Raw genomic sequence first — 56,928 nt, 5'->3', positions numbered from 1 at the left:
TGACTTCCGCTACCTACACTCGACCAGGGCAGAACTCTTGCGGCGCCTCGGGCGCATCGACGAGGCGCGTGACGAATATCGACGTGCCAGACAACTCACCGACGACGGCGCCGAACGGCGCTTCCTCGAACGCCGGCTAGCGGAACTGGCAGGCATGGCAGGCTCGGGTTAGCTGGGTCATCCTGACGGTCTATGAGATGAAGCGGCTAGGCCGAGACGCCGCCGAATTGACCGCGCTGGCCGACCACCTGACCGCCCACGGCCTGATCCTGGAGATGCTCGCCGGGCCGCAGACGCAGCGAGCGACTTCAGGCCGCCGTTGCTGGTCTCCCCGAACACCACATGCCTGGCCGCGCGATCCCTGCCTCCTGCCGTGGGGGAGGGATCATCATCCCGTCATAATCGGCCTATGGGAAAGAGCTACGAGCGGATAGACGGCAGGCTGCGTGCCTTCATCGAGGCGCAGCACATCTTCTTCACCGCGACGGCGCCGCTGGACGGCGAGGGCACCGTCAACCTTTCGCCCAAGGGCCTGAACGGCTCGTTCGCCGTGCTTGACGAACTCACCGTGGCCTACCTCGATTTCGCGGGCAGCAACGCCGAGACGATCGCCCATCTGCGCGAGAACGGCCGCATCACCCTGATGTGGTGCGCCTTCGATGGTCCTCCCAACATCGTGCGCGTGCACGGCCGAGGAGAGCCGGTCTTCCGCGACGATGCGCGTTGGGCCGAGCTGATGGGCTACTTCCCCGACATCGACCCGACCCTGCACGGCCTGCGCGCGATCATCGTCGTGACCGCCGAGAAGATCCGCGATACCTGCGGGTACGCCGTCCCGTTCATGGCCTATGAAGAGGACCGCCCGCTGCATGCGTCGCGCTTCGCGCGTGAGACCGATGAGTCGCTCGACGTGTACTTCCAGAAGAAGGAGCACATCGCGACCAGCATCGACGGTCTTCCGGGGCTGCCCCTGCCGCTGCCACCGCTTCCGCGCACCGCATAACACCCTGCCGGTGGAGCGATCACCACGGCCCGGACAGGCGGTGCGCTTTCCGAAGCGCCTGCGCCGCCTGCCCGCTGCGTGAGCGCTGCACCACCAGCGCGGGCGGGCGCAGTGTGAGCATCCACCCGATGAACAGCTTCTGATCGAGCTGCGCGAACGCCGGCAGACCCCCGAAGGCCGCGCCCAGCTCCGCGAGCGGACCGGCGTCGAACACATCCTGGCCCACATCGGACGCTGGCAAGACCGTCGCGCCCGTTACGAAGGCACCCGCAAGAACCTGTTCGACCTCTCTAGTCAAGCCGCAACTGGCCAGGATCGGCGCGTCAGGCGCTTTGGGCGACGTCTGGAGAAGCCCGACGTGCTGATCGCCGACCTGCGCCAGGTCTTCCGCTCGGCCGGTGGGAGACGGCGCGCGGCTGATCCCGCGGCTCACGCGGTCCCGAGCAGCGCGGTGATTCGCCGCAGGGCCGTCTTGCCGACCGGGACCTGCAGGACCAGCAGGAGGTCAGGCCGCTCTGCCGGGTGCAGCTGGAAGAGCTCCAGGTTGAGCCGTCCCGCCTCGGGGTGGTCGATCCCGATGATGGCGGGCCGGAAGGAGCGGACGGGATATTCGGTCCACCACTCACGGAACTCCGCGCTCGTCTCGGACAGGGCCCGCGTGATGCTCGTGAAGCGCGGGTCGCCGGGGTGCCGGCCGGCGGCCGCACGGAACTGGCTGAGCACGGAGCGCGCGGCCGGCTCCCACCGGACCAGACGAGTACGGAGTTCCGCGTCGGTGAACATCATCCACAGCAGGTTGCGCCGTTCCCGCGGGTACCTGCCCGGGTCGTGGCGGATCAGCGCATAGGGCTTGTTCCAGGCCAGGTAGTCGAAGTTGACGTCGTAGACGGAGGCGACGTTCGGCGCCGCCGCGTCGACCAGCCGCCGTAGCCGAGCCTGCGCGTCGCCGTCGGAGGGCTTGCGCTCCGGAGCGGGCAGGCCCGCCAGGTCGCGCAGGTAGCGGTGCTGGTCGTCGTCGAGCGACAAGGCGCGGGCCAGCGCGTCGATCACCTGGGCCGACGTCGAGATGTTCCTCCCCTGCTCCAGCCAGGTGTACCAGGTGACGCTGATGCCGGACAGCTCGGCGATCTCTTCCCGCCGCAGCCCGGGGGTCCTGCGGCGTGCGGGGGCGGCGCCCTCCGGCAGCCCCACGTCCGAGGGCCGTAACCCGGCCCGCTGCGCGCGCAGGAACGCGGCCAACTCGGCCTGCCTGCCCCGCTGCCTGCCACCGTTCTCCACAGTGCATCGGCTCCCGCCTGAGGGTGACCCCTTGCCTGCAAGCTAGCAGTATCCCTACCAGGATCAGCCGGGTTTTCCGCCCTAACATGATCAATGTCATGGGTCGTCGGAAGGCGAAAGGGCATCGCATGGGTGATCAAGCGGGTCCTGTGCTGGTGATCGGGGCGACCGGCCAGCAAGGCGGCGCGGCGGCGCGCGCGTTGCTCGAGCGCGGCTGGGAGGTCCGCGCCCTGGTACGCGACCCGAGTTCTCCGGCCGCCGGGAGACTGGAGTCGGCGGGCGCCACCCTCGTGACCGGCGACCTGGACGACGCGGATTCGCTGCGGGCGGCGATGCACGGCGTCTATGGCGTCTTTCTCGTGCTCACCATGCTGACCGGGCCCAAGGTGACCGCGGAGGGAGTGGCGGCCGAGCAGCGGCGTGGCACGGCCGTGGCCGGCCTGGCCGCGCAATTCGGTGTCGCGCACCTGGTCTACAGCTCCATCAGCGGCGCCGGTCTGGTCTCCGGCATCCCGTACTACGACAGCAAGGCGGCCATCGAAGAGCGCATCCGTTCGCTCGGGCTGCCGGCCACCGTGCTGCGGCCTGTCATGTTCATGGAGAACTTCACCACCCTCACCCGCCCGGTGGTGCACGACGGCGAGCTGGTGGTCAGCCTCGCCGTGCGTCCTGAGGCGCGGGTACGGCTGATCGCGCCTCGTGACATCGGGGTCTTCGCCGCGATCGCCTTCGAGCGGCCGGGCGAGTTCTCAGGTCGCCGGCTGGAGATCGCCGGGGACTGCCGGACCGGCACGGAGATCGCCGAGGCCTTCGGCCGTGCCTGCGGCATGCCGGCTCGTTTCAGCCGGACGCCGATCGAGCGGTTGCGTGCGTTCGACGAGCAGGTGGCCAAGATGTTCGAGTGGATCGACAAGCGCGCGGACGACGAGCCCGACCTCGCCGCGCTGCGGGAGCTCCATCCGGGTTTGATGACGCTGGAAACCTGGCTGGCCGCGGCCGCCTGGAAGCCCTGACCTGAACCAGCTCGTGAGGAGACGAAGATGACCGATGGACTGCTGTTGCCGCCCGGCGCCGGGCGCGACATCCCGGGCGTCGACATGACGCTCAAGGTGGGCGCGGAACGGTCGAGGCAATGGTCGGTGTTCGAGGCCCGGGTGGCGCCGGGCTTCGATGTCGGGGCGCACCTGCACCACCATGCCGAGGAGATGTTCTACATCCTGGAGGGGGAGCTGGACCTCCTCGCCTTTCACCCGCGCGACGAGGCAGAAGGCGACTGGCGCGTCTGGGAGTCCGATTCGGGCGCGTCGGTGTTCAGGGGCGGTCCGGGGAGCTTCATGCACGTGCCCGCGGGCTGCCCGCACGCCTTCTTCAACGCCGGACCCATGCCCGCGCGGATGCTCTTCATGGTGTCCCCGAGCGGCCACGAGGACTACCTGCGGGAAATGGCCGAACTGGTGACGGCCGGCGGCGGGCCGCCCGACCAGGCGGCGATCGCGGCGCTGCGGGCCCGCCACGACATCCACCAGCTCACCGCGTTCGGCCGCCGTCCCTTGCCCGGCTGAGCCGCGTCCTCGTGTGGTGCCCACCGAGCTCGGGCCCGCACCGGCCTGGTACGTACCCGGGGAGGGCGCGACCTGGGACGTGGCCGTTCACGGGCAGAACGGGCGACGCACGGCGGAGCTGAAGATCCTGCCCGTCGTGCACCAACTCGGGCTGCCCTTCCTGGACATCAGCTACCGCAACGACGAAGGGGCGCCGCGCTCACCCGACGGGCTCGCCCATGTGGAGCATCGGCGGTCAGATCGTCGGGCAGTTCCTGGACAGGTCACCGCTCGCGAACCTGGTCGACCGGGTCGTCATGGACGCGCCCCTCCTGCTGATCACAACCGTTCCCGACACCGAGCATCCGATCCAGGAGGCGCGCGACCTCGTCATCGCTGGCAAGCGTCTGGGCTGGAAGAGCCAGTTTGAGCCGTTCGCGCAGGGCGAGCACACGGAGGCGTGGAACGTGGATCGCACGCGCTATGACCGGCTCGTGCGCGACTTCCTGTCCCCGGCCCACGCCGCTCTCTGCGGCGTCGCTGGCCGCACGCGGGCGTCAACGAGTGTGCGGCTTGACGGCAAGCGGTCTGGTCTCCATGATGAACACATCTTCATGAACCGTTGTTCACGATCCGGAGGCGCGAATGACGATCGTCAACACCCACCAGGCGGAAGCCTGGAACGGGTACGAGGGCACCCACTGGGCCGACCACCACACCCGCTACGACGCCGTGAACAGCGGATTCAATGACTATCTGCTGCGTCACGTCCAGAAGGGCGATGGGGTGGTCGACGTCGGCTGCGGCAACGGCCAGGTCACCCGGCTCGCCGCACGTCGCGCCGGTCACGTCACCGGGATCGACCTGTCGGCGCCCATGTTGCGCAGGGCCCGCGCCGCCGCGGAGGCCGAGGGCATCGGCAACGTCGACTTCCAGCAGGGCGACGCCCAGGTCCACCCCTTCCCCGCAGGCTCTTACGACCTGGCCATGAGCCGCTTCGGGATCATGTTCTTCGCCGACCCCGTCGCCGCGTTCGCCAACATCGCCCGCGGACTGCGCAGCGGAGGCCGCTTGGCCATGCTGAGCATGGGTTCCATGGCCGACCTCGGCCCCGTGCTGGCCGCGCTCGCCGCCCACCTGCCGCCGCCCGATCCCGGCCCCAACGGCGAGGGGCCGCTGTCGCTGTCCGATCCCGGGCACATCGGCGAGGTGTTCACCGCGGCCGGCTTCGCCGAGATCGAGGCCGCGCCCGTCGAGGCGATGCAGGTGTGGGGCAGCGACGCCGACGACGCCGCCGACTTCCTGATGGCCTGGGGCCCCATCCAATTCCTGCTGCAGGGCGCCGACCCCGACGCCGCGCCACGGGCCCGCACCGCGCTCGTCTCCGCGTTGCGCCCCTTCGAGCAGCCCGGCGCCGTACGTCTGCGTGGCACCGCTTACCTCATCACCGCGACCAGGCCATGAGCCCGCCCAGAGCCGCCGCCCTGAGCGAGGGCGAGAGCCTTCCCGATCACCTCGTGGCCGCCGCCGCGCGCCTGCTGGCCCAGCACGGCGCCGCCCAGCTGACTGTCCGAGCGATCGCCCGCGAGGCCCAGGTGGCCGACGGCGTCCTCTACAACCACTTCGCGGACAAGGAAGAGCTCCTCGCCTTGGCCCTGCACGCGCACGTCCGTTCGGCCGAGCGTGACCTGCCCGCACTCCCCGACCAGCCGGGGGTGGGCGATCTGGAGGACAACCTTCGCGCATACGTCACCTACGGCGTGGCGCTGCACCGGGCGATCCTGCCCGCCTTCGCCGGCCTGCTGAGGCGGCCGGAGGTTCTCACGCGCTTCGCCGCCCTGGGCAATCCGGTGGCCGAAGGGCGGGGCCTGCACGCGAAACTGAGCGACTACCTGCGCGGCGAGCAGGCCATCGGCCGCCTGTCCCCCACCAGCCACCCAGACGCCGCGGCCACGATGATCGTCGGGGCCTGCCACGAACTCGTCCTGCCGCCTCTGTTCCGCGGCGCCCCGCCGACCGGCATCGAGGTCCCGCCCGGCTTCATCGACCACCTCGTCTCCACCTGCCTGCACGGCCTGGCCGTGCGGCCGACATGACGGCGCACGTAAGCCTTGGCTATGGCCACGCGCACGACCGGTGCGTCAATGTCGACCAGGCAACTCACGGGGAGCAGGAGCGGTCAGCACGAGGACCCAAGCGTAGATGCGGTCCGCAACAATCGCTGATCCCGTGCTCGCCGCGAATGGCGTTCCATAAACAGAACGAGTGACCGCCAACTGGGCGGCCGACCGCTCAGCCCTGCAGCCTGACCGCCAACTGGGCGGCCGACCGCTCAGCCCTGCAGCCTGACCGCCACCAACCAGGGATCTTCTCCGATCACAGCCCTAGGCTGGGCGGACGAACCGCTCCAGAGGTATCACGGCGATCGGTACGAGCTCCACCAGGAACTCTCAACCCGAGTGTTGCGGCGGAGTGGGCTGCGCCCGGTGTGTGAGCAGTGCGCGCACGCGGGCGGCCCGGATGAGTACGTCCGGAGTCGAGCGCAACCCCCACGACAAGCTGGTTCCTGGTTTCAGTCAGCGGAGCGTCACGGTCCGGGGCATGGTTCGCGGGCGTGCGCAGTCCTAAGGTGCTACCAGGTCCGTCGCCGTCGGCGGAACTACGTTCAGCGAGGAGTCCGCGCATGAGCGAGTCCCAGCATCCCGTTGCGTCTGCGCCTGCGCCTGCGGGCGGCCCGGTCGGGCCCCTGGGCGTGGTGAGCGCCGCTTACGTGCGCGCCGGCCTGCGCATGGGCGCCCACGCGATCTTGTGGAGCGTGCTGGCGACCCTCGCCGTGGTGGGCTGCCTGTACGCGGTCGCCGACGGCGAAGTCTGGGTGGCCGTCCTGTGGGCCGTGCCGGCCGCGCCCGTGGCGTTCGTCTCGGTCAAGCTGTTCCGCCAGGTAGTCCCACACTTGCTTCCGCACCGGTCGAGGCTGGTACGCGAGCTGGCGGCGGGCGGCGGGCCTGAGATGCGCTTCACGCGGCAGCAGCACTTCGAGGGTGGGTTCACCAACGACTATACGGTGACCTTCGCGGATGGCGGAGCCGACACGATCCGAGCCGGTCTCGGCCAGGCCGACGCGCTCGAACAAGCGCTTCGGACCCTCGGCGCCCGCCCCTAGATGGGTGCCGCGTTGGGGCGGTGGGCATGTCGCGTTGCGCTGTCTTCACGCCGTCCAGCCGGGTGCACTGGCATTTGATCAGGGCGTGGCCGCCGTGGTGGCGGCGTACGTGCAGGGGCAGGGTGGCGTAGTGACCACCGTCGGTGCGCAGCGCGCGATCATCGCCAGGGCCGCTTCAAAGACGCGCCCACCCAGCCATGGGTGCAGGCGTTGGTCTCCTTGCAACCGGTGTCCGGCCTGTCGAGACGCCCAGCGGCGTATTGATCTTGTTTGATTCACCCCGAAGGTAGACCCCGGTGAAGGAGGTCGCGGATGGATCACGAGCTGGCCAGGCTGGCCGAAGGCAAGTATGTCCTTGTCACGACGTCCTTCTCGGTGGTGAGCACGATGTCGTCGCCGTCGAGGAGTAACCGGGCCGGGGTCACGTGGGGGCTGCCGTTGGCGCGGACGGCAGAGGCTGGCGTCCTCGGCGTGACCGCGTCCGCGCCGCCGGGCGGGGGCGCACGTCAGACGGTGACGTCGGCCCCGGGATCCGGCACCGCCATGGCCCAGGTCCCCATGGCCTCCAGGACGTCGCGCAGCCCCTCGCCGAGAGGGGTGAGCTCGTACTCAACGCGCGGCGGGATCTCCGCGTAGGTGGTGCGCGTCACGATGCCGTGCCGCTCGAACTGGCGCAGCCTGCTGGTCAGGGTGTGGGGGCTGATGCCGGGCAGTGCGTCGCGCAGTTCGGTGAAGCGGTGGGGGCCATGCAGCAGTTCGCGCACGATCAAGGTGGCCCACGGGCCGTTGAGCAGGGTGAGGAATCGGGCGACACCGCACTCGGGAAGACAGGGATCGGTCACATTTCTGACCGTATCCCATTAGTGCAGTTGATGTAACTGGTGCACTATATGCACTAATGACGTCATGACCTACGTGATTCACGGCGCCACCGGCGCCCAGGGTGCCCCCGTCGTCGCCGCTCTCGCCGCCGCGGGCAAGTCCGTGACCGCTCTGACCCGCAACCCGGACGCCGTCGTGGACGGCGCGCGCGTCGTGGCCGCCGGATACTCCTCCACGGAGGAACTGACCGAGGCGTACCGGAGTGCCGACGGGGTGTTCGTCCACCTGCCGGTGGTCTCCGAAGAAGACCGCCAGACCTACGCGCGCAACATCGTCGCCGCCGTCCGCGAAGCCCGCCCGGCCCGCGTGGTGTTCTCCACCAGCGGTTACCCGATCGACCCCACCGGCAACGACGCGGTCTCGGCGCTGGTCAGGGAACTGGCTGACAGCGGGGCGTCCCATGCGGTGATCGCGCCCGAGCTGTACCTGGAGAACCTGCTCATGCCGTACGTCATCGACACGGTCCGTGAGCAGGGCGCGCTGCCCTACCCGATCCGGCCGGACTTCCCCGTCTCCTGGGCGTCGCACCTGGACATCGCCGACGTCGCGGTCGCCTTGTTCGAGCGCCCGGACGTCACCGGCGTAGTCTCCGTCGGACAGGACCCGGCGATCACCGGACCGGACCTGGCCGAGGCGTTCGGCGCCCACTTCGGCAAGAACGTGGTCTTCGAGCAGATCACCCCCGATCAGATGCGCACCTCCATCGCGCACCTGATCGGTGAGGGCCCCGCCACCGACGTCGCCGGAATGTACGCAGCCATGAGCGCACTCCCGGACCGGTCGATCACGCCCGAGAACTCCGCCCAGAAGCTGCTCGGCGTCACCCCCCGCACCACCGGGCAGTGGCTGACCGACATCGGCCTCTGACCGCAACCACTATCGGCTACGGCCGAGTTAGGCAGGCAGGACTTGGCAGGCCGCCGTACTCCGTGGGTGGCCTGCCAAGTCCTCGAGAACCGCCGACCGCCCACACCTATCAAGCACTGCAGCTGAGAGGTCCGTCCGCTTGCCGAGAAGGACTCCGGTCATGGCCAGATCGACCTCGACGTGCTCGATCCACCGTCTAATGTGTGGCTGAGTACGTTCGATTCGATCCTTTGCGCCTTGGGGGTTTGATGCGTGCGGGCGTCGTGGTCACCGCACACCCCGGTGTGGCCTGGCCGTCCATGTCGGCTCCGCGGACCCCTTGACCGTCGGGCGGCAGCCTAGTCCTTCGAGTCCGGCTTCCAGTCCTTGACGAGCAGCCCGAGCAGCACCTCGTCCAGGAACTCGCCCATCACCCAGGCCGAGGAGCGCAGCACGCCCTCGCGGACGAAGCCGTTGCGCTCGGCGGAGCGCAGCATCGCGGCGTTGTCCGAGAGCGTCTCGATCTGCAGCCGCTGCAGGCCGCGCACGATGAAACCGTAGTGGCACAGCACCGCGACCACGTCGGTGCCGTAACCCTTGCCGCGGGCCGACGGCAGCAGCCCCAGCCCGATGTGCGCGGACCGGTTGTGGTTGTCGATGCCCCACAGCACCGCGGTGCCGACCAGCGTGCCGCCGACCAGCTCCACCACGGAGAACGGGACGTGCCCCTGCTCCTTGTCGTCCACCACGAGCGGCGAGTCCTTCGAGCCGGGCGTGATCGGCCGCCACGGCCGGCCTTGGGCCCGCGAGTGGGTGACCACGTCGTCGTAGAGCTCGGCCTGCAGGATCGGGATGTCATCCTCGTGCCGGGCCCTGAGCGCGACTTTGCTGCCCTTTAGCATGCAAGCTTCCTATCCGACCGGGCTGGCTGGCGGCAAATCAACGCTCATTGCGTTAGGACGCTCACGAACGCGTGCCCAGCTGGGCCATCGCCGCCTGCTTCGCCTATCCGGGCAGCCGCCGGCGATCCGGCGGCTGGAGACCGAGCCGAGCGTCCTCGGCGTCTCTTCTCACGTGCTGGTCATCGCCGACAACGACGCTGAGGTCGTTCCCGCCGCTGGGTCAACGGCTATCGCCGAGCTCCACGTTGACTTGGCATCCAGGCTGTGCGGCGACCGCATGCAATATCGTAGAAAGCGTCACGCATCAGGAGTGTGACTGTTGGTGCCGGCCCAGGCTCATCCCGGTAACCGCGGTGATGTCGGGGGACCAGGAGATCTCGTCGAGCCGGTCGATTGCGTCTGGCGGAAGGTCGAGGGTGAAGCCCGCCAGGTTGCCGTGGAGTTGGTCCAGATTGCGTGGGCCGATGATGACGGAGGTCACCCCCGGGCGCTGCCGTACCCAGGCGAGGGCGACGGCGGTGGAGGTGGTGCCCAACTCGGCCGCCACCTTGCCGACCTCATCAGCGATGTGCAGCGTGCGGTCCTTGAGCAGCCCCTCGGCCCAGGCCCGGGCCATCGGCACGGGTGAAGCCAGTAGCCGACCCATCCTGCTGTCGGCAGCGGGGACGGCGTGGCGGGCGTACCGTCCGGCCAGCACCCCGCCGGCCAGTGGCGACCAGATCATGGTGCCCAAGCCGTGGCGCTCGCATGCGGGCAGAATCTCCGCCTCGATTGCCCGGGCCGCCATCGAGTACTGCGGCTGGAGAACGATGAAGGGGGTGAGGCCCAGACGTTCGGCGGCCCAGCGGGATTCCACGATCTGGCTGGCGGTGAAGTTGGAGCAGCCGAGGTAGCGCACCTTGCCCGCGCGCACGAAGCCGTCCAGGGTGGCGAGGGTCTCCTCAATGGGGGTGTGTGGATCCCACTGATGGCACAGGTAGAGATCAATGTAGTCGGTGCCGAGCCGGCGCAGGCTCGCCTCCAACGCTCGGGTCAGGTGGACCCGGGACAGTCCTCGATCGTTGGGCCCTGGGCCGGTGGGGAGGTAGGCCTTGGTAGCCAGCACGACCAAGGGCCGCTTGCCGCTGATGGCCCGGCCCAGGATCTCTTCGGACTGGCCGCCCGTGTATGCGTCGGCTGTGTCTACGAAGTTGTGCCCGAGTTCGAGGAAGGTGTCGACGATGCGTCGGGCGTCCGGCTCGTCGCAACTTCCCACACCGCCGGTGGTGCCGAAGTTCATCGTCCCCAGGCAGGCCGGGGAGACCTTCAGGCCGGAGTGGCCGAGTGTCTGGTACTCCATCGGGGATACCCTTCCGCAGCGTTATGATCGGAACGCATGTTCCGGTTAACATACGGAACAAGCGTTCCGCATGTCAATGCCCGCGGAAAGGACGACGATGAGCGACCAGGCCAAACCCTTGCGCGCCGACGCCAGGCGCAATCAGGCCCGCGTACTGGAGGCAGCCGAGGAGATCCTGGCTCGCGAGGGCCTGTCGGCCTCGATGCGCACCATCGCCAAGCACGCCGGAGTGGGCCTGGGCACGATCTACCGGCATTTCCCCACCCAAGAAGCGCTCTACCAGGCCATCATCGTCGAGCGCATGCGCCGTCTCATCGCCGAAGCCGACACTCTGCGCACCACCGACGATCCGGGGGCGGCCTTCTTCGGCTTCTTCACCCGCATCGTGGACAACGCCAAGCAGAAGAAGACCCTGGCCGACGGGTTGGCCGACGCCGGCATCGACCACAAGGCCGGCCTGTCCGACATCCGCCGCCAGATGCGTGAAGCCATCGAGGCCCTGCTCACCCACGCCCAGCAGGCCGGAGCCGTACGCCAGGACCTTCACATGCCCGAAGTCCTAGCGCTGCTCAGCGCCACCTGCATGGCCGCTGAACGCAATCAGTGGCCCGCCGACCTGCAATCCACCGCCCTTGCCCTCCTCTTTGACGGCTTCCGCCCGCGCTAGCTCCTGGCCGCGCCAGGTGCGCTGGACCGCGCGCGGTGGCCGATGGGATCTTTCCCATGTACGTGGATCATGCAATTCACTACCATCGTGGCGAAGGTCACCGGCGGCCCGTGAGGCAGGCGATCATGCGACTCCTGGTTCTGTTCCCAGGCCCCATCCGCGGTGGCTGCGAGGAGCACGCCCTGATGATCACCCGTGCTGCTGTACGCGCCGGGCACACGATCATTCCGTGTTGTGTGGTGAACGAGGCGACCGCCTCCGTCGGCGACGATCTGGCCGAGCTCGGGCTCGCCGTCACGCCGTGGGAACTCGGGAGCGTCGAGGACGACTGGATTTCCTGGGGCACGGCCGAGGAACAGCGGTTGAGCGCCGCACGCGTCCTGTCGGAGACCGCGCCGGACGCGGTGCTGCTGTTCCTGCCGGAGCCCGATTCCAGCGTGGGCATTCTGGTGGCCTGTGCGGAGACGGACATCCCGACGGTCGCGGTGTTCACCGTGGTGCCTCCGGGATATCCGGTGTCGCCGGAAGACCGTGCGCGCGCGAACCTGGCACGCCGGAGCGGGCAACTATGGGTCGCCATCTCCGAGGACAACCGCCGTCAGCTGATCAGTGCCTTCGACATCGAGGCATCCGCCCGGATTCCCGTCGTACGCAACGGCCGGAACCTCCCCGCGGCCTGGCTCGACCCCGAACCGGCCAGGGTCGAGGCCGTCCGTACGGGCCTGAGAGCCGAGCTCGGCATCCCCCCGGCATCCCGAGTGGTGCTGACCGTCGCCACGTTGTCCGGGCCCAAGGGGCACGGGGATCTCCTGGACGCGATCCCCCTCCTGGCGCCGGCACACGCCGATGTGCACTTCGTGTGGGCTGGCGATGGCTGGGAGCGCGACCGGCTCGAGGCCACCATCGCCGTGGCCGGGCTGAGCCATCGGGTCCACCTGCTCGGCTACCGTACCGATGTGCCGGCACTCCTGCACGCCGCTGACCTCTTCCTCTTTCCTTCACACAGCGAGGGCTACTCACTCGCCGTGATCGAGGCGATGAGCGCCGGTCTGCCGATCGTCGCCGCGGACGCGAGCAGCACTCCGGAACAACTGGGCGACGGCCTCTACGGGGTGCTCTTCCGAGCAGGAGACCCGATGGCGCTGGCCGAACAGCTCGACCACGCGCTCAGCGATCCCGTACGGATGCGCGCGCTCGCCAAGGCCGCGCTGCCGGTGGGCCGCGCGAGAACGGAGGAGGCAATGTGCGCCGCGACACTGCAGTTGGTCGAGGGCATGGTCGGTGCGCCGTGACCTTGAATCCATGCGGTTCGACCCGGAGCATGGTCTGATGCGGAACGAGCGAGCCACGTCGGTTCAGCCCTTCTGGAGCCTCGGACGGGAGATCGCTTCGGACCCCGCGGCGGTCTCCATGACCCCGGGCCGCATCGACGTCATCGCCATCCGCACCGACGGGTCGGTTCGGCACTTCGCCATCGATGGGAGCGGATATCAGGAATACACCATCCCCGGTGCCCCGGACGATCTGGTCGGCAATCCAGCGCTCTGCAGTTGGGGACAGCTCAGGCTGGACGCGTTCGTCCGCGACACGCGAGACACCCTGTGGCACAACGCCTGGACCGGGGCCTGGGGCGGATGGGCACCTGTCGCCTCGATCGGCGTCAGCGCGGATGCCGCCGTCGTGAGCTGGGGCATCGGCCGGTTCGATCTCTACACCAGGACGACCGCGGGCCTGCTGGATCACCACTGGTATCACCATCCCCTCGGGTTGAACGGTCCCGAGGATCTTGGTGGCCCGATCGCCGGGCGTCCAGCCGCGGTGACGACCAGCCTGTACGGCACGCAGGTCGTGATACGCGGTGCGGACGACGGGCTGCTGCGCCGCCAGTACCACGTCCCCGAGCAGCGCTCGCATGAGTGGACGTCCACCACCTGGCAACCCGCCCGCGGCCGCTTCCTGGTGGGTCCGCCATACGACGCGCGCACCGGGGACTCGCTGGCCTGTACCGGCGACCCGGTCCTCGTGTGGTGTCGTGGCGAGGGGCGTGTGGAGAACAGGCTGCTGGGCTTCGCGCGGCAAGGCGATCGACTGGTGCAAGTGGAGCCCCTGGCCTGGTCGCAGGATCCACGCGACAGGCTGCTTCATGGCCCGGTCGTGTCGTCCGACGTCGGGGCGGCGTCCCTGCGGTCCCGCCATGTCGACCTGTTCGCAGCGATCGGCACCGAGGCGGAGAGTATCGGCTGGATGGAGGTGGAGTTGACGGAAGAGGGCGGCTCGGACGCCCGCTGGCGCGTGCTCGACGACGGCAGCACGGTGGCGGCGGGACGGCCGGCGGTGGTCTCGGCCCGCCCCGAGCAACTCGATGTCTTCTTCCGCAGCGCCGACGGCCACCTCCGCCACGGCCGCAGGGACGCCGACGACCAGTGGAACGCGTGATGACCGGCCGGTCGCAGTGGTTCGAGGCGTCGGTCACGATCCTGGACGCCGATGACGAGCCTGTTGGAGCGGGTTTCCTGGTGGCCGAACGGCAGGTGCTGACCTGTGCACACGTGGTCAACGCGGCTCTGGGGATGGAATCCGCCGCCCCGGGCCGGCCCGCGGCGCCCGTGCGGGTCCTCTTCCCGCTCAGCGGGAACACCCGCCGTCTGGAAGCCGTCGTCGTCGGATGGGCGCCCATCGGCAGCGAGGGAGCGGACGACATCGCGCTGCTCGAACTGGCCGACGAACCTCCGGCACATCCCGTCCGCCTGGTGGACTCGCGCGAGGTGTGGGGGCACGGATTCCGGACGTACGGCTTCCCGGACGGCCACCCCGGAGGTCTGTGGGCGACCGGCGTCATTCGTGGCCCGCAGCTCAACGGGTGGGTCCAGCTCGAGGACGTGAAGACTCCTGGAGCCGCTGTCGAGGGCGGTTTCAGCGGCGGCGCGGTCTACGACGAACAACTCGATGCGGTCGTCGGAATGATCGTCGCACGGGACGTTCACGAAAGCCGCAAGATCGGTTTCATGCTGCCGGCGGCACTGCTCGTGACGGCCGTGCCCGGACTCACGGCTCACGTCGAAGCGCAGGACGATCCGGCGGGGGCGCTGTCCGGTGTGCCGACGCTCCCGCCACATTTCGTCGCCCGTACCCGTGAGCTCGGACCGGTCGTGGCCTCGCTCGGCCCGGACGCGCCGACCGGCAGGGGCCCGGTGGCGATCGTGGGCATGGGCGGTGCGGGCAAGTCCGTCCTGGCAGCGGCACTTTCCCGCGACCCCATCGTCCGCCGCGCGTTCCCCGACGGTGTCGTCTGGATCGAGTTAGGCCCTGCCCCGTCGATACCGACACGCCAGGCGCAGGTGGCCGGCGCCTTCGGCATGGTGGATGCCGCGTTCGTCGATGCCCAGCAGGGGAAGGCGGCGCTGACGAAGCTCCTGGCCGACCGCCGCTGCCTCCTGGTGTTGGACAACGTATGGGAGGTGGCGCACCTGGGCGCGTTCGACGTCCTCGGTGACGACGGCCGCCTGCTGATCACCACCAGAGACGTCGGATTGGCCCGCGCCGTCGGCGCGACGCGCCATGACCTCGGCGTCCTGGACCGCGGGCAGGCCATCGCCCTGCTCGCCGAGTGGTCGGGCCAGCCCGTGGAGCAGCTCACCGAGCAGGCCGCCGAACTCGCCTCCGAGTGCGGCGGTCTGCCACTCGCGCTGGCCATGGCCGGGGCGATGGTGGGCGGACGTCCAGATCGCTGGTCGAGTGTTCTGCGCAGGCTGCGCGCATCGGACCTCGGGAAGATCCGCCAGCAGTTCGCCCATTACCCTCACCCCACGCTCCTGCGCGCGCTCAGCGTCAGTGTCGACGCGCTCGAACCCGACCAGCGGGAGCGATATTTCGAACTCGCCGTCTTCCAGGGTCGGCATGCCGCGCCTGCCGCCATCGAGAAACTATGGGAATCCGCCGGGCTCGATGACTTGGACACCCAGGAGCTGTTGGACACGTTCGTCGACCGCTCACTCGGTCAGTGGGACGCGGACGGCCGGCTGGTCCTGCACGACCTGCAGATGGACTACGTCAGCCACAACGCTCCCGGGCTGGAGGACCTGCACCGCCGCCTTGCCGAGGCGTACGGTGCCGGTATCGGGCGGGACTGGCCCAGCGGGCCGGACGACGGCTACTACTTCGAGAACCTTGTCCACCATCTCGCCGCTGCGGGGCATCTGAACGAGGTGCGCTCCTTGCTGCTCGACATGCGATGGCTGGCTGAGAAGCTCGCCGCGACCGACGTGACGGCGCTGCTGGCCGATTTCGAACTGGCCGATCAGTCAGACGTCGATGTGCGCACCGTCCGCGACGCGCTGCGGATGGCTGCCCACATCCTGGCTAGGAACCCGGAACAGCTCAGAGCCCAGCTCATCGGCCGGTTGGACGACCAGGTGTCCCACCCGGTTCGGCTGCTGGTCGCCGCGGCGCGAGAGTGGCCGGGCGAAAGCTGGCTGTGCCCCGTTGGCGCCAGCCTCGCGAAACCGGGCGGCCCGCTGCTGCGCAGCCTGGTGGGGCACACGGGCTTTGCGCCTGCCCTGGCCACCTCCCACGATGCCCGGCGTGCCGTCTCCGGTGCGGCCGACGGCACGGTCCGGGTGTGGGGCATCAGGGACGGAACCGAGCTCCACACCCTGCGCGGCCATGAAAGCGGTGTCTGGTCGGTCGCGATCACTTCCGACGACCGGTTCGTCGTCTCCGGCTCGAACGACGCCACCGTCCGGGTGTGGGACATGATGGAGGGACGTGAACGTCACGTCCTGCGCGGTCATAAGGGCACCGTGTGGTCCGTCGCAGTCATCCCCGGCGGCGAACCGCGCATCGCTTCGGCGTCCGCTGACGGGACGATCCGGGTGTGGGACCTGGCGACCGGAGCCGAGCGGTTCGTTCTGCGCGGGCACGAGGCCGCCGTCGTCAAGATCATACCGAGCGCCGACGGCGATGTGCTCGTCTCGAAATCCGGAGACGGGACACTGCGCGTCTGGGATCTGAGCGACGCCAGTCAGACCCTCTGCCTCGACAGCGGCGAACGCCAGGTGCAGTCGTTCGCCATGGCTCTCACCGCCAGGCACGCTCTCTTCGCCGGGGACAGCGGCCGTATCCACGTCTGGAACCTGGCGGACGGCTCCCTCGCCCACGTCCTCGACTCCTCGGCCACAGGCCGCGTGTGGGAGATCGCCGTCACCTCTGACGGAAACCGCGCAGTCACCTCCTCCACAGCCGGTCCGCTCACACTGTGGGATCTCGGCACCGGTGAAGCGCTCCAGGTCATGCACGGGCACGTCGGCTGGGTCGAGCAGTTGGTGGTGACACCCGATCAGAGACACATCTTGTCCGGCGGGGACGACGCGATCCTGCGATTGTGGGACGTCGACACTGGGACTCCGACCGCCACGCTGCGCGGCCACGGAGGCTGGATCGTCAGCGCCGCGGTCACCTCCGACGGAATCCACGCGATCTCCGGCGCCAGCGACACCATGCTGAGGGTGTGGGATCTCAAGGCGCTCACGGCGGGAAGTTCGGTCAGCGGCCACAGCGGCTGGGTAGGCAGGGTCTCGATGATCGGCTCCGGGACGGCCGTCTCTGCGTCGGATGACGGGACCCTCCGCCTCTGGGACACCGCGACTGGAGCCGAGCGCAGCGTGCTGGACTGGCATACCGGCCCGGTCACCGGAGTGGCCGTGACCGGGGACGGGGGCGCCATCGTCTCCGGATCACGCGACGGCTCGGTCGTGGTCGGCCGAGTCGGCGCGGCGGAGCGGGAACGAACGCTGTCCGCTGACGCCCCTGTCACCTCGATCGTCCTCGCCGCCGGTGGCCGCCGGATTGTTGCCGGTACGACGCACGCCACCCTGAACCTGTGGGACCTGGACACCGGGGCGAACCGTCGTGTGCTGCCGTTCGGCGAGCCGGTCGAGCAACTCAGCGCCTCGCCCGGCGGCCGGCTGGTGGCCGCCGGTGGAGCGTTCGGAACAGTGACCGTCTGGGATGGCGATACTGGCGAACGCCTGCGCGACCTCCGCGGCAGGGGCGGCCCCATTCTTGCCCTGGCCTTCACCGCCGACGGCGAGCGAGTGGTCAGCGGCTGCATCGACGGAATGCTCGCGATGTGGGAGGTGCGGTCCGGTCGTCTCGTCTGGGAGCACCATGCCCACACATCGCTGCTGAACGCGGTTCACGTACTCGGCGACCGGCTGGTGTCCGGCGGCGGGGACGGTTCGATCCTGCTCTGGCGATCCATGGACGGCGAGCACCTGGCGACCCTGATGACCGGCGCCGGCCCGGTGCGCGCGCTCACCGCAACGACCGACGGCCGTCATGTCGTGGGGACGTCAGCGGAGAGCCTGGTGGTCTTCGACCTCGGCACCGGAGCGCGGATCGCCGGTTTCGACGGTGACAGCGCCATCACCTGTGTCGCCGCCGATGGGCCGCTCGTATGCGGCGAAGCAACCGGCGCCGTCCATGTCCTGAACTTGAGGCTCCCCTGACGGATTTCCCGGCGTTATTCCACATCCCGCGTGTCATAGGTCAGTTTGACCTTCAAGGTCGCGTCGCCCGAGGCCGACGCCACGATCACGTTGCCTTTGGCCGAGAAGCCCAACCCGAACTCCACCTCGACAACGGTGGGGCGGGCGGCCTGGTTTCCCAGCCTGCCGATCACCTCGACGGTGGAATTCGCAGCTGCCACGATCACAGCCCGCGCCTCCTCGAAGGCATCGAGAACGCGCTGTCCGGCGTCGCCCACTCTCGACGCCCGCTCCGTCCCCGCCACCGGAACGGTCTGGACCAACACCTCGACGCCACCGAACCGCATCGGCACAACCTGACTGGCCACAGCGCATCCTTTCCACTATCGCCGCAGCCCCGCTCGCTGGCCCTTGGTCCCAGCGCGAGATCGGCGCGTCTCCCGGCATTAGTATATATTTACCGTAAGCACCATGCATTTACTACTGTTGCCGGGCACTAACCCGGATCTCCTCTGACGGATCGCCCTGGATAATGGGGGAAAGCTGTGCGGCGTTTGCTTTACGTGGACTGCTATACTCTCCCCGACCTTCGATCCCGCAATGTTCCGTCGAGCATGTCCATCGGCTACGGCGTCACGGCGAGCCGGGTCATTCGCGATTCGTTTCGAACGAGCGGTTTCGAGCTCGTCCGGCCGATGGCGGACCTTGAGCCCTTCGCGGACGGCTCGCGGAGCGCTCGTCTGCGGTGGGTGCTGCGTGGCTACGAGAGAATTGCCGAGGTCATCGCCGAGCGGCCGCCGGACCTGATATTCGTTTTTCATTCATTCAGTGCTTTTCCCGCCGAGATCCGCCGCATCATGCTGGAACTGGGGACGCCGGTGCCGATGATCGGGTATACCCATGGCAGTCACTGGGATCCGTCGGACTCTTTCCGCCGGAATCTCTACCCGGAACTGGAAATGCTGGATCTGGCCAACCTGCTGGCTCTCGACCGGATCCTGTTCGGCTCGGATTTCATCAAGACGGCGGTGCTGGACAACGTCGCCGGCCTGAATCACGAGGTCGCGCAGGCGATGGCCGCACGGTCCGTCGTCACCGGCATCCCGATCGACACCGAATTCATTGATCACTGCCGGACGGATGAAAAATATTCGCGGACCACCGTGGTTTTCAACCACGCTCTCATTCCTGCGAAAAACCCGCTGGCGTTCATCGGTGTGATCGAGCGGGTGATGGCACGTTTCGACGTCAACGTGCTCATCACCCGAGCCACCACAAATGACGGTACCGGGTTCGCGGAGATCAGGGCCCTGCGCAAGCAGTTCGGCGAACGAGTGATGCTGGGTGAGAACATGTCGTTGCCCAGCTATTTCCGGGCGCTCTGGATGTCGGACATCCAGGTCTCGACCGCGTCGCACGAGAGCCTTGGGATAGCGACCCTCGAAGCGATGTACACCGAAAACTGCTGCCTGCTGCCCCGCACGGGAAGCTATCCGGAGATCTGCGCGTACAACGAGGACGTCCTCTACGACTCCATCGACGAACTCGAGCAGCGCCTCATTCACTTCATCACGAATCCGGAAGCGGCACACGGGGTCGGTCGGACGCTTGCCAAACAGGCACGCCTATACGACGCCGCAACGGTCGGCTCACGCCTGACGACCGTGATCGAGGACCTCCTCGGAGCGGACGGATAATCCGAAGACCTCATCCATTGGCATTTCTCGGCACCACCGCGGGAGTAAGCGCAGGCGGCCGATCTCCTCCGGCGTGCGCCCCCACACCGGGGCGCGGGGCCTCCTCCGAAGGGCACCGTGCCGGGGCGCGGGGTGGATCCGGGGCCTGTGCCCGAGATGTGGGCTGTCCTTCCGGAAGGACCTGTGCCGGAGTGCGGAGGGCGGCGGGGGAGGGCGCGTGGCTACTCCTGGACTCGCTGCTGCCGGTGAGCACGGGGTGGGGCGCGCGGTGGAACGACCACCGGACGGTGATCAACGGGATCTTCCACCGGGCTGGCGATCAACGCCAGGTGCGGGTCAGCGGAGCATGAAGAGCCGGCCCTTGAATCCTCTTCGATGGGGGTGCAGGGCGAGACGGCCTGCCCTGTCACGCTAGAGGAGCCGCGATATCTCGGTCGCGGCGCTGAGCACCAGTGGGACGATCGTGCTCTCATCCCGCACACCGATGGTGACCACGCCCACGCTGGCGTCGGCCGGTCGCCCGGGCGTGATGATCGGGACGGCGACACCCCACGCCCCGGGCTGTAGCTCACCCGCAGTGACCGAGTAGCCGGTGACGCGGGCCTCGGCTATCGCCGGGCGCTCGCCCGGGCAGGGCGGGCGGCCGGCCAGGATGGCGATCCCCGAGGCGCCGCGGTTCGCGGGATGCCGGGTGCCGGCGCGATAGCTGACGTGGATCTGTGAGGCGCGCGGCTCGGCCACTGCGAGCACGACCGCCTGGCTCTCGTCGATGTCGAGCACCGTGATGAAAGCGGTGGCGTTGCAGGTGTCGGCCAGCACCTGGAGCGCGGAGGCGGCCGCGCTGCGGAGCCTGTGCTGCACGGCGGCGTTGAGCTCGACGATGCCCAGGCCGAGGGTGTAGCGCGTGCCGATCCGTGCGACCAGCCGGTGGTTGCCGAGGGCGGTCAGATGGCGGGAGACGGCGTTGCGATGGATCCCGGCCAGCTGCGCGAGTTCGGTGATCGTCAAACCGTCCGGATGGTCCCTGAGGATTTCCAGGAGCCGCAGTCCGGTGTCGATCGTCTTCGAGCCCGCCATGGAGGCGGCCGTGCTGTGGTGCTCCCCGGTCATTGGCGAGGCACTGGGGTGTAGCACATGGGCAGGTGCTTGATGCCGCCGATGAAGTTCGACACCAGCCGGACCGGTGGTCCGGCGAGTTCGACGTCGGGCAGCCGCCAAAGCAGTTCCCGGTAGAACACGCGGAGTTGCAGCCGGGCGAAATGGGAGCCGAGGCACACGTGCGGGCCGTCCCCGAACGAGATGTGGTCATTGGGTCGGCGTGCGATGTCGAAACGCATCGGGTCGGGGAACTGCCGCTCGTCGAAGTTGGCGGCACCGTGAAAGACGACGACCTTGTCGCCCGCGGCGATGCGCCGCCCGGCCAGGACGGTGTCGCGTACAGCGGTACGCCGGAAGCTGAGGACGGGGGGATGCCAGCGCAGCATCTCCTCGATGGCCGAGTCGAGGAGCTCAGGCTGATCGAGCAGCCGACGATGCTGGTCGGGATGGTCGAGCAGGGCGAGCATCCCGCCGGGCAGGGCCGAACGCACAGTGTCGTTGCCCGCGATGACCAGGACGAAGAAGAACATCGACAGTTCGGGATCGGTGAGACGCTGCCCGTCCACCTCCGCCGTGGCGAGCGCGGTCATGACGTCGCCTGCCGGATTCCGGCGCTTGTAGGCGGCGAGGGAGTGAGCATACTCGAACATGTCGCTGAGCATGGCCGGGGATCGCGGGTTGGCCGGCTTGCCGTCCGGGCCGTGAACGACTGTCGCGTGCTCAGGATCCTGGTAGCCGATCACGCGGTTGGTCCACTCCAGGATCTGGCCGCGGTCGGCGGAGGGGATGCCGAGGAGATCCGCGAGGTTGTGGATCGGGTAGTCGTCGGTCACGTCCACCGGCAGGTCGCACTCGCCTCGCTCAGCGATCTCGTCGACGAGCAGACGCGCCCGTGCCGCGATGCCGGTCGTGAAGCGCTCGATGCGCCCGGCGGTGAACACGCCGGAGACGATCCGCCGGAGCCGGCCGTGGTCCGGCGGATCGAGGTTGAGCATCGTGCGCCGGATGAACGACAGGTCGGCGGGGTCCGGGTCACGGATCTGGGTGGCGCCGAGCCAGGAGCTGTACTCGGTCGGCGTGCGTAGCACGCGTACGACGTCCGCGTGGCGGGCCACCGCCCAGAATCCGGGCCCTGCCGGCCAATCACCGACTTCGTGCTCCTCCTGCCAGTGCACGGGGTCGTGGTCGCGCAGCCAGCGGTACGTCTCGTGCGGGATGCCTTGTGTGTAGATACGCGGGTCGAACACGTTGACCGTCGTATTCGTGTCGGTCATGGACATCCCATCTGGAGATCGTCAGGCGGACAGGAAACGTTCGATGGCGGACACCAGGGCCAACGGTGTCTCATCCATCGCGTAGTGGCCGGCGTCTGCGAATGTCAGCAGCTCGGCGTTCGGGTACCACTGCATCCACGTACCCCGCATGACGTCGGCGGAAAGCGCGGGGTCGCGCTCACCGGCGATGACGAGCACAGGCGTGGCGGCGCCGGCCACCTCGGTGTGGAAGTCGGTACGCGCCCAGGCGTCCAGGTAGGCCCGGTAGGCGGTCACCGTGGAGTTTCGCAGCGAGTTGTCCACCATCTCATCGAGCCATGTGCCCGGAAGCCGGTTGCCGGTGGTGAGATCGATGATCGCACGACGGTTGGCGGGCTCCTCGGCAGAGCCGGAGAACAGCGCCCACCCGTCGTCGTCGAACGGCACGCCGGAGGCCGGCACCGGAGAGATGCCGACGAGCTTGCGGACCCGTCCGGGCGCGTCCAGCATCACCCGCTGCATCGCCGTGCCGCCCATGGAGTGACCGACCAGGGAGAAGGTCTCCCAGCCCAGCTTGTCGGCGAGTGCTGTCACGTCGGCGGCGATCTCGGCGAGGGTGTACTCGCCGGTGAGGTCGCTGGCCTCGCCGTACCCCCGGTAGTCGGGAAAGGCGTAGGTGAAGGCGTCGCCGTCCAGGTAGGGCTGGATCTTCCTGAAGGAGCCGCGGTCTCCGAACCAGCCGTGCAACGCAATTACGCGGTGCGGCCCGGAGCCGTGGACGTCGTGGGGAAGAACGACGGGGGACATGGGGGATTCTCCTTCGTGTTCGTGGCGCCGGATGGGGAACGCTCAGCGAATGTCCTGCCAGGCGGCACCTCGCCCGCCCGTCGGGCGTCGCCGAGGCACTCCAGGCTGAACCAGACGTACTTGCCGGCTTCGTGCGGGACGGCGCCCCAATGGTCGGCCTGCGCCTCCACCAGGAACAGTCCACGCCCGCTTTCGGCGAGGAAGTCAGGGGCTCGCTGCGTGGGGAGGGTCGGATCGGAGTCGCAGACCGCCAGCCAGACCGTGGTGTTCCCCGCCCGCACGTTGATCCTTATGTCGGAGGATCCCCGAGCGGGAGGGGTCGCGTGCTGGACCGCGTTCGTGACCAACTCACTGGTCAGCTCCATGATCGTCGCGTCGACGGCGGCGCAGAGAGGCAGATCCCAGGAGGCGAGCATCGCCGACACCCAGCGGCGAGCGATTGATGACGCGATCGGGGAGCAGGGCAGATCGCACCAGCCGGAGAGGCGCCTGCTCGTGAGGTCGGTGACGACGGTCATCGCGCGCTCGCTTCGATTGGCGGTGAAGGGCAGGGTGGCGTGCCGTTACGGCACCGCGCGACGCCTCTCTCCTTGGTGGCTCCCGGGCCCGCGCCACTCTCCATGAGGCGCCTTGATAAGGCGGCGGCGGGTCCGACCTCGGGTTTCAGGCAATGCATCGCGAACACGGCGTGAACTTCTCCCCGGATGCCCAAATATTGGGCATGATGGTCAAAAGATGGGCGCGCAGCGAAGAAAAGCATCGATCGGAATACGGCTGCTGTCAACGCGAATGGCACAAAATGTGGATCATTCGTGTTGAGGCCGGTATGCCGGAGACACCCCTGTGGGGAGGCATGCCGAAGACATCGCTGTCAGCGTTGGTCCGTGAGGGCGGCAGCGAAACGCGAAGCGAGCGTCGCGACCGCCATGGCGGCCAGACGAGCCGCATTCCAGAGAGCGAAATATGAGTAGGGGCTACTCATGTCCCGGCGGTGGGCCGCGGGACAGGATGCGATCGCGGGGGCCGGGAGTGCCCGGCCGCGTTCCATTCTTTGATCTCTCCCGGAGGAACAAGATGCTCACACGTTCCGGCAGGCTCGCGGCGATGACAGCATCGGGGTGCCTGGCGTGGTCGCTGGTCGGGGTCACGGGAGCCGGCGCCGAGACCGCGTTCGCCCCCGACACCTGCGCCAGCGGGTACGTCTGGCGCGGCGCGCGGGCCAGCGACCATGTATGCGTGGACCCGTCCGTACGCGACCGGACGCAGTCGGAGAACGCGTCAGGAGTCTGGCACGCGTGCACGACCGGGTTCGTCTGGCGGGAGGCCTACCCCGGCGACTACCGGTGCGTGGTCCCCGGCTCCCGCACTCAGGCGCGGCGCGACAACGACAGCGCGGCCCGCAGGCTGGCCTGGGTCATCATGGTGAAGCGCAACCACGCCGGCAACGGGCCCTCCTGTGACGGCGGAACCTGCTCCACCACCAACGAGGGGCCGTATCAGACGGTGGCCGTCCGCGGCTACTACCTGACGCCTGGCACCCAGGTCACCGTCCAGGTCAAGCGCTCCTCGGATGGCCGGGTGCTGTGGCAGGGCCGGGCCACCGCGCAGTCGGGCGGCAATGGACCGGCGGGCAGTTACTCGGTCGACACGGGGCGCGTCCTGTGCGGCGGGAGCTCGTTCAAAGCGCCGCTCACCGCGTATGTGGTCGTACGCGGTGACGGCGGACAGTGGTCGCCGCGCGTGCCGATCGCCTGGCGGTCCTGCTCACTGCTGTGATCATGGGCACAGGCCGTAGCCGGTCGGCGCGGCTGGGGCTTGTCCGCGCCGCCGGTTGAAGGGGCGGGGATGGGGGTTCGCTCAGGCGGGTGGCCGGTTCAGGAGAGCCGTCAGGGCGGTGCGGTCGTTGACGCCGGTCTTGTCGTAAATGGCGTACAGCGTGTTCGCGACGGTGCGGACGGAGACGACGAGCCGCTCGGCGATCTCCCGGTTTGTCAGCCCCTGCGCGGCCAGCACCGCGATCTCCCGCTGCCTCGGGGTCAGCCCGGGAACCTCGAGGTCCATCAGCGCGAGCGTACGGGCGCCCTGGCAGCGCTGCGCGAGGTGCCATGCCCGGGTCTCGGCCGCCCGCGCGCCGCGGGACAGGCCCGATGCGCGGTAGCGCCGAGGCGGCCGCATGGGCCGCCGCCTCGGCCGCGTACAGCAGCAGGCCCAGCCGCTCGAAGCCGGCCGAGACCGCGTCCAGCTCCGCGCCGTTGCGGGCGACGGCGTGCTGTGCGAACAGCGCCACCAGCGGGCCCTCCACGCCGACCGTGGTGAGCCGCCCGGCGACCAGGTCGGGCCGGCCGAGCCGGACGACGTCGTGCAGCACGATCGGCAGGTCGCAGGGCAGCGCGGTCTCGGCGACCTCCAGGCAGAGTTCGACGGCCCTCGCCACGTCGCCGCGACCGGCATGGGTCCAGACCCGGGCGAGGCGGAGGGGCACGACGACGGACGGGCCGATCGGCATGCCGGTCGCCTCCGCGCGCGCCAGCGCCTCCTCCGCCGCGTCCACGTCACCGAGGAGCGCGTGCGCGTGCGCCAGCTCGCCCAGGCACGGTCCGGCCGAGGCGCTGCGGGTGGGCAGTCGCGCAGCCGTGTCGCGGGCCCAGGAGAGTGCGTCGCCTAGCCGGCCGCGCAACCGGAGCACGCCGGCCTTGAGAGCGCCGAACTCGAGGATCGCCCGGGTCCAGGTGCCGAACTGGCCGTCCAGGCGGTATCCCTCGTCGGCGAGCCGCTCGGCGGTGTCCAGATCGCCGAGCAGTAACGCGGCGTTGGTGGCATGGCCCGTCAGCGCGGCGGTGAGGCTGCCCATGGCGTCCCGTTCCCTGGCGATCCAGGTGCGGGTCTGCTCCACACGGGCCAGGCATTCCCTGGCGCTGCCGCGCGCCAGCAAGACGGCCGCTTCGGCGCCGCCGATCGTGCGCTCGCCGTGCGGGGTGAGCGGGCCCAGGCGCCGCGTCCGCGCCAGCAGGTCCTCGGTGGCGGCGATGTCGCCGGTGAGCGTGGCCAGGACGGCCCGCATGACGTACATGCCCTGCAGCAGGGGGACGTCGCGGACGAGCCGGGTGGTCTCCTCGAGGACGGCGCGCGCCTTGGCGACGTCTCCGAGGCCCACGGCCAGGTTCATCGCCCGTTGGATGCCGAGGTCGGCCCGGGCGGTCTCGTCCATCTCCGTCTCCCAGACGGCGGCCGACACCTCCTCGGACTCCTCGTACCGGTCGGTGTAGAACAGCACGGTTGCCAGCGCGGCGAGCGCGGATGTCCCGCCGCCGGCGGCCACGGCCGCACGCCCGAGCCGTACGGCCAGCTCCAGGTCGCGGGCGACCCGGGCGCGCTCGCAGCCGGCCAGCAGCAGCCCGGGATCGCCGGTCATGCCGGCGTCCAGCCGCCACACGGCCACCCTGAGCACGTCCTCGCGCCGCCGCAGCCCGGCCTCGGTGACCGCCTCGGCCAGTCTCCGCATCATCGTGCGGGCACGCAGCACCCCGCAGCCGTCTCTGATGACCTCGCCGTGCAGGGGATGCGCGAGCCGCACCTGGAGGCGCCGGCCGTCCGGTTGCACGCTGACGAGCTGCCGGTCCTCCAGGTGCTGGACGGCGTCGAAGGAGCCGAGCGCGGCGAGCAGGTCCGCGCCGAGCGGCTCCCCGTACGCCAAGAGCTCCATCACCTCTCGCTCCTGGGGCGTGACCTTGCCGATGCGGCCGGCGATGGTCTCGCGCAGTGTGGGCGTGATCGTCATCGGCCCGCGCCAGCGCCACACGCCGTCGTCGTCGGTGAGCACCCCGGACAACACGAGCTCGCGCAGGTAGAGAGCGTTGCCCTGGCTGGCACGCCACAGCCGCGTCACGGTCGCGGACTCGACGTGGCCGCCCAGCGCGCCCTCGAGCACGGCCGTGGTCTCCTCGAGCGAGAACGGCTCCAGCTCCAGCAGCGGCGTCATACCGTCTTTCAACAGCGCCAACACTGCGTCCGGCAAGGGCGTCCGGCTGCGGAGTGTCGCGATCACCCGGGTGCCGCCGTGCGTCACGAGGTGGTGGACGAGCGCGGCGGAGGCCGCATCGAGCAGGTGGGCGTCGTCCACCACCAGCACCGGCGCGCCCAGCGCGGCGGCTGCCCAGCCCAGCGGGTTGCCGGCGGGCGGTGTGGTGGGGAGCAGCGGGGCGAAGGCGCCCAGCGGGATCTCCGCGGCGGCCGCGGTGGCGCGCACCCAGGCGACCCCGTCGAGATCGTGAACGGCCTGCGCCACCAGCCGGCTCTTGCCCGTCCCCGGCGGGCCGGCGACCACGACGCCCCTGGAAGCAGACCTGATCTCCGCGAGTTGCGCCGCACGCCCGGTGAACGGCCAGGAGCTTAGTGCCACGGCGAAAGCGTATTTGAGTAGACCATGCTCATGCGAGGGCATTGTCCGGTCGAGCATGCTGTGCCCATGACCATGGCACTGACCGCTGACCTGACCGATCTCGTCCGGGAGAGCCTCGGCGACCCGCTGGCCGAGATCGCCGGCCAGCATGCCGAGCTGCTCGACCACGGGCCAGGGATGTTGTCCACGGCCTCGCTCCACCGCGTGCATGGCACCACGACGAGCGGCGCGACCTGGTCGTTTTTCGTCAAGTCGATCCACTCGCTCAGGCATTGGCCCGGGCGCGCGATGATCCCCGAACACCTGCTGGCCGACGCGGACGCGAACTTCCCCTGGCGGGCCGACGCGGACGTCTACCTCGCCGACCGGCCGCTCCCTGACGGACTGCGGCTGCCGCGGATGTACCGGCTGGACGACCTGGGCGACGACCGGCTGGTCATGTGGCTGGAGGACGTTCAGGTCGCACCCGCGGAGTGGGACCTGAACCGCTACCGTTGCGCCGCCCGCCTGCTCGGCGACCTGGCCGCGGCACAACCCGTGGCAGGGGCGGCGACCGGCCCGCGCGAGCCGCTCGACAGCCACCTCCGCTACTACCGCGAGGGCCCGCTCGACAATGTGTTCCTGCCGGCGCTACGCGACCCGGCGACGTGGCGGCACCCGCTGGTCGCCGTGAACGCCGACCCCCTGCTGCGCGCCGACCTGCTGGCCCTCGCCGACCGGATCGATCCGCTGATGGAGGCCCTGGACCGCCTCCCGCACACTCTCGTCCACGGCGACGCCGGCCCAAATAACCTCCTGGTCCCGGCCGACGGCTCGGCGGAGTTCGTGGCCATCGACTGGAGCTGGCCGTGCCCTGCGGCCGTGGGCTTCGACCTGGGCCAGCTGCTGGTCGGTCGCGCCCACACCGGCGAGCTCGACCCCGAGGACCTGCCCGCCGTCCACGAGGCGATCGAGACCGCGTACGCCGCCTCGGCCGACGCCCTGGCGAGCCCGGACGAGGTGTCCTTCGGCTACGTCGCCTCTCTTGTGCTCCGCAGCGCGTGGTCCGCGATCCCCTTCGAGCTCCTGGGCCAGGAGCCCACCCCCGAACTGCACGAGCTCTTCCGCAAGCGGGCCGGGCTCGCCCGCTTCATCGTCGATCTGGGCCGATCCCTGGACATATAGGCAGGCAATCCGCGCCGCGTACGTCGACGCGGGTCCCGGTCCTACCCCCCAGGCCCGGGCATATGTCCCGGCCGGGGGACAGCACTCTCATACAGGCGGGGCGCGCTATGTGGCACTCTGGGCGGCGTTTCGAGCTGATCTGGTGTTCGCGACCGTCTTGGCCGTGGTCAATCCGCGTCCGGGGCGCCGGACGCCAGGAGTCCAACGGCGATGAGATTCGCCGAGGTTTCCAGTCTGTATCGACACACCCGATCAACCGTACTCGAGGAGAACATCATGACCGCTACCTACACCTTCGACGTCTTTACCAGCCTCGACGGGTTCGGCGCCGCCAGCGGCAACTGGACCGGCTACTGGGGCAAGCAAGGCCCCGAGCTCCTCGACCACCGCCTCGCCCTGTACGGCGAGGAGCAGCGGATGGTCTTCGGGGCCAACACGTATCGGGCGTTCGCGCGGATGCTGGCCTCGAGCACCGAGGAGTCCGACGTGCGTGACCCATGGGTCACCCGGATGAGGAACCTGCCGGCAACGGTGGTGTCGACCACACTGGAAGGATCCCTCGATTGGCCGGATGCGAACGTCGTGCGCGGTGACGCCGTCGACGTTGTCGCTCGGCTCAAGGAGGAGTCAAAGGTGCCGTTGCGCTCGCACGGCAGCCTGTCGATGAACCGGGCGCTGATGGCCGCCGGTCTGGTCGACCGCGTTCAGGTGACGCTCTTCCCTGTGATCACCGGTCAGACCGGACTGGACCCGATCTTCCAGGGGGCGGCCGACTTCGACCTCGAACTGATCGAGAGCCGGACGCTCGACGGCAACATTCAAGAGCTCATCTACCGGCCCACCCTGCATGTCTGAGTCCGTCCATGCGCTCCCCACCCTGTCGAGCAGCCGAACCTGATCACCGTCGCCGGCCTGCAAGCGGCCGTGGAGTTCGAGGTTGACTTCTGTGGCTTGTACGTCTTACGGACCGATGAGTTTTCTCGACGACGCCGGTCTGTAAAGGCAGGAACCCACTCTGAAGGAGACGGCGATGACCAACGACCCAGCACTGCAGGCCTTGGCCAGGCTCGTCGGCACGTGGAAGATCACCGGAGGGCACGGGGGAACCGTGACCTACCGCTGGCTGAACGACTTCTTCCTCCAGCAGGATGTAGAGCTGGGCGACACCCACGGCATCGAGATCATCGGCCGGGAACGCAGGCTGATGGCCGAGCCCAGCACCGACATCAAGTCTCGCTACTACGGCGACGACGGCAGCACCCTCGACTACACCTATGAACTCGAGGGCGACACCCTCACCATCTGGGCGGGTGATCGGGGTTCCCCCGCCTACTACCAGGGCACCTTCAGTCCCGACGGCCGCAGCCTCATCGGAGCCTGGGTCTACCCGGGCGGGGGCGGCTACGACTCCAACGCCGAACGCGTCGAATAGGCCGGTTTCGGGCGGCCAGGCACCTCCCGACGAAAGTCACGGCGAGCCGCCCACGGGAGCCCTCTTAACGATCCGACGCCCTACGCCAAGGCGGGTGCCACCGGGTGGCTGGCGGAGTTCCCGCCGGAAACGGTGTCGCTGGACCCGGTGCGAGGCGTACTCCGCGACGGCCCGATAGAGCCTTGAGACATCGATCTCCACATGACCAACGAGAGGATCCAGTGACGGTGACGTCCGACCACACCGACCTGTTCGACTACGACGCGGAGTTGCGCCTGCACAACGAACTCTTCCGCGCCGCTGCCCGCGTCGGCTCCCGCGACCGTGTGCTCGACATCGGCTGTGGTACGGGCCAGTCGACGCGCGAGGCCGCCCGCGCCGCCGTCAATGGAAGCGCGGTAGGCGTCGACTCATCCGCACGAATGCTCGAACGGGCCCGTCAGCTGAGCGACGACCAGGGACTGCCCAACGTCACCTACCTGCAGGCCGACGCCCAGGTTTACCCCTTCCCGCCGGCGCATTTCGACCTCTGTATCAGCAGGTTCGGAACGATGTTCTTCGCCGACCCAGTCGCCGCGTTCACCAACATCGGGCGCGCTCTGCGCCCCGCAGCGCATCTGGTGCTGCTGGTCTGGCAAGACCGCGACCGCAATGAATGGGCCTCCGCGATCCGACAGCCCCGCACCGCCGCAACCCCCGAACCCACCCCTCCCACCCGCAGTCCAGACCCATTCTCCCTCGCCGACCCGGCCATCACCAAAGGCATCCTGGCGGCGGCAGGCTTCACGGAAGTCAGCTTCACCGACGTGCACGAACCCGTCTACTACGGCCCGGACAGCGCCACCGCCTTCGATAACGTGCTCCGCCTCTGGGACAAAGACCTGCTCGCCAACCTCGACGCCGTGACGGCCGAGCAAGCATGCACGCGGCTACGCGCCACCCTCGCCGCCCACAACACCGACAGCGGCGTGTACTTCGACTCGCGTGCCTGGATCATCACGGCCCGCCGTCACTGACCTCCCCGCCCAGCCCATCCCCAACATCCAGCGGGCCAACTAAGGTCGGGACCGCCGCCGTCCGGTCGTCCTGGCTCTTGCCCGGAGCTGAGTAGGGCCTACTCAGGCGTACCCCGCTTGCCTGCGCCAGCATTCATGAAACAGATCACTCCAGCAACGCGGGAGTCCCAATGTCTACGATCAATCGGAAGGTGAGGTCGACATCGGTCGTCTTGGTCACCGCAGCGGTGTTCCTGACCGGCACGGCCTCCGCCGTATCCAGCGCAGTAGCGTCATCGAGCGTCAGCTCCACGCTGATCGGCAACCTCCACAGCGGCAAGTGCCTCGAAATCCTTGGCTGGAGCACGGCCGACTGGGCTGAGGCCGGTCAATGGACCTGCCACGGCGGCAACAACCAGCAGTGGAACTACAGCTACACGACCGGACTGATCCAGAACGTCCACAGCGGCAAGTGCCTCGAAATCCTCGGCTGGAGCACGGCCGATGGGGCGAGTGGCCGGTCAATGGACCTGCCACGGGGGGAACAACCAGCGGTGGTACATGGCCACGTCCACCGGACTGATCGGGAACGTCCACAGCGGCAAGTGCTTGGAAGTCCTTGGCTGGAGCACGGCCGACTGGGCCCGGGTCGGCCAGTGGACCTGTCACGGGGGGAACAACCAGCGGTGGCGTTGGAGGTGAACCTGCGGTGACGCGCGTCCCGGCCTGACGGCCAAGGGGATTCAGGCCGTGTGGCGCTGGGCCGTTATCCGGCCCGTCCCTCAGTTGACACCGTGCTGTGCGTCCTGGCCGCCGCCGGCATGGATCCGACGCCCTGCCGTACCGCCTGGGCTTCAAGCTGGTCATGCAGCCCGCCCGGCCTGCGGGTACTTCTCTGTGGTTGGCTTTCTTCGGCCCGTGTCGTGTTCGGCGGCGCGCCAGTCGTCTTATACATGAGGGCAGATAGCCCCAGACTGCAAAGGAGGCTGAGGGCGCCGTGCCGGATGAGGACAAGAAGCGAGCAGCGCACCGAGCCCTGGTGGATCGCGTGCTGAACGGGGAGGGCCGGGCATCTGTGGAGCAGCGAGCGCGTGCCTTCGGCAACGACGGCCTCTCCCCGCCGTTGGACGCGCTGATCGGCAAGGTCGCCGACAGGCCGGCGCAGGTCACCGAGGAGGACCTGGCCGCGGTGAAGGTGTCGGGCTGCACCGAGGACCAGCTTTTCGAGCTGGTGGTATGCGCCGCGGTGGGCCAGTCCGCACGGCTGTATGAAGCGGGACTGGACGCCCTGGCCGAAGCGACCGCCAGCGGAAGGCCGGATCATGCGGCTTGACATCCTCAACCATGGTTACGGTCCCGGAACCAAGCTGCTGTTCGCGCTCATCCGGCTGTTCTCCGGGCACCCGGTGCCGGACGCCGCCAAGCTGGTGTTTTACCGGCCCGATTTCTACGGCGCCCGAGCCAAGGAGTTCACCCACGAGGCGATGCGCGGGCCGTCCGCCTGGTCGGTAGGCGACCGGGAGTTGATGGCGGCCTACGTGTCCAAGGTGAACGAGTCCGCGTTCTGCGTCGGCGCGCACACCGCGACCGCAAGGCAGGCGTTCCAGGACCGGCCACGGGTCGCGGGGGTGCTGGCGGACCTGGAATCGGCCCCCGTCGAGGAGCCACTGCGGGCAACGCTGCGGATGATCGGCAAGCTGACCCGGGAGGGAAAGGTCGGCGCCGAGGACATGCGGGAAGTGCTGGCCGCCGGTGTCTCACCCCAGCAGGTCAAGGACGCGCTGGCGGTCTGCGCCGCCTTCAACACGACCAACCGGCTCGCCGACGCCTTCGGGTTCGAACTGCTCAGCCCCGAGGGCTACGAGGCAGGAGCCAAATACCTGCTCAAACGGGGATACCGGTAGCCCGTGCAGCGCGAGCCGCGATCGCGCTGCGCGGGCTCGTTCGCGCCGCCATCCTCATCGGTGGCAGCCCGGTGATCACGCCGGACATCCTGGAAATGATGGCTGCGGTCCCCACTGATGCGCGTACCAAATTCCTCCGTCCCGGAGGCAGCTGAAGAAGCGGCGCGCTCATGGCGCCGAAGCTATAGGGCCGGGCGGCTCTTACTTCGGGTTGCCGCTGTGGTTGCGGAGGCCCTGTTGCGGGCGGGTGCTGTGGGCCTACAACCTCCCGTATCAACCAAATCTGTGACACCGTCACACGTTCCGCCAAAGTTCAGAGGCCCGATGGCCGTGCGGGCAACGGTTCGATCAGGTCCTCCATGGTGCAGTCCAGGATGTCCAGCAGCGCCATCAACGTACGGAGGCTCAGCCGCTCCGGCCTCTCCGTGACCAGCCGGTACACCTGGCTCGGCGACAGCTCGATGCCACGCTCGGCCAGCAGCGGACGCAAGCCGGTGGTGGAGAACATGCCGCGACCGGCCATGACCTCCCGCAGACGCCACCGGTAGTCCAGCTTGCAGGTCATCTCGTGGGCCTCCCCCTTCGCCGTCCTGTCACCGGTCATGCGATGCCTTGGAGCTGGCTACGAGAGGTGATGCCCAGCTTGGCGAAGACCTTGCCAAGGTGGTATTCGACGGTGCGGGGGCTGACGTACATGCGACTGGCGATCTCCTTGTTCGTCAGGCCCTGGCGGGCCAGTCTCACGATCTGCGTTTCCTGCGGCGTGAGCTGGTCGGCGGTTTCGACCGTACGCCTGCGGGCGGTCTCTCCGGTCGCCGCCAACTCGAGCTCCGCCCGGCCGGCGAATCCCTCCATGCCCATGGCCACGAACAGCTCGTGGGCGGTGCACAACTGCTCGCGGGCGTCGAGCCGGCGCCGCTCGCGGCGCAGCCATTCGCCGTAGACCAAGTGGGAGCGGGCGAGGTCGACGCGCATGCGGGTCCGGCGAAGCCGGTCGATCGCCTCGCGATAGTGGCCGTCGGCCTCCTCGCCTTGGCTGAGCAGCGCCCGCGACCGGGCCTCGACCCCGAGAGCCCAGTCGGTCCCGCTCGCCTGAGTCGTCAGGACGAGTTGCTCGAGCGCCCGGGCGGCGAGCTCGCGCTCGCCGCTGTAGACCGCCGCCTCGACGAGCTCGGCCGGCGCCCAATGTGCCGCGGCACCCGGCGAGGGGTGGTACGCGCAGGCGCGTTCGGCGGACACCCGGGCTTCCTCGTACTGGCCGAGGCTGTTGTGGAGTACGGCTCGCAGCCACTGGCTGACCGACACGGTGGATCCCTCGCCGCGGGATGCCGCCTCGCTCATCAGGGCATTGGCCAGTTGTTCCGTCTCGGCCTGCCGTCCCCGCCACGCTGCCAGAGCGAGGGCGCCGCCCACCGGTCCCTGGTAGCCGAAGCCGGCCCGGACACCGGTCGCGGCGACGAGCGTCTGTATCTCCTCGTTCACCGACGCCGCCTCGTCCAGTTCCCCCTCGAAGATGAGCGGTATGAGACGCGTGCTCCACGCCAGGGGCAGCACGGCGAGCGCGCCGGTGTCACGGACCAGACGGACGTGGCGATCCGCCAGTGCGCGACCCGACCTGTCATCCCACAGGGCCACGGCGATGGTCTGGGCGGCCCATAGCCAGCGGGACTCCTCTGCGGCGGAGATGTCCTCGCCCAAGAAGGAGGCCAGGGCCCGCCGCATGGCCGGAGCCGCGCTCCGCGCGTCCTGCGTGAAGTGCCGGGCCAGGGCGTCGAGGAGGCGGTCGGCGACCCGGAGGGTGGCGGGCGCGGGTGGCGCCGCGCGGGTGGCCGCCGCGACTTCTACGAGGCTGCGGCCCTTGTCTGGGACGGCGCCGATCGCGGCGGACAACGCTTGCAGATACGTGTCGCGGGCCAGTCCGGTGTCCAGGGGCTCGAAGCGTCTGGCGGCTTCGAGCAGCATCGGCGCGGCGGATCTGCCGTGATTCGAGGTGCTCGTGATCTCGGCGCGCAGGAGTTCCGCGTGGGCGAGTCGCAGCTCGTCCAGCGGCCCGGCCTGGGCCGAGGCCAGCAGCGCCAGGGCCGGCTCAGGAGCGCCGGCCAGGTGCTTGGCCCGTGCGGCGGCCAGCGCGCGCTCTGCCCGGCGCCGGGGGTCGGGCGTGAGCTCGGCTGCCCGCCCCATGAAGGCGCCGACGGCCGCCAGGCCACCGCGCGCCTGCGCACGTCCGGCCGAGCGTTCGAGCTCAGCGGCGACCTCCTCATGCGGCTCCGCGGTGCTGTGCGCACGGTGCCAGGCGCGCCGATCGGGATCGGCGTCGACATCGGTCGCCTCCGCCAGCGCCAGATGCACCCTCCGGCGTTCCTCCGGCAAGGCCGCCCGGTACACCGCCGAACGCATCAGCGGATGCCGGAACCGCACGCGGACACCGATGACGATCATGTCGGTCACGGCGCCGGCCACCGCCATGCCGAGGCCGAGCCGCGCGGCCGCACGCCACAGCAGCGCCGCGTCGCCGAGCGGGTCGGCGGCCGCCAGCAGCAGCAGCCGCCGGGTGTGCGCGGGCATGCCTCCCAGTTGTCGCTGGAAGCCGCCCTCGATACGGCCCGGAAGCGTCTGCGCGGTCGGCGGCCCGAACCCGCCCGCCAGTTCGGGGCGGGTGAACTCACGTACCAGCTCCAGCAGCGCCAGCGGGTTGCCACGGGCCTCGGCGACCAGCCGATCCTGTACCTGTTCGTCCAGGGGGCCGGGAACCACCGAGCGCAGCAGAGTCCGGGCATCGCCGGCGGACAGGCCCGGGACGTCCATCACCGGCAGCCCGGACAGCTCGCTGGGGTCGCGTACCGCGAACACGCAGGCCACCGACTCCGCGAAAAGCCGTCGGGCGACGAAGGCGAGCACCTGCGCCGAGGCGTGGTCCAGCCACTGGGCATCGTCGATCACGCACACCAGCGGACGCTCGTCGGCCGCCGCCGCGAGCAGGCCGAGGACGGCCAAGCCGAGGAGCAAGCGGTCTGGCGCCGGCCCGGCGCGTAGCCCGAACGCCTTGTCGAGCGCGTCGCGCTGTGGTTCCGGCAGGCCGTCCACCAGGTCCAACATCGGTGCGCAGAGCGAGTACAGCGCCGCGAACGCGACCTCCATCTCCGACTGCACACCGGCGGCGCACACCACACGGCAACCGGAAGCCCGCTCGATCAGGTGCTCCAGCAGCGCCGACTTGCCCACCCCTGCCTCACCGCGTACCACCAGCGCCCGGCTCTGGCCGACGCGAACCGCGGCGAGCAACCGATCAAGCGCCTCACACTCGGCCCGCCGGCCCAGCAGGCCGGCGTTTGCACTGGGACGGTGAAACCTGCCGGGCAGGCCGTCGACGGTGCCCCACGTCGAGAGTCCCCTGCCGTGACCGCCCACGTTCCCGTGAAGATCGAGGCTCGACTTGCCAACCACCCCGGAATCGCCCCCCGCCACATCTCTTGAATGTTCAAGAACGTACGGGTGGTTGATGGGGGTCTGCGTACGTAGGAGTACGTAAAGGTACGAGAGCGTGCCCGGACGCCGTTCCGGCACCGCCGCGGCCCGCCCTCGTCAGAACGGCCGTCCGGCCATCATCGCAGCCAGTTCGCTGCGCGACTTGACTCCGACCTTCGGGTAGATCCGATAGAGGTGGGTGGTGACCGTGCGCGGAGACAAAAAGAGCCGTTCGGCGATCTCCCGGTTGCTCAGCCCGTCGGCCGCGAGCCGCGCGATCTGCTGCTCCTGCGGGGTCAGCGCGTCGAGGGCGTCGATCGGCTTGCGCCGGGATTCGCCCGTGGCCCGCAGCTCGGCCCGTGCCCGTTCCGCCCACGGCGCCGCCCCGAGCGCGTCGAACGCGGCGGCGGCGGCACGCAGCAGCGGCCGTGACTCCGCCGCCTGTCGCTGCCTGCGCAACCATCCGCCGTACGTGAGCTGCAGGCGGGCCCGCTCGAACGGCCAGTCACGCAGGTCCGCGGCGATCGCGGCCTCGTACGTCGCCGCGTCGTCGGCCAGCACGGCTTCGGCGTAACCGAGCCCGGTGATGAGGACGGGCGAGCGGCTCCGCTCGGCGATCGGGGTCAGCTCGGCCACCACAGCGCGGACCTCGTCGAGCGCGCCACAGTGCGCCGCCGCCTCAGCGAGGTGCCCGATGAGGGTGAACCGCAGGTACGGGTGGTAGGCGACGTCGCCCGGGTCGAACACCCGGTGCAGATGCCCGAACGCCTCCTCGAACCGGCGGGAGGCGAGCGCGTTGATGCCGCGGATGCGTTGCGTCAGCGACAACATCGCGTGCATGCCGGCCGTGAACATCGTCTTCTCGCTGACATCCGCGATCTCGGCGGCGGTCTCGCCGTTGCCGCGCAGCGCCTCGGCCATGCCGAGCTGGAGCCGGGCCTGCAGTGCCCAGACCGGCGCCCCGGTCTCGGTGGCCAGCGCCGTGCACTCCGTCGCGGCGGACACGGCGGCCCTCGCGTCGCCGGCGGCGGCCGCGTTGTAGGCCACGCTCGTCAGGCTCTGCATCAGCATGCCGATCCGGCCCTGCGTCCTGAGCGTGTCCGTGGTCGCCTTCAAGAACGTGTTCGACAGGGCGTACGCGCCGAGCGCCGACGCCGCGAAGCCGAGGTCGTGGTGCTGCCGCGGGGTCAGGTCCAGCCGGTACTGCGACGCCGTCACCCCCTCCAGGCAGGACGCGCCACGCTCGACGGGCGCAACCTGGGCCAGCGCGCAGAGCACTCGGATGTCGCCCTCCGGTGCGTCGATCTGCTCGGCGACCTCCACGAACCGGAGCCTGGTGCGGTCGTCGGGGTTGGACCAGTAGAACCGCAGGCAGATGTTGGTCAGGGCCTCAAGGGCGAGCTCGATGTCGCCTACGTGCCGGATGGAGTCGATGAGCTCGAGGTAGACGCCCAGCCGCGCGCTACCGGTCCAGCCGTTGCCGAGCAACGCCTCTCGGTACCAGGAATATCGCGCCAGGTCCGCCGGGCGTAGCCGGGTCTCGTCCACCAGGTCGAGCAGGCGGCGTACGGTCTCGCCGTCGCCTTGCTCGTCTGCCGTCATCGTGGCCCACAACAGCCGGCTGCCGCGCTCCCGCGGGTCCTCGCTGAGCTGCGCCGCCCGTTCCATGGCGGTCAGCGCGGTCGACGCGGCCTGGACGTAGCGGGCCCGGGTGGCCATGGCGGCCAGGTCCGTGGCGAGGGCCTCGTCGGGGCCGGCCGCCGCGGCGGCGCGGTGCCACACCCGCCGATCGTCGTCGGCCACGACCGCCGCGAGGCAGGCGTGCGCCCGCCGCCGCTGCGCCGCGCTCGCCGACTGCCGCAAGGCCGAGCGCAGCAGCGGGTGCCGGAACCGTAACCGGTATTGCTCGTCCACGCTGACCAGCCGGCTGACCGCGGCCGGCTCCATGTCGTCGGCCGTGACCGGCCGGTCTTCGAGCGTGGATGCCGCAGCGAGCACCTCATCGAGGTCGTCGCCGTCGTCCAGCGCCGCCACGAGCAGTAGCGCGCGTGTCGCCGCGGGCAGCTCACCGACGAGCCCGGCGAACGTGCGCTCCACCCGGGTGCTCAGCGGAAGGCGTGACGGCAGCAGCGCGCCGCCGCCGGAGCGGGCGGCCAGTCCGCCGAGCTCGACCACTCCGAGGGGGTTGCCCGCCGACACGGCGAGCACGCGTTCGCGCAGGGCAGGCGAGAGCCCGGGCGCGACCTGGTCGAGCAAGGTCCCTGCATGGTCCGCTTCCAGCGGCTCGAGCCGCAGCTCCGGCAGCGCCGCGGCGGTGAGGAGCCGGTCGACGTCCTCGCCGTCGCGCGCCGTCAGCACGAGCACGACCGGGTCGGACTCCAGCCGCCGGGCAACGAAGGCCATCACCTCCCAGCTCGCCCGGTCCAGCCAGTGGGCGTCCTCCACGGCCAGCAGGACCGGCTTGTCCAGGCCGCCGAGCAGGTCGAGCACCTCGACGCCGACCCGGAACGGGGACTCGCCCTCGACCGTGCCGAACTCCGGGCGTAGCTGGCGGAACAAGTGCCCGACCCCGGCGTACGGCAGTTGCACCTCGGCCTGCACGCCCACGGTGGTCAGCACTCGCATCCCGCGGACCTCGGCCAGCGCACAGGCTTCGCCCCACAGCGCGGACTTGCCGATCCCGGCCTCTCCCCGTACCACGAGGGCGCTACCACGGTGCTGCGTGGCCTCATCCAGCACGGCGGTCAGCGCCTGGATCTGCGCCGCCCGCCCGACGATCACCCGTGGCCCCCGCCCGGCGCGCGGCGGACCCGTCCCGACGGCCCTTCGACCCCTCTGGCCACGCGCGCACCCCTTCCATCTGACGCGAGAATCATTCATCAGATGCAAGGAGCGGTGCAACACGAGCACCCGGCCGACCGCCTTTGCCACGTCGTCACCCGCCATCGGCTGGACCGCACCGGGCGCCATGTGTACCTTGCCATCGACCGCGGCCTTGCCCGCGATGGCGTGGATGACGGATGGTCACGCCGTTGCCTGCAGGCGGTGGGCGCGTAGCCGGCGGCGTTCTGCGGGGGTGGTGCCGCCCCACACGCCGTCCGGTTCGCCGGTGCGCAGGGCCCAGTCGAGGCAGGCCCGCTGTACGGGGCAGGCCTGGCAGATGCGCCGTGCCTGATCGACGGGTTGACTGGCTTGGTCGTCCCAGGTGATCGGGAAGAACAGGTCGGGGTCGGCGTCCTGGCAGGCGGCGTGTGCCGTCCAGCGCAGAGGTGATCGTGGGTCGCGGTGCCGGCGAGTCTGGTAGAAGGTCATGATCGCCACCTGGTGAACGAGGGTGTTCCGCGTCATCGCCGTCCCCGGATCTGCTCGACCCGCGGACAGCAGACGAGAATCGACACGTTCATGTCCGGAACGGGAAGGAGCCGTTCTCCAGCTCCGTGATCGCGGCCAGAATGCCGCGCAGCTCCACTCGCTCGCGCTCGATGTCGGTCGGATCGTGCAGCCACTTGGTGACTGGCAGATCACCTGCGTTCTGCGAGTGACTCAGCTCGGCCATGGTCAGTGCGACCGCGACCACGGTTTTGAGCTCGTGCAGGAAGGTGTTCTCACCGGTCGGACCGCTCATCTTTCCTCCGAACGTGCTTGCGTGGATGGATCTGCCTCATCGAGCGACCGGGAATGGGATCAAAGGCTCAGGGAGCCGACAGGTGGGCGTCGTGCTCGCCCCGCTGAGCCGCCGGCGCACAGGCGCGGGCCGCCCCGAAACGGCCCGCGCCCATGGCCCCCTCCCCTGGTTGCCCCGTCAGACGGGCCATCGGCCACCACTTCGTGGCCGCGACGACCGCGAGAGGCCAGGCAGACGAGCCAAGTGCTTGCCAGGTTGGGTCTCCCCGCCCGGTTGCCAGAACGTCTGCCCGGCCATTAAGACCAGGGAGCCGGTCCTGTTGTGACGCCCTCAGGGCGATCACGGGAAAGCAGGCTGGCGACACCTCGACCCGGCTCCGGTCAGTCGACACGACCCACTGAAGGGACCTGTCACAACGCGCACGGTCGTCCCGGTCTTAGGAGGTGAGCCGACCTTCGCATCCCCTTCTTCAGGCGCAGCCAACAGAGGACTGACCACATGATCGAACCGGATCAGACGCCGTGGCACGCGCTGCCGGTCGGCGACGTCGCCGTCATGCTCCAAGCGGCGGCCCCGGACCAGGGCTTGTCAACCGGCGAGGCGGCGCGACGACTCGAGCGCTACGGCCCCAACCAACTGCGGGAGGCGGCCCGCGAACCGCGCTGGCGAGTGTTCCTGCGTCAGTTCCAGGACTTGATGATCGTGATCTTGCTGATCGCGGCCGTGGTCAGCCTGCTGATCTCGCGCGAGTGGGAGACCCCGCTCGCGATCTCCGTGGTCGTGCTGCTGAACGCCGCCATCGGCTTCGTTCAGGAATCCCGCGCCGAAGCCTCGCTGGAGGCGCTGCGCAAGATGACCTCCACTGTTGCGACCGTCCGGCGCGACGGCCGGCTCGCCCGCCTGGACGCCAAGGAGCTGGTTCCGGGTGATGTGGTGGCCGTCGAGGCCGGAGACCGAGTGCCCGCGGACGGGCGGCTGCTGTCCGCGGCCTCTCTGGAGGTGCGGGAGGCGGAGCTGACCGGAGAGGCGCAGCCGGTCGCCAAGTCCGTCATCGGCCGCGTCGAGGAGGGGGCGCCGCTAGCCGACCGTACGAATGCGTTGTTCATGAACACCTCGGTCACCCGCGGCCGGGGCGACATGCTCGTCACGGCCACCGGCATGGCGACCGAGACCGGCCGGATCGCCGGCCTGCTCGCCGTGGCCGAACCCGCCCCGACCCCGCTGCAACGGCAGATCAGCTCACTCAGCCGAACCCTGGCGCTCATCTCCGCCGTCGTGGTGGTCATCGTGGTCGTGCTCGGACTGGTACGCGGGCAGGAGTTCGGGGTGCTGTTCGTCACCGCCGTCTCGCTGGCCGTGGCCGCCATCCCCGAGGGGCTGCCGGCGGTGGTGGCGTTCACCCTGGCCATGGGCACCGACCGGCTCGCCCGCCGCGGCGCCATCGTCAAGCGGCTGTCCTCGGTGGAGACCCTCGGCAGCACCTCGCAGATCTGCACCGACAAGACCGGCACGCTGACCCTGAACCAGATGACCGCGCGGGAGCTCATCCTCGCGGGGCGGCGCTTCACCGTCTCCGGTCATGGCTACGCCATCGACGGACGGATCCGCTCCACCGACGGCCGCCCGCCACCGGACACCCTGGACCAGGCGTTGATCGCGATGGCGCTGTGCACCGACGCCGTGCTCCGCGAGGACGAGGAGGTGGTCGGCGACCCCACCGAGGCCGCCCTGATCGTGCTCGCCGAAAAGGGCGGCGTCGACGTCGCGGCACTGCGCCAACAGCGCCCGCGTCTGGCCGAGATCCCGTTCGACGCGGACTACAAGTTCATGGCCACCTTCCACCACTGGACCGGCGATGACGGCCGGCCGATCGTGCGCTGCTTCATCAAGGGCGCGCCGGACGTCCTGGCCGCACGGGCCACCCACTACCTGGGCCCGGACGGCATCACCGACATCGACCCGCAGGCCCGGCGACGCTACGACGAAGCCAATGCGACCCTGGCCGAGCAGGGCCGCCGGGTGCTGGCCATGGCCCACCAAGACTTCCCCGCCGACGGCTTCGACGCCAGTGCTGATATGGAGCTGCTGGACCGCATCGTCCTCATCGCCCTGGTCGGCATCGTCGACCCGCCGAGGCCGCAGGCACGCCAGGCCATCCAGCAGTGCCATGACGCGGGCATCCGCGTCCGCATGATCACCGGTGATCACGCGGTGACGGCCGCGGCCATCGCCCGCGACCTCGACATCCCCGGCCAAGCCGTCACCGGCGCCGAACTCGACCAGATCCCCGGCGACGCCGAGCTGGCCCGCCGCCTGGACGACATCGGAGTCATCGCCCGGGTCTCACCCGAGCACAAGCTCCGCATCGTCGGCGCCCTGCAGGCCCGCGGCGACGTGGTCGCGATGACCGGCGACGGTGTCAACGACGCCCCCGCGCTACGCAAGGCGGACATCGGCGTCGCCATGGGCCTGACCGGAACGGAGGTGACCAAGGAAGCGGCGACCATGGTGCTCACCGACGACAACTTCGCCACCATCGTGGGAGCCGTACGCGAAGGGCGCGGCGTCTACGACAACATCGTCAAGTTCACCCGCTTCCAGGTCTCCACCGCGCTCGGCTTCGTGCTGACGTTCCTGATCACCTCACTGACCGGCATCGCCGAGGGCGCCCCGTTCACCGCCCTGCAGATCCTCTTCGTCAACCTCGTCATGGACGGCCCGCCCGCCATGTCGCTCGGCGTCGACCCGGTCAGCCCGGACGCGATGAGCCGGCCACCCCGCCCTGCACGCGAACCCATCCTCACCAGGGAGCGCCTCATTCGCATCCTGCTGACCAGTGCCGTCATGGCGACGGGCACCGCCGCCATCCTCGCCTGGGCACCTGGGCCCGCGCCTGCCGTGGGTCAGGCCGGCGTCGCGGGCACGATGGCGCTGGTCACCTTCGTCTTCTTCCAGGCGTTCAACCTGCTCACCGTCCGCCACCCCACCCGCAGCCTGTTCCACCGCGAAACCTTGCACAACGCCAACCCACTGATCGCCACCCTCGCGGTCGTCGCCCTGCTGCTGCTCATCGTCGAACTGGACCCCCTGCACGGCTTCTTCACCACCACCGATCTCACCTTTGACCAGTGGCTGATCTGCCTGGCCGTCGGCTCGGCCATCCTGTGGGTCGGCGAACTCGTCAAAGCCCTGCTCCGCGCCCGCGACCGCCGTCAAAGCGCCCACGGCGCGTGAGCCCTCCGACCAGCCTCCGGGTGGCCATCGCCGCGACACTGCCTCGGCTGGGCCGCCGATCAGGGAGCGTCAGGCCGTAGTGGCGGGGCCTTCGAGCAGCGCGGTGCGGATCTGTTTGCGGGACACGACGCCGAGCTTCGCGAAGACCTTGCGCAAGTGCCATTCGACCGTGTGCGGGCTGATGAAGAGCTGAGCGCCGATCTCCGAGTTCGTCAGCCCGTCACCGGCCAGGCGCGCTATCTGCGTTTCCTGGCCGGTGAGAGCGTTGCGCACCATGACGGTGCGCTTGCGTACCGTCTCGCCAGTGGCCTGCAGCTCGCGCCGGGCACGTTCCGCGAACCCCTCGGCCCCCATCTGGCTGAGCATCTCGTACGCGATGCCCAGGTGCTCCCGGGCGTCGACGCGGCGGTTCTCCCGGCGCAGCCACTCACCGTAGAGCAGCCGGGTGCGGGCGAGGGCCATCCCCACCTCGGTGCGGTCAAGCCGCTCGATCGACTCACGGTACAGAGTGTCGGCGGCCGGTCCGATGCTCACCTGGGCACGCGCGCCCGCCGAGGTGCCGAGGGCCCAGTCGGTGCCACTGGCCTGTGCCATCTCGTCGAGTTGCTGGGCCGCGGCGGCGGCGGGGGCAGGCCTTCCGCTCCGGGCGGCGGCCTCGACGAGCTCGACCATGGACGAGAGGGCCAGTCCGAGCTCCTGCGGGTTCTCGCAGCCTCGCTCGGCCGCGATGTACGCCTCCTCGTAGCGACCGAGGCCGTTGTAGAGCACCGCGCTGGCCCATTGGGTGGCGGTCACCACCTTCCCTTCCCCTTGAAGGGCCGTGTCTCGCGTGATCGCTTCGATCGCCTCGCGTGTCGCGGCTTCCCGGCCTCTCCACGGCTCGACCACCATGGCACAGTACTGGGCCATGAAGCGGCTGCCCGTCACCTCACCGATCGTCACCGCCTCAGCGACCAGCGAATCCGCGACGGCAAGCTCGCCGGCGAGTGCCCGATTCGGCACGAGCAACAGGAGAGCCGACGGCAGGATCGACAGAGCCCCCGTCTCGCGTGCCAGGTCGACCAGCCTCGACGAGAGCACCGACCAGCTGTCGAAGTCCCAAACGTTAAAGGCCGTGCGGCATGCGAGCGGGAGCCAGCCAAGGCCTTCTTCCCTGGAGACCCCTTCGGCGCGGAAGGCGTCCAGGGCCTGCCGCACCATCGGCACGCCCGGCGAGTAACCCTCAGTGATCATCACTGCCACGCCATTCAGGAGCAGATCGTTGCGCTCCGGTGGCGGCCCCGCCGGTGCGGCGAGCGCCGCCTTGGCCACGTCCGCCAACTGAGCGCCGCTCGGCAGACGGCCGGCGGTGAAAGCCGCGTACAGCGCGTCACGGTAGGTCTCGCGGGCCAGCCCGGGGTCCAGCGGCTCGAGTCGCTTGCCGGCTTGGAGCAGCAGCGGCAAGCCGGCACCGGCACTTCTGGAGGCGAACATGATCTGACCACGCAGCAGGTCGGACTGGGCATGTCCGCGATCCTCCAGAGGGCTGAGTTCCGCCGCATCCAGCAGCTCGAGCGCGGCGTCGTACCCACCGGCCTGATACTTGGCCCGTGCCGCCGCCAACGCTCTGGCTCCCCGGCGCGCGGAAGCGGGGCTCAACTCGGCCGCCCGCTCCAGGAACGCGGCCGCCGCCGCCACCCCGCCACGCGCCTGCGCCCGATCGGCGGAGCGCTCGAGCTCGGCGGCCACCGTCTCGTCGGGGTCGGCCGTCGCGTTGGCCAGATGCCACGCCCGGCGGTCGGGATCCGATTGAGGGTCGGTCGCGTCGGCCAGCGCGCGGTGCACGTTCTGCCGATCCTCGGGGGCGGCCACGCGGTAGGCCGCCGAGCGCACGAGGGGATGACGGAAACGCACCCGGGTCCCCAAGGTGATCAGACCCACGGCTTCGGCCGGCGCTGCGGCGGCCGCTTCGATGCCCAGCAGCTCCGCCGCTCGCCTCAACAAGGTCACATCGCCCACCGGCTCGGCCGCCGCGATGAGCAACAGCTGCTGCGTCTGGGCCGGTAGCGACTGGACCCGCCGCAGGAAACTCTGCTCGATTTGGGTCAACAGCGGCCGCGCGTCGGGCCGCGCGAACCCACCTGCCAGCTCCGCCGCCGTCAATCCGCGGGGCAGCTCGAGCAGGGCCAGCGGGTTTCCCTGCGTCTCGGCGAGGATCCGGTCCCGGACCCGCTCGTCGAGCCGCCCGGGGGTCACGGAGTCCAGCAGGGCGCGGGCGTCGCTGTCGCTCAATCGCCCCACCTCGAGCTGCGGCAGCCCCGTCAACTCGGGTTCGAGGCCGGGCTCGCGCACCGCGAGCACCAGCCCGATCCGCTCCGCGAGCAGGCGCCGGGCGACGAAGGCGAGGGTCTGCGCGGAGACTCGATCGAGCCACTGGGCGTCATCGACGAGGCAGACCAGCGGCTCCTTCTCGGCCACGTCGGCCAGCAGGCTGAGCACTGCGAGCCCGACCAGGAAACGGTCCGGTGGAGTGCCCGCGCTCAGGCCGAACGCCGTACCGAGCGCGTCGCGTTGCGGCTCCGGCAGTCGACCGAGACGATCCAGAAACGGGGCGCACAACTGATGTAGCCCGCCGAAGGCCAGCTCCATCTCAGATTCCACGCCCGCCGCCCTGGCGATCCGGCAGCCGGACGCGCTGGTCCGCGCGTATTCCAGCAGCGCCGTCTTACCGATGCCGGCCTCGCCGCGCACAACCATGACCGAGCTGTGGCCGGCCTGCACCCTCGCCACGAGCTGGTCCAGCGTCTCGCACTCGATCTGCCGACCACGTAGCTGCAACCCGGAATCCCTGCTTGCCATGGCACCGCCCCGCCGGGCATACGCCCATTGACCATTGACTGTCGAAGGTAGGAGGCGACCGGCTCTACGTCGTAATTGGGCAGGGCTTCACCCATCCTGTCAGCGGCTGCTCCAGGAGCGGTGGAGCGCCTCTCGGATCCGGTGTTTGGCCGGCGGCGGGACGTCCCCGTTGCTCACGGGCGGCAACGCGGGCGGGCTCTCGGGGGCGGGCGGCGCGAGCTTCGCCTTCTCTTCCTCGGTCGCCGGCCGTTCGACCTCGGTGAAGCCGCCGCCGGGCCCGCGTACGATCACGCCGGTCTCCACGCCGTGCTCGACCGTGTGCCGGTCCCGCGCTTGCAGCCCCAGGCAGATCCACCGGGTGACCACGTACGCCAGCACCGGCCCTGCCAGGATCGCCACCCGGAAGATCCACGTCGTCGCGTTCAGGGAGATGTGGAAGGTCGAGGCGATCAGGTCGTTGCCTCCGGACATCCACAGCACCCCGTAGTACACGATCCCCGCGACCCCGATCCCGGTCCGCGTCGGTACGTCGCGCGGCCGGTCGAGCAGATTGTGCACGGCCCGGTCACCGGTGACCCACCGCTCCACGAACGGATACAGCGCGAGGCCGGCGAACAGCAACCCCGGCGCCGCCAGTGCGGGGATCAGCACACTCATGGTCACGGTGTGGCCGAACACGGTGAACTCCCACGGCGGCATGAGCCGCAGCGCGCCCTCCAGGAACCCCATGTACCAGTCGGGCTGGGAGCCCGCACTGACCGTGCTGGGCACGTACGGCCCGTACAGCCAGATCGGGTTGATCTGGAACACCGTGGCCAGCAGCGCGATCACCCCGGTCACCCACAGGAGGAACGCCGTCGTCTTCGCCAGGAACGCCGGGAAGAACGGATCCCCGCGCACCAAGCGCTCGTTCAGTCCTTTCGCCCGGAACTGCGTGTGCATCTGCCGCCACGTCAGCACCACCGCATGCAGCGGCACCAGCACCAGCAGCAGGCCCGGAATGAGCAGCACGTGGAGGCTGTAGAGGCGGGAGATGATGTCATCGCCGGGGAACTCGCCGCCGAACAGGAACGTCGCCAGGTACGTGCCCACCAGCGGCACCGACAGCGTGACCCCGTGCAGGATGCGCAGCCCGGCCCCGGACAGCAGGTCGTCGGGCAGCGAGTAGCCGAGCAGTCCGTTGAGCATCACCAGCCCGAACAGGGCCATGCCGATCAGCCAGTTCAGCTCGCGCGGCTTGCGGAAGGCGCCGGTGAAGAAGTTGCGCAGCAGGTGCGCCACGATCCCGCCGATGAAGATCAGCGTGCCCCAGTGGTGCATCTGCCGGACCAGCAGGCCGCCTCGCACCTCGAAGCTGATCTCCAAGGAGGACGCGTACGCCTGGCTCATCGTGACGCCGCGCAGCGGCACATACGCGCCGTCGTAGACGACCTCCTCCATGGACGGCTTGAAGAAGAACGTGAGGAAGACGCCAGTGACCAGGACGACCACGAAGGCGTACAGGGCGATCTCGCCCAGCAGGAATGTCCAGTGGTTGGCGAAGGCCTTGCGCATCGCCCTGTTCAGGAAACCGGCGCCGCCGACACGATCGTCAAGCGTCTTGGCCAGTGAGCCGACCTTCATCGTCACCCCGCACCCGGCTCGGTTGCATTGTCACAGCCAACGACCGGATGGCGCGGCGATATGTGACACGCGGTGCCAGAAGGGAGACGCATGTCCCTGTCACAGCTTGCCGAGCTGTCCTGTCAGAGGGTGGTACCACCACCATCGGCAAGGAGTGCATCATGGATGCCCGCTTGAGCGGCTCAGGTGAAAGTTGAGATCGCCTGATGCAGGCTTTCCTCCACACGGCGGGAGCATCGGTCGGCTGCGTCCTGGCCCTCGCCCCGGCCCTGCTGCCCTCCGCCCGTCCCACCAGAAGGTGGCCGCACGTCGTCATGGCGCTCGGCATGGCGGCCGGGCATCTGGGGGGCTTGTTCCTCTCCATCGCGGTGCTCGTGCTGCTGACCGCCGGCTGGCTCTGCGGCTCCTCCTCCCGTCGCGCCGAGATCGGGCATCACATCCAGGACTTCGTGGTCATGTCCCTGCTTTTGGTGCTGACGGCGTTCAGCGGGCCGCCTCTGGCCGGCGCTTCGTCCGGGCACCTGCATGGGAGCGGTTCGCTCGCCACGGTGGCCCTGGTCATCGGGCTGGGCTGGACCTGCGCTCGGCTCATCCGTGTTCTGCCCGAGCCGAGCGCCGACCGAAGAGTGCTCAGCCAGGATGTGTGCTCGGCCGGAATGGCGGCCAGCATGGCCTTCATGGCCGCATTGGCCCTCTGATGCTGTTTGATGAGGTTTTCCGGCAGGCGCAACGTTCGGGCCCCGACAAGAGCGGGCCGCCGCCGAAGATCGACGTGGTCGCCACCGTGCCGGGGGCGCCGCCTGCGCGGGAGGGAGCCGAGGCGATGACGCTCCTGGTCACGTTGCCACCGAACAGCCCCGGCGCGCCGCCTCACCGGCACTCCGGGCCCGCGTACGGGTTCGTGGTCAAGGGGGCCATCAAACTTCGAGCTCGAAGGCGACCCCGTGCGGGTTGTCCGGGCCGGTGAGGCGTTCTCCGAGCCCGGTGGGGACGTGATCCGTCGCGCGCCGCAGTCATGACCAAGGTCTCGTTGACTGCACTCGTTCGCGCTCTGCTGACGCACCTGCATGAACGCGAGCAACCTGGCGAGGTCACGGTGCACGGGCGGGTACGGCTTGTCGCCCCTGCACGAGCACCAACGGCCATGAGCGCCAGATGAGCGTTGTCACCGTTCCGAGTCACTGCTTCGCCAGACACGCCTGGGGCGTGCGGTGTCACGAATCGGATGGCCGCCCGGTCCAAGTGGGCGAACCAATCCGATCAGTGGTGAGAGAGGTGGATCATGAGGGCTGCTTGTCACCGGAGACCGGCCTCAGGCGCCGGCATTCCCATGAGGAGCTCGTGATGAGCCATGACATCGGAGCGCCGCGACAGGCGGGCAGCGGCTCGCCGCCTCCGGACGCCACCCGTCCTTCAGTCTCGGCCGGGCCGCCGACCGGGCGTGAGCCGGGTGAGCGCCGCTTCGGGCTCGGTACGGCGTCGGCGCTGGTGGTCGGCTCGGTCATCGGGACCGGAGTGTTCGCTCTGCCCTCCGCTTTGGCGGTGTTCGGTCCGATCTCGCTGGTGGCGTTCGGGCTCGTCACGATCGGTGCGATCGCGCTGGCGCTGACATTCCGCGATCTCGCGGTGCGCCTGCCCGGCGCGGGTGGCCCCTACGTCTACGCCCGCGACGCGTTCGGCGAGTTCGCCGGATTCCTCATCGCCTGGAGCTACTGGATCACCGCGTGGGCCGGGAACGCCGCGATCGTCGTGGCGTGGGTCGGCTATGTCGAGGTGTTCTGGAACACCGGGCACGAGATCGGGTGGTCGATCGTCATCGCGCTGGTCGGGCTGCTCCTGCCGGCGCTGGTCAACCTGATGGGCTTGCGCAGCTTCGCCGCGTTCCAGGTCGTCACGACTGTTCTCAAGTTCATCCCGCTGTTGTTCATGGCCACCATCGGCCTGCTGTTCATCAACACGGCGAACTTCGGCGCATTCAATGCCAGTGGGACCTCCTGGCTCGGCGCGATCAGCGCCGCAGGCGCCATCGCCCTGTTCAGTTACCTGGGCATCGAGACCGCATCGGTCGCCGCGGCCCGGGTCCGGGACCCGAAGCGGAACGTCGGCCGAGCCACCGTGCTGGGCACCCTGGCCTGCGCCGCGGTCTACATCCTCGGCACCGTCACCGTTTTCGGCACCGTGGCGCACGACGACCTCGTCAGCTCCACCGCGCCCTTCACCGACGCGGCCAACGCCATCTTCGGTGGTCAGTGGGCGGGGGCCACGGTCGCCGCGGCAGCCGTCGTGTCCGGCTTCGGGGCGCTGGTCGGCTGGACCCTGATCGTGGCCGAGATGCCGCGGGCAGCGGCGCAGGACGGGTTGTTCCCGACCGCCTTCGCCAGGCAGAACCGTGCCGGCGTTCCCGCGTTCGGGATCGTCATCTCGACCCTGTTGGCTGCGGGACTCACCGTCGTCAGCTACACCAGCTTCGAGCAAGTGTTCATCACCGTCGTGCTCTTGTCGGTGCTCACCTCGGTCGTCCCGTACCTGCTGTCCGCAGCGGCACAGCTGTATTGGCTGCGCACCGACGGCAGGCGGCTACGGGTCAGGCATCTGGCGCGCGACGTCGTCGTCTCGGCGCTCGCGCTGGCGTTCGGCTTCTGGGCCCTCGCCGGGAGCGGCTACGCGGCCGTCTACTACGGGACGTTCTGCCTGCTGCTCGGTGTGCCGGTGTACGTGTGGGTCAAGGCCCGCCGCGGCATGTACGGCGAGACCCCGGCGGTGACGCGATGACCACGGACCAGGACATCGCGTTGAAGGTCGGCATCCATTCCGAGATCGGCCGGCTGCGCGAGGTCATCGTGCACCGGCCCGGACCCGAACTGGACCGGCTGACCCCGGACAACGCCGCCGACCTGCTGTTCGACGACGTGCTCTGGGCAGACCGCGCCCGCCGCGAACACGACGAGTTCGTCGAGGTGATGAGAGGCCACGGCGTACGGGTGCACCTGTTCGCCGATCTGCTGGCACAGGCGCTCGCGACGGACGCCGGTCGGCACTTCGCCGTGAATCGCGTGTGCACCGACCAGCAGTTCGGGCCGGCTCTGGCTGCAGAGTTGCGGGCGCTGTTGTTGGACACCGACCCGGTCTCGCTGGCCGACTACCTGATCGGCGGGGTCCTGAAGTCGGACATCGACGTGCCCGGCAGGGCCAGCGTGGCGTGGCAAAGCCTCGGCACCGACGACTTCGTGCTCACCCCGCTGCCCAACACGCTGTTCCAACGCGACAACTCGGCGTGGATCGGACGGAGCGTCGCGGTCAACCCCATGGCCAAGTCGGCTCGGAGCCGCGAGTCGATCAACACCCGCACCGTCTACCGGCACCATCCGCTGTTCACCGACGCCGACTTCGTGACCGTCTACGGCGACGACGACCTCGCTCACGCCCCGGCCACGCTGGAGGGCGGCGACATCCACGTCATCGCCCGGGGCGTCGTCATGGTCGGAATGGGCGAGCGCACCACGCCGATGGGCATGGAGATGCTTGCCCGGCGGCTCTTCTCGGATGGCCACGCCCGCCGCGTCCTGGCCGTCGAGCTGCCCAAAGCCCGCTCGACGATGCACCTGGACACCGTGCTCACGATGGTCGACGTCGCCACCTTCGTGGCCTACCCCTACTTCGACCAGGCCGCGGCCCGGGTCTGGCTGCTCACCCCCGCCCCTGTCGGGAAGGGCGTGAACGTCCAGCACCTGATAGGGCTGACCGCCGGACTGCGCGAGGCGATCGAGGACGACGACGTCCGCGTCCTCACCGCTGTGGGGGACCGACGCGAGGCCGAGCGGGAGCAGTGGAACGACGCCGACAACTTCCTGGCGATCTCTCCCGGAGTGGTACTCGGATACGAGCGCAACACCGCGACCAACGCCATGCTGCGCGACCACGGCCTCGAGGTCATTCCTCTGGCCGGTGGCGAACTCGGCCGCGGACGCGGCGGCGCACGGTGCATGACCTGCCCCATCCTGCGCGACCCCGTACCCTTCTCCTCGAAGGAATCGCCATGACCCGCTCAGCGGCATCCCGCTCGTTGCTCACCGTGACCGACCTCGGCCGCGAGGGTTTCCTCGAGATGCTCGACCGCGCCGCGGGGCTCAAGGAAGCCAAGAGGGCCGGACGTGAACGACCCGCATTGACCGGCCGCAACATCGCCCTGGTATTCCAGAAGGACTCCACCCGCACCCGATGCGCGTTCGAGGTGGCCGCGTACGACCAGGGCGCCCACGTCACCTACCTCGGACCGTCCGGGTCACACCTCGGGCGGGAGGAAAGCGTCGCCGACACCGCGCGGGTGCTGGGTGCGCTGTTCGACGGGATCGAGTTCCGTGGGTTCGCCCAGGAGACCGTCGAGGAGCTGGCCCGGCACGCCGGTGTGCCGGTCTGGAACGGGCTCACCGACGAGTGGCACCCGACCCAGATGCTCGCCGACGTCCTCACCATGCGCGAACACCAGCCCGGCGGGATCGAGACGATCAGCTACTGCTTCGTCGGCGACGGGCGCGGCAACGTCGCCCGGTCGCTGCTCGTCACCGGGGCCATGCTCGGCATGGACGTACGGATCGCCGCACCCGACGAGCTGCGCCCTCCCGAACCACTGGTGAAGGAGGCCGAGCGCATGGCGCCGGCCAGCGGCGCCCGGGTGACCGTCACCGAGGACCTGGCGACGGCGCTCGACGGCGCCGCCTTCGTCTACACCGACGTGTGGGTCAGCATGGGCGAGGCCGAAGCCGAGTGGGACCGGCGCGTTCCGCTGCTCACGCCCTACCGGGTCACGGCGGAGGTGATGGCCGCCACGGGCCGTCCCGACACGCGGTTCCTCCATTGCCTCCCGGCCGTGCACGACACCACCACCGAGCTCGGCCTGCGGATCCACCAGCGCTACGGACTCGTCGGGGCCGAGGTCACTGACGAGGTGTTCACCTCCGCCGCCTCCGTGGTCTTCCAACAGGCGGAGAACCGGCTGCACACCATCAAGGCTCTGCTCGTCGCGGCGCTGGGAGAGTGACATGCTGCTTGTCGTCGCGTTGGGCGGGAACGCCCTGCTCGAGCGAGGCGAACGCCCCGATGCGGCGGTGCAACGGCAGCACGTGCGGTCCGCCGCCCGTGCGCTGGCGCCGCTCGCCGCTGAGCACACGCTCGTGCTCTGCCACGGCAACGGGCCACAGATCGGGATGCTGGCCGTCGAGAGCGAGAACGACCCTGCCCTGGCCCACCCGTTCCCCCTCGACACGCTCGGTGCCCAGACGCAGGGCATGATCGGATACTGGCTGTCGCAGGAACTCGGCAACGCGGGCATGGGCCGACCAGTTGTCACGATCGTCACGCAGACCGAGATCGACGCGGATGATCCGGCGTTCCGCACCCCGACGAAGTTCGTCGGTCAAGGCTACCCAGAGCCGGTAGCCCGCAGGTTCGCGCTGGAGCATGGGTGGACGGTTGCCCGGGATGGCCGGGCCTGGCGTCGGGTCGTCGCGTCCCCGTCACCCCGCCGGATCGTCGAACTTCCCACCATCCGGCAACTGGTCGCCGGCGGCACGACCGTGATCTGCGGCGGCGGGGGCGGGGTGCCTGTCCTCGCCCGGGACGGCGGGCGATTCGAGGGTGCGCAGGCCGTCGTCGACAAGGACCTCACGGCGGCGCTGCTGGCGATCGAATTGGGAGCCGACCGTCTCGTAGTGCTCACCGACGTCGACGCCGTCCGGCGTGACTTCGGCACCCCTCAGGAGCAATCGCTCTCCACGGTGGACGTCGGCGAGCTACGCGCCATGCGCTTCCCAGCCGGATCGATGGCACCGAAGATCGACGCCTGCATCCGGTTCGTCACCGCGACCGGACGGGCGGCGGCGATCGGGGCACTGCGGGATGCGTCCGCGGTGCTGGCCGCCACGGCCGGAACCACCATCACGGCATCGACCGACTCAGCGGGGACGCCGCACGCCGTTTCATCCGGTACGGCCCTGACGACCTGACCGTCGACGAAGCCGCTCGCAGTGGTACGGCGTGCCGGCCGTGGGTTCCAGACGACACCTATCGCGCGAAAGGGTCAATGGCTCTAACCTCGTCTCAGGGTGGTGGGGCCATGACAAGCGGTGCGGGGGCGCATAAGCTCCGCGATCGGCGTGTGGAGTGCGCGGTGCTGGACCGGCTGCTCGCTGACGTACGCTCCGGTCCAGGGCGAGCCTTGCTGATCCGTGGTGAGGCAGGCGTCGGGAAATCGGCCTTGCTCGATTACCTCGTGGGGCGTTCGACCGAATACAGGGTTGCGCGTGCGGCAGGTGTCGAATCGGAAATGGAGGTGCCCTTCGCAGGTTTGCATCAGTTGTGCGCGCCGATGCTTGATCTTCGCGATCGCATACCGGGTCCGCAGAGCGATGCGTTGGCCATCGCGTTCGGCTACAGCGTCGGAAGCCCGCCGGACAGGTTTCTGCTCGGAGTGGCCGTCTTGAGTCTGCTGGCGGTGGTGTCGGAGGACAGGCCGCTCCTCTGCGTCATCGACGATGGACAGTGGCTGGACCAGGCTTCGGTGCAGACATTGACGTTCGTCTCGCGACGTCTGTTCGCCGAGCGAATCGGTGTGGTGTTCTCGGTCCGGGAGCCGGCGGCCGGACCTGAGTGGCGAGGCTTGCCGGAGTTGACAGTGGGCGGCTTGCCCGAAGACGACGCCCGCGCACTGCTGGACTCGGCCGTTCCCGGGCGGCTCGACGAACGGGTACGGGATCGGATCGTGGCGGAGACGCGGGGCAATCCGCTGGCCCTGCTGGAGTTGCCGCGGGGATTGACGGCGGCGGAGTTGGCCGGTGGGTTCGGGCGGCCGGACGTTCAGCCGTTGGCGAGCCAGATCGAGCACAGCTTCGCCCGGCGGGTGCGGTCGCTGCCGGCGCCGACGCAGAAGATGCTGCTGACGGCGGCGGCCGAGCCGCTCGGCGACATGACGTTGTTGCTCCGCGCGACTCAGCTGCTGGACCTCCCGATGAGCGCGGGGGCGTCGGCGGAGGCAGCCGGGCTGATCGAGCTGGGTTCCCGGGTGCGGTTCCGGCATCCGCTGGTGCGGACGGCGATCTACCGGGCGGCGACGCCTGCCGACCGCCGCACCGTGCATCGAGCCCTCGCCGAGGCGATCGACCCGGCTGTCGACCCCGACCGGCGCGCCTGGCACCGTGCACACGCGGCCGCCGATGCCGACGAAGAGGTCGCCGCCGAACTGGTCAGCTCTGCCGACCGGGCCCAGCGTCGCGGTGGTGTCGCGGCCGTGGCCGAGTTCCTGCGGCGCGCGACCGAGCTGACCCCCGACGCGGCGACGCGCGCGATCCGCGCCTTGTCCGCCGCCGAGGCCGCCCTGCGTTGCGGCGCCTTCGACGTCGCGCTGGCGCTGCTGCTCACGGCAGACGAGGGTCCGGCCGACGAGTTCCACCGGGCACTGGTGAATCTGATGCGGGCACAGATCGCCTTCGCCTCCGGTCAGGACATGGCCGCGCCGCGTCTGCTCCTCGAAGCAGGCCGTCGGCTCGAGCCGCTGGACAGTGAGCTCGCCCGGGACACCTACCGCGACGCGATGGGGGCGGCCCTGCTCGCCGGGGGGTTCGCCGATGGTTCCGGTGTACTGGCGGTGGCGCGGGCGGTGCAAGCGGCGCCGAAACCGACGCGGCACCGGCCCGGCGATCTCCTGCTGGACAGCCTCACCACGCTGTTCACCGACGGATACCCGGCCGCCGTACCGCTGGCGAAGAAGGCTCTGCGGGCGTTCCGCACCGAGGACACGTCCGGCGCGAAGGACCAGCCCTGGTTGTGGCTGGCGGGGGTCACCGCCGCCGACATGTGGGACGACGAGAGCTGGGCGATCCTGACCGAGCGGCACGTACGTGTCGCCCGTGACGTCGGCGATCTCAGCACTCTTCCCTTCACCCTCAACTCGCTCGTGGTCATGCGCCTCTTCTCCGGTGACCGCGCGGCGGCCGTCTCGCTGGTCGCGGAGATCCAGGCGATCGGGGAGGCGACCGGGGTCGCGCTGGCGCCGTACGGTGCGTTGGCGCTGGCAGCCTGGCATGGCGACGAGGCTGCCGCCGCCCCGCTCATCGAGGCGGGCCTGGCCGATGTGGTGGCCCGCGGCGAAGACAGCGGAGTCATGGTCACCCACTGGGCGCAGGCGCTGCTGCTGAACGGACTCGCCCGTTACCAGGACGCCGTCCCGGCGGCCCGCGCCGCGACCGAGCATCCGGTGGAATCCGCCGTCGTCTACTGGGCACTGTCGGAGCTGATCGAATCAGCCGTTCGCAGCGGCGAGCCTGAGCTTGCGGCCTCCGCTTACGAGCGCCTCGCCGCGACGGCCCGAGCCAGCGGGACCGAGTGGGCGCTCGGTGTGCTGGCCCGAGCCGGGGCCCTGCTGGCGACCGGCCGTACGGCGGAGGCCCTGTACCAGCAGGCGATCGACCACCTCGGCCGGACCCGGATCCGGATGGAACTGGCCCGCGGCCACCTGCTGTACGGCGAGTGGCTGCGGCGGGAAGACCGGCGCCAGGAGGCCCGCCGCTCGCTCCGCGCCGCCTACGACATGTTCACCGCGGCCGGCGCCAACGCGTTCGCGGACCGCGCCCGCTACGAGCTCGCCGCCGTCGGCGAGTCGCTCGCCAAGCGCGCCGCCCGCGCGAGCGACACCCTGACCCCGCAGGAGGCGCACATCGCCGGGCTCGCCGCCAGTGGGCTGACCAACGCCGCGATCGGCGCACAGCTGTTCCTCAGTCCGCATACCGTCGAGTGGCACCTGCGCAAGGTCTTCGCCAAGCTGGGCATCACGTCACGCAGGCAGCTTCGCCCGTCGGACGTCGGTACCGGCCGGAAGAGCGCGGGCTAGGCACCGCGCTGCTGAGCTAAAGGTCGGTGGCCGGGGTGGGTGGGAGTGGCCGCGTTGGTGATCACCTCACGTACGCGGCGTCGCGGCGGCGGGGCTGGCCTCCCGGCAGCGCCGTTTCCGCACCACGTGGGCGCACCCCTAGGTGGCGGCGACCGCGGATCAGGGTATCGACCACGGTCTCCCCGGGGCGCGATGGAGAGGTCCGCAAAGCGACCGTTGTCGCAGTGGCATCGCAGGATGCCGTGTGCGAACGGAGCCGAGACCGTGACCATGAACCTCTTGGAGTCGCACAGAGACGACGCCGCGCAGACCAGTCCGACAATCTCCGCACACGATGACCGATTGATCAGCGAGTTGGACGTGGCCGCTTCGGTGTTCGTCACCACACGGCCGCGGCTCTTCGCGAT

At 69.6% G+C, this 56,928-nt stretch carries 49 protein-coding genes and 1 pseudogene (2 of these 50 cut by a window edge); 33 read left to right on the top strand and 17 right to left on the bottom strand.

Translation table 11 applies throughout. The features are described 5' to 3' along the window. The 3 genes and pseudogenes from ACTWQA_RS26250 to ACTWQA_RS26240 form a co-directional block, all read left to right on the top strand. Positions 1 to 172 carry the 3' portion of an RNA polymerase sigma factor gene (locus ACTWQA_RS26250; RefSeq protein WP_443161743.1) on the top strand. It extends 1,010 nt beyond the left edge of the window, so the window shows 172 of its 1,182 coding nt (coding positions 1,011-1,182); its start codon lies beyond the left edge, outside the window; its stop codon occupies positions 170 to 172. A gap of 201 nt (positions 173 to 373) precedes the next feature. Next, positions 374 to 1,003: a pyridoxamine 5'-phosphate oxidase family protein gene (locus tag ACTWQA_RS26245; RefSeq protein WP_443161742.1), complete on the top strand. Its 630-nt coding sequence runs from the start codon at positions 374 to 376 to the stop codon at positions 1,001 to 1,003. A 31-nt stretch (positions 1,004 to 1,034) separates the two neighbouring features. Beyond that, positions 1,035 to 1,292, top strand: a pseudogene (locus ACTWQA_RS26240) (transposase); the annotation flags it as partial. A 140-nt stretch (positions 1,293 to 1,432) separates the two neighbouring features. Here ACTWQA_RS26240 and ACTWQA_RS26235 read toward each other — a convergent pair. Continuing rightward, complete coding sequence (locus ACTWQA_RS26235; protein WP_443161741.1) at positions 1,433 to 2,281, bottom strand: helix-turn-helix transcriptional regulator; 849 nt, start codon at positions 2,279 to 2,281, stop codon at positions 1,433 to 1,435. Positions 2,282 to 2,409: 128 nt separating this feature from the next. On the opposite strand from ACTWQA_RS26235, the gene ACTWQA_RS26230 reads away from it, so the two are divergent. From ACTWQA_RS26230 to ACTWQA_RS26205, 6 genes are all read left to right on the top strand, one after another. After that, on the top strand, positions 2,410 to 3,294 hold the full coding sequence (locus tag ACTWQA_RS26230; RefSeq protein ID WP_443161740.1) for an NmrA/HSCARG family protein: 885 nt from the start codon (positions 2,410 to 2,412) through the stop codon (positions 3,292 to 3,294). 27 nt (positions 3,295 to 3,321) lie between these two features. Continuing rightward, the gene (locus ACTWQA_RS26225) at positions 3,322 to 3,843 is read left to right on the top strand and encodes a cupin domain-containing protein (RefSeq protein ID WP_443161739.1); all 522 of its coding nucleotides are present in this window, start codon (positions 3,322 to 3,324) and stop codon (positions 3,841 to 3,843) included. Positions 3,844 to 4,061: 218 nt separating this feature from the next. Then, a complete protein-coding gene (locus tag ACTWQA_RS26220; RefSeq protein ID WP_443161738.1) occupies positions 4,062 to 4,574 on the top strand; it encodes a hypothetical protein in 513 nt (170 codons plus the stop codon). Then, positions 4,468 to 5,286, top strand: coding sequence for a class I SAM-dependent methyltransferase (locus ACTWQA_RS26215; RefSeq protein WP_443161737.1), 819 nt, complete (start codon positions 4,468 to 4,470; stop codon positions 5,284 to 5,286). Before ACTWQA_RS26220 ends, ACTWQA_RS26215 begins: the two co-directional genes overlap by 107 nt. Next, positions 5,283 to 5,918 carry a TetR/AcrR family transcriptional regulator gene (locus ACTWQA_RS26210; protein ID WP_443161736.1) on the top strand — a complete coding sequence of 212 codons (636 nt, stop codon included), beginning with the start codon at positions 5,283 to 5,285 and terminating at the stop codon, positions 5,916 to 5,918. The genes ACTWQA_RS26215 and ACTWQA_RS26210 overlap by 4 nt, the downstream gene beginning before the upstream one ends. A gap of 587 nt (positions 5,919 to 6,505) precedes the next feature. Then, entirely contained in the window at positions 6,506 to 6,985 is a 480-nt protein-coding gene (locus ACTWQA_RS26205) for a hypothetical protein (protein ID WP_443161735.1), read from the top strand. A gap of 506 nt (positions 6,986 to 7,491) precedes the next feature. On the opposite strand, the gene ACTWQA_RS26200 is transcribed toward ACTWQA_RS26205, so the two are convergent. Further along, a complete protein-coding gene (locus ACTWQA_RS26200; RefSeq protein WP_397148143.1) occupies positions 7,492 to 7,827 on the bottom strand; it encodes a winged helix-turn-helix transcriptional regulator in 336 nt (111 codons plus the stop codon). 64 nt (positions 7,828 to 7,891) lie between these two features. On the opposite strand from ACTWQA_RS26200, the gene ACTWQA_RS26195 reads away from it, so the two are divergent. Next, positions 7,892 to 8,734 carry an NmrA family NAD(P)-binding protein gene (locus ACTWQA_RS26195; RefSeq protein WP_443161734.1) on the top strand — a complete coding sequence of 281 codons (843 nt, stop codon included), beginning with the start codon at positions 7,892 to 7,894 and terminating at the stop codon, positions 8,732 to 8,734. Between the two features lie 338 nt (positions 8,735 to 9,072). Here ACTWQA_RS26195 and ACTWQA_RS26190 read toward each other — a convergent pair whose 3' ends face one another. Together ACTWQA_RS26190 and ACTWQA_RS26185 are read right to left on the bottom strand one after the other, a co-directional pair. Next, positions 9,073 to 9,615: a GNAT family N-acetyltransferase gene (locus ACTWQA_RS26190; RefSeq protein WP_443161733.1), complete on the bottom strand. Its 543-nt coding sequence runs from the start codon at positions 9,613 to 9,615 to the stop codon at positions 9,073 to 9,075. A gap of 304 nt (positions 9,616 to 9,919) precedes the next feature. Next, the gene (locus tag ACTWQA_RS26185) at positions 9,920 to 10,954 is read right to left on the bottom strand and encodes an aldo/keto reductase (RefSeq protein WP_443161732.1); all 1,035 of its coding nucleotides are present in this window, start codon (positions 10,952 to 10,954) and stop codon (positions 9,920 to 9,922) included. Between the two features lie 97 nt (positions 10,955 to 11,051). On the opposite strand from ACTWQA_RS26185, the gene ACTWQA_RS26180 reads away from it, so the two are divergent. The 4 genes from ACTWQA_RS26180 (at position 11,052) to ACTWQA_RS26165 (ending at position 18,127) form a co-directional block, all read left to right on the top strand. Beyond that, on the top strand, positions 11,052 to 11,621 hold the full coding sequence (locus ACTWQA_RS26180; protein ID WP_443161731.1) for a TetR/AcrR family transcriptional regulator: 570 nt from the start codon (positions 11,052 to 11,054) through the stop codon (positions 11,619 to 11,621). 125 nt (positions 11,622 to 11,746) lie between these two features. Beyond that, on the top strand, positions 11,747 to 12,913 hold the full coding sequence (locus tag ACTWQA_RS26175; protein ID WP_443161730.1) for a glycosyltransferase family 4 protein: 1,167 nt from the start codon (positions 11,747 to 11,749) through the stop codon (positions 12,911 to 12,913). 37 nt (positions 12,914 to 12,950) lie between these two features. Then, a complete protein-coding gene (locus ACTWQA_RS26170) occupies positions 12,951 to 14,057 on the top strand; it encodes a hypothetical protein (protein ID WP_443161729.1) in 1,107 nt (368 codons plus the stop codon). Further along, on the top strand, positions 14,057 to 18,127 hold the full coding sequence (locus tag ACTWQA_RS26165) for an NB-ARC domain-containing protein (protein WP_443161728.1): 4,071 nt from the start codon (positions 14,057 to 14,059) through the stop codon (positions 18,125 to 18,127). The genes ACTWQA_RS26170 and ACTWQA_RS26165 overlap by 1 nt, the downstream gene beginning before the upstream one ends. 14 nt (positions 18,128 to 18,141) lie before the next feature. On the opposite strand, the gene ACTWQA_RS26160 is transcribed toward ACTWQA_RS26165, so the two are convergent. Beyond that, entirely contained in the window at positions 18,142 to 18,474 is a 333-nt protein-coding gene (locus ACTWQA_RS26160; RefSeq protein WP_443161727.1) for a CU044_2847 family protein, read from the bottom strand. A gap of 246 nt (positions 18,475 to 18,720) precedes the next feature. Here ACTWQA_RS26160 and ACTWQA_RS26155 point away from each other — a divergent pair, with 246 nt between their 5' ends. Then, the gene (locus ACTWQA_RS26155; protein ID WP_443161726.1) at positions 18,721 to 19,803 is read left to right on the top strand and encodes a glycosyltransferase; all 1,083 of its coding nucleotides are present in this window, start codon (positions 18,721 to 18,723) and stop codon (positions 19,801 to 19,803) included. Between the two features lie 191 nt (positions 19,804 to 19,994). Beyond that, positions 19,995 to 20,153 carry a hypothetical protein gene (locus ACTWQA_RS26150; RefSeq protein ID WP_443161771.1) on the top strand — a complete coding sequence of 53 codons (159 nt, stop codon included), beginning with the start codon at positions 19,995 to 19,997 and terminating at the stop codon, positions 20,151 to 20,153. Between the two features lie 61 nt (positions 20,154 to 20,214). Here the strand turns inward: ACTWQA_RS26150 and ACTWQA_RS26145 are convergent, their stop codons facing one another. The 4 genes from ACTWQA_RS26145 to ACTWQA_RS26130 are packed head-to-tail and all read right to left on the bottom strand — an operon-like array spanning position 20,215 to position 23,479. Next, a complete protein-coding gene (locus ACTWQA_RS26145; RefSeq protein ID WP_443161725.1) occupies positions 20,215 to 20,913 on the bottom strand; it encodes an IclR family transcriptional regulator in 699 nt (232 codons plus the stop codon). Next, positions 20,910 to 22,175 (bottom strand): cytochrome P450, encoded by a 1,266-nt coding sequence (locus ACTWQA_RS26140; RefSeq protein WP_443161724.1) that lies wholly within the window; start codon positions 22,173 to 22,175, stop codon positions 20,910 to 20,912. The genes ACTWQA_RS26145 and ACTWQA_RS26140 overlap by 4 nt, the downstream gene beginning before the upstream one ends. Before the next feature lie 21 nt (positions 22,176 to 22,196). Further along, a complete protein-coding gene (locus ACTWQA_RS26135; RefSeq protein ID WP_443161723.1) occupies positions 22,197 to 22,961 on the bottom strand; it encodes an alpha/beta fold hydrolase in 765 nt (254 codons plus the stop codon). Further along, a complete protein-coding gene (locus ACTWQA_RS26130; protein ID WP_443161722.1) occupies positions 22,907 to 23,479 on the bottom strand; it encodes an ATP-binding protein in 573 nt (190 codons plus the stop codon). Before ACTWQA_RS26130 ends, ACTWQA_RS26135 begins: the two co-directional genes overlap by 55 nt. 152 nt (positions 23,480 to 23,631) lie before the next feature. Between ACTWQA_RS26130 and ACTWQA_RS26125 the strand changes: the two genes are divergently transcribed. Further along, a complete protein-coding gene (locus tag ACTWQA_RS26125) occupies positions 23,632 to 23,928 on the top strand; it encodes a hypothetical protein (RefSeq protein WP_443161721.1) in 297 nt (98 codons plus the stop codon). 107 nt (positions 23,929 to 24,035) lie between these two features. Then, entirely contained in the window at positions 24,036 to 24,737 is a 702-nt protein-coding gene (locus tag ACTWQA_RS26120) for a hypothetical protein (RefSeq protein WP_443161720.1), read from the top strand. 81 nt (positions 24,738 to 24,818) lie between these two features. Here ACTWQA_RS26120 and ACTWQA_RS26115 read toward each other — a convergent pair whose 3' ends face one another. Further along, complete coding sequence (locus ACTWQA_RS26115) at positions 24,819 to 25,022, bottom strand: response regulator transcription factor (protein ID WP_443161768.1); 204 nt, start codon at positions 25,020 to 25,022, stop codon at positions 24,819 to 24,821. Between the two features lie 2,404 nt (positions 25,023 to 27,426). Between ACTWQA_RS26115 and ACTWQA_RS26110 the strand changes: the two genes are divergently transcribed. From ACTWQA_RS26110 to ACTWQA_RS26080, 7 genes are all read left to right on the top strand, one after another. Beyond that, positions 27,427 to 28,524, top strand: coding sequence for a hypothetical protein (locus ACTWQA_RS26110; protein WP_443161719.1), 1,098 nt, complete (start codon positions 27,427 to 27,429; stop codon positions 28,522 to 28,524). Between the two features lie 276 nt (positions 28,525 to 28,800). Continuing rightward, positions 28,801 to 29,379 (top strand): dihydrofolate reductase family protein, encoded by a 579-nt coding sequence (locus ACTWQA_RS26105; RefSeq protein WP_443161718.1) that lies wholly within the window; start codon positions 28,801 to 28,803, stop codon positions 29,377 to 29,379. 175 nt (positions 29,380 to 29,554) lie between these two features. Continuing rightward, positions 29,555 to 29,956 (top strand): hypothetical protein, encoded by a 402-nt coding sequence (locus ACTWQA_RS26100; protein WP_443161717.1) that lies wholly within the window; start codon positions 29,555 to 29,557, stop codon positions 29,954 to 29,956. A 221-nt stretch (positions 29,957 to 30,177) separates the two neighbouring features. Further along, positions 30,178 to 30,972, top strand: coding sequence for a class I SAM-dependent methyltransferase (locus ACTWQA_RS26095; RefSeq protein WP_443161716.1), 795 nt, complete (start codon positions 30,178 to 30,180; stop codon positions 30,970 to 30,972). 170 nt (positions 30,973 to 31,142) lie between these two features. Beyond that, the gene (locus ACTWQA_RS26090; RefSeq protein ID WP_443161715.1) at positions 31,143 to 31,664 is read left to right on the top strand and encodes an RICIN domain-containing protein; all 522 of its coding nucleotides are present in this window, start codon (positions 31,143 to 31,145) and stop codon (positions 31,662 to 31,664) included. 284 nt (positions 31,665 to 31,948) lie between these two features. Next, positions 31,949 to 32,284: a hypothetical protein gene (locus ACTWQA_RS26085; protein ID WP_443161714.1), complete on the top strand. Its 336-nt coding sequence runs from the start codon at positions 31,949 to 31,951 to the stop codon at positions 32,282 to 32,284. Continuing rightward, complete coding sequence (locus tag ACTWQA_RS26080; RefSeq protein ID WP_443161713.1) at positions 32,274 to 32,855, top strand: carboxymuconolactone decarboxylase family protein; 582 nt, start codon at positions 32,274 to 32,276, stop codon at positions 32,853 to 32,855. Before ACTWQA_RS26085 ends, ACTWQA_RS26080 begins: the two co-directional genes overlap by 11 nt. Before the next feature lie 313 nt (positions 32,856 to 33,168). On the opposite strand, the gene ACTWQA_RS26075 is transcribed toward ACTWQA_RS26080, so the two are convergent. The 5 genes from ACTWQA_RS26075 to ACTWQA_RS26055 form a co-directional block, all read right to left on the bottom strand. Continuing rightward, positions 33,169 to 33,459 carry a helix-turn-helix domain-containing protein gene (locus ACTWQA_RS26075; RefSeq protein ID WP_443161712.1) on the bottom strand — a complete coding sequence of 97 codons (291 nt, stop codon included), beginning with the start codon at positions 33,457 to 33,459 and terminating at the stop codon, positions 33,169 to 33,171. Continuing rightward, positions 33,456 to 36,299 carry an AAA family ATPase gene (locus tag ACTWQA_RS26070; protein WP_443161711.1) on the bottom strand — a complete coding sequence of 948 codons (2,844 nt, stop codon included), beginning with the start codon at positions 36,297 to 36,299 and terminating at the stop codon, positions 33,456 to 33,458. The genes ACTWQA_RS26075 and ACTWQA_RS26070 overlap by 4 nt, the downstream gene beginning before the upstream one ends. Positions 36,300 to 36,437: 138 nt before the next feature. Then, positions 36,438 to 39,101 (bottom strand): LuxR C-terminal-related transcriptional regulator, encoded by a 2,664-nt coding sequence (locus tag ACTWQA_RS26065; protein ID WP_443161710.1) that lies wholly within the window; start codon positions 39,099 to 39,101, stop codon positions 36,438 to 36,440. 243 nt (positions 39,102 to 39,344) lie between these two features. Then, the gene (locus tag ACTWQA_RS26060) at positions 39,345 to 39,668 is read right to left on the bottom strand and encodes a WhiB family transcriptional regulator (protein ID WP_443161709.1); all 324 of its coding nucleotides are present in this window, start codon (positions 39,666 to 39,668) and stop codon (positions 39,345 to 39,347) included. 52 nt (positions 39,669 to 39,720) lie between these two features. Next, positions 39,721 to 39,945, bottom strand: a complete 225-nt coding sequence (locus ACTWQA_RS26055; protein WP_443161708.1) for a hypothetical protein — start codon at positions 39,943 to 39,945, stop codon at positions 39,721 to 39,723. A gap of 498 nt (positions 39,946 to 40,443) precedes the next feature. Here ACTWQA_RS26055 and ACTWQA_RS26050 point away from each other — a divergent pair, with 498 nt between their 5' ends. After that, a complete protein-coding gene (locus ACTWQA_RS26050; protein ID WP_443161707.1) occupies positions 40,444 to 43,179 on the top strand; it encodes a cation-translocating P-type ATPase in 2,736 nt (911 codons plus the stop codon). A 69-nt stretch (positions 43,180 to 43,248) separates the two neighbouring features. Here the strand turns inward: ACTWQA_RS26050 and ACTWQA_RS26045 are convergent, their stop codons facing one another. Together ACTWQA_RS26045 and qcrB are read right to left on the bottom strand one after the other, a co-directional pair. Further along, complete coding sequence (locus ACTWQA_RS26045) at positions 43,249 to 46,017, bottom strand: helix-turn-helix transcriptional regulator (RefSeq protein ID WP_443161706.1); 2,769 nt, start codon at positions 46,015 to 46,017, stop codon at positions 43,249 to 43,251. A gap of 99 nt (positions 46,018 to 46,116) precedes the next feature. Beyond that, a complete protein-coding gene (gene qcrB, locus ACTWQA_RS26040; RefSeq protein ID WP_443161767.1) occupies positions 46,117 to 47,640 on the bottom strand; it encodes a cytochrome bc1 complex cytochrome b subunit in 1,524 nt (507 codons plus the stop codon). 206 nt (positions 47,641 to 47,846) lie between these two features. On the opposite strand from qcrB, the gene ACTWQA_RS26035 reads away from it, so the two are divergent. The 7 genes from ACTWQA_RS26035 to ACTWQA_RS26005 all read left to right on the top strand — a co-directional run. Further along, on the top strand, positions 47,847 to 48,338 hold the full coding sequence (locus ACTWQA_RS26035; protein ID WP_443161705.1) for a hypothetical protein: 492 nt from the start codon (positions 47,847 to 47,849) through the stop codon (positions 48,336 to 48,338). Positions 48,339 to 48,984: 646 nt separating this feature from the next. After that, a complete protein-coding gene (locus ACTWQA_RS26030; RefSeq protein ID WP_443161704.1) occupies positions 48,985 to 50,412 on the top strand; it encodes an amino acid permease in 1,428 nt (475 codons plus the stop codon). Further along, positions 50,409 to 51,680: an arginine deiminase gene (locus tag ACTWQA_RS26025; RefSeq protein WP_443161703.1), complete on the top strand. Its 1,272-nt coding sequence runs from the start codon at positions 50,409 to 50,411 to the stop codon at positions 51,678 to 51,680. The genes ACTWQA_RS26030 and ACTWQA_RS26025 overlap by 4 nt, the downstream gene beginning before the upstream one ends. Then, complete coding sequence (gene argF, locus ACTWQA_RS26020; protein WP_443161702.1) at positions 51,677 to 52,678, top strand: ornithine carbamoyltransferase; 1,002 nt, start codon at positions 51,677 to 51,679, stop codon at positions 52,676 to 52,678. The genes ACTWQA_RS26025 and argF overlap by 4 nt, the downstream gene beginning before the upstream one ends. A gap of 1 nt (position 52,679) precedes the next feature. Next, positions 52,680 to 53,642 carry a carbamate kinase gene (locus tag ACTWQA_RS26015; protein WP_443161701.1) on the top strand — a complete coding sequence of 321 codons (963 nt, stop codon included), beginning with the start codon at positions 52,680 to 52,682 and terminating at the stop codon, positions 53,640 to 53,642. A 77-nt stretch (positions 53,643 to 53,719) separates the two neighbouring features. Further along, positions 53,720 to 56,521 (top strand): ATP-binding protein, encoded by a 2,802-nt coding sequence (locus ACTWQA_RS26010; protein WP_443161700.1) that lies wholly within the window; start codon positions 53,720 to 53,722, stop codon positions 56,519 to 56,521. Positions 56,522 to 56,881: 360 nt separating this feature from the next. Next, positions 56,882 to 56,928 carry the beginning of a sigma factor gene (locus tag ACTWQA_RS26005; protein ID WP_443161699.1) on the top strand. 652 nt of this gene lie beyond the right edge of the window, so 47 of the gene's 699 nt are visible here — the first part of the coding sequence; its start codon is at positions 56,882 to 56,884; its stop codon lies off the right edge, out of view.

The sequence above is a fragment of the Nonomuraea sp. 10N515B genome (assembly GCF_052245915.1).
Lineage (GTDB): Bacteria > Actinomycetota > Actinomycetes > Streptosporangiales > Streptosporangiaceae > Nonomuraea.
Note: the sequence above shows the minus strand (reverse complement) of the source record. Positions and strands in the feature narration are given on the sequence as shown.

Coding starts and splice junctions, on each gene's coding strand:
- ACTWQA_RS26230 (WP_443161740.1), top strand. CDS start 2,410: ATGGGTGATCAAGCGGGTCCTGTGCTGGTGATCGGGGCGACCGGCCAG.
- ACTWQA_RS26225 (WP_443161739.1), top strand. CDS start 3,322: ATGACCGATGGACTGCTGTTGCCGCCCGGCGCCGGGCGCGACATCCCG.
- ACTWQA_RS26220 (WP_443161738.1), top strand. CDS start 4,062: ATGTGGAGCATCGGCGGTCAGATCGTCGGGCAGTTCCTGGACAGGTCA.
- ACTWQA_RS26215 (WP_443161737.1), top strand. CDS start 4,468: ATGACGATCGTCAACACCCACCAGGCGGAAGCCTGGAACGGGTACGAG.
- ACTWQA_RS26210 (WP_443161736.1), top strand. CDS start 5,283: ATGAGCCCGCCCAGAGCCGCCGCCCTGAGCGAGGGCGAGAGCCTTCCC.
- ACTWQA_RS26205 (WP_443161735.1), top strand. CDS start 6,506: ATGAGCGAGTCCCAGCATCCCGTTGCGTCTGCGCCTGCGCCTGCGGGC.
- ACTWQA_RS26195 (WP_443161734.1), top strand. CDS start 7,892: ATGACCTACGTGATTCACGGCGCCACCGGCGCCCAGGGTGCCCCCGTC.
- ACTWQA_RS26190 (WP_443161733.1), bottom strand. CDS start 9,615: ATGCTAAAGGGCAGCAAAGTCGCGCTCAGGGCCCGGCACGAGGATGAC.
- ACTWQA_RS26185 (WP_443161732.1), bottom strand. CDS start 10,954: ATGGAGTACCAGACACTCGGCCACTCCGGCCTGAAGGTCTCCCCGGCC.
- ACTWQA_RS26180 (WP_443161731.1), top strand. CDS start 11,052: ATGAGCGACCAGGCCAAACCCTTGCGCGCCGACGCCAGGCGCAATCAG.
- ACTWQA_RS26175 (WP_443161730.1), top strand. CDS start 11,747: ATGCGACTCCTGGTTCTGTTCCCAGGCCCCATCCGCGGTGGCTGCGAG.
- ACTWQA_RS26170 (WP_443161729.1), top strand. CDS start 12,951: ATGCGGAACGAGCGAGCCACGTCGGTTCAGCCCTTCTGGAGCCTCGGA.
- ACTWQA_RS26165 (WP_443161728.1), top strand. CDS start 14,057: ATGACCGGCCGGTCGCAGTGGTTCGAGGCGTCGGTCACGATCCTGGAC.
- ACTWQA_RS26155 (WP_443161726.1), top strand. CDS start 18,721: ATGTCCATCGGCTACGGCGTCACGGCGAGCCGGGTCATTCGCGATTCG.
- ACTWQA_RS26145 (WP_443161725.1), bottom strand. CDS start 20,913: ATGACCGGGGAGCACCACAGCACGGCCGCCTCCATGGCGGGCTCGAAG.
- ACTWQA_RS26140 (WP_443161724.1), bottom strand. CDS start 22,175: ATGACCGACACGAATACGACGGTCAACGTGTTCGACCCGCGTATCTAC.
- ACTWQA_RS26135 (WP_443161723.1), bottom strand. CDS start 22,961: ATGTCCCCCGTCGTTCTTCCCCACGACGTCCACGGCTCCGGGCCGCAC.
- ACTWQA_RS26130 (WP_443161722.1), bottom strand. CDS start 23,479: ATGACCGTCGTCACCGACCTCACGAGCAGGCGCCTCTCCGGCTGGTGC.
- ACTWQA_RS26125 (WP_443161721.1), top strand. CDS start 23,632: ATGCATCGCGAACACGGCGTGAACTTCTCCCCGGATGCCCAAATATTG.
- ACTWQA_RS26120 (WP_443161720.1), top strand. CDS start 24,036: ATGCTCACACGTTCCGGCAGGCTCGCGGCGATGACAGCATCGGGGTGC.
- ACTWQA_RS26115 (WP_443161768.1), bottom strand. CDS start 25,022: ATGGACCTCGAGGTTCCCGGGCTGACCCCGAGGCAGCGGGAGATCGCG.
- ACTWQA_RS26110 (WP_443161719.1), top strand. CDS start 27,427: ATGACCATGGCACTGACCGCTGACCTGACCGATCTCGTCCGGGAGAGC.
- ACTWQA_RS26105 (WP_443161718.1), top strand. CDS start 28,801: ATGACCGCTACCTACACCTTCGACGTCTTTACCAGCCTCGACGGGTTC.
- ACTWQA_RS26100 (WP_443161717.1), top strand. CDS start 29,555: ATGACCAACGACCCAGCACTGCAGGCCTTGGCCAGGCTCGTCGGCACG.
- ACTWQA_RS26090 (WP_443161715.1), top strand. CDS start 31,143: ATGTCTACGATCAATCGGAAGGTGAGGTCGACATCGGTCGTCTTGGTC.
- ACTWQA_RS26080 (WP_443161713.1), top strand. CDS start 32,274: ATGCGGCTTGACATCCTCAACCATGGTTACGGTCCCGGAACCAAGCTG.
- ACTWQA_RS26075 (WP_443161712.1), bottom strand. CDS start 33,459: ATGACCGGTGACAGGACGGCGAAGGGGGAGGCCCACGAGATGACCTGC.
- ACTWQA_RS26060 (WP_443161709.1), bottom strand. CDS start 39,668: ATGACGCGGAACACCCTCGTTCACCAGGTGGCGATCATGACCTTCTAC.
- ACTWQA_RS26055 (WP_443161708.1), bottom strand. CDS start 39,945: ATGAGCGGTCCGACCGGTGAGAACACCTTCCTGCACGAGCTCAAAACC.
- ACTWQA_RS26050 (WP_443161707.1), top strand. CDS start 40,444: ATGATCGAACCGGATCAGACGCCGTGGCACGCGCTGCCGGTCGGCGAC.
- ACTWQA_RS26045 (WP_443161706.1), bottom strand. CDS start 46,017: ATGGCAAGCAGGGATTCCGGGTTGCAGCTACGTGGTCGGCAGATCGAG.
- qcrB (WP_443161767.1), bottom strand. CDS start 47,640: ATGAAGGTCGGCTCACTGGCCAAGACGCTTGACGATCGTGTCGGCGGC.
- ACTWQA_RS26035 (WP_443161705.1), top strand. CDS start 47,847: ATGCAGGCTTTCCTCCACACGGCGGGAGCATCGGTCGGCTGCGTCCTG.
- ACTWQA_RS26030 (WP_443161704.1), top strand. CDS start 48,985: ATGAGCCATGACATCGGAGCGCCGCGACAGGCGGGCAGCGGCTCGCCG.
- ACTWQA_RS26025 (WP_443161703.1), top strand. CDS start 50,409: ATGACCACGGACCAGGACATCGCGTTGAAGGTCGGCATCCATTCCGAG.
- argF (WP_443161702.1), top strand. CDS start 51,677: ATGACCCGCTCAGCGGCATCCCGCTCGTTGCTCACCGTGACCGACCTC.
- ACTWQA_RS26015 (WP_443161701.1), top strand. CDS start 52,680: ATGCTGCTTGTCGTCGCGTTGGGCGGGAACGCCCTGCTCGAGCGAGGC.
- ACTWQA_RS26010 (WP_443161700.1), top strand. CDS start 53,720: ATGGCTCTAACCTCGTCTCAGGGTGGTGGGGCCATGACAAGCGGTGCG.